Genomic DNA, 55286 nt, shown 5'->3' on the forward strand with positions numbered 1-55286 from the left:
TACCCACGTGTTACTCACCCGTCCGCCGCTAACATCAGGGAGCAAGCTCCCATCTGTCCGCTCGACTTGCATGTATTAGGCACGCCGCCAGCGTTCGTCCTGAGCCAGGATCAAACTCTCCGATAAAGTGTTTGACTGACTACGCACATCGCTGTACGATTTATTTAAAACTTTGAATTAACAGGTACGTTTTGTCTTGTTTAGTTTTCAAAGATCATTTTGTCTTTCGTTCAAGCGACTTTATTATTATATCTTATCAATCTCTTGAAGTCAACAACTTTTTTTGAATTTCCTTTTTCGTCAGCGCCTTGTTTAGCGGCAACGAATAATAATATACCACCTCACAAATAATAGTGCAATAGTTTTTTAAAAGAAAATCAAAAAAGTTTTACGAGCGGCTTGTTTCTAAAAAAGCGCCGGACTGCGATAAGCAGAAACGGCGCCTTCCCTTTTATTAGCGTTGTCTCATTTGAGGGAATAATAAAACGTCTCTGATAGACGGAGCATTTGTTAACAGCATGACAAGGCGGTCGATACCGATACCCAATCCCCCGGTCGGCGGCATGCCGTATTCAAGAGCTTCAACGAAGTCTTCATCCATCATATGCGCTTCATCGTTTCCTTCTTCTCTTTCTTTTAACTGCGCTTCAAAGCGTTCCCTCTGGTCAATAGGGTCATTCAGCTCCGTAAACGCATTAGCGTGCTCACGGCCGACGATAAACAGCTCAAAACGGTCTGTAAAGCGAGGGTCCTCCGGATTTTTCTTAGCAAGAGGAGAAATCTCTACAGGGTGGCCGTAAATAAATGTAGGCTGAATGAGTGTTTCTTCAATTTTTTGTTCGAAGAATTCATTGATGATATGACCCACCGTCATTGAGTTTGTGATCTCGATACCATGCTCTTTTGCATGACCGCGCGCTTCTTCAACAGTCATCTCATTCCAGAAATCTACGCCTGTCGCTTCTTTGACCGCATCTACCATGTGGAGTCGTTTCCACTCAGGTTTCAGATCAATCTGCTCTTCGCCGTACTGGATTGTGGTGCTTCCAAGCACTTCCTGCGCAATATGTGCTACGAGGTTTTCCGTAAGACTCATAATATCTTTATAATCGGCGTACGCTTCATACAGCTCGATCATCGTGAATTCAGGATTGTGGCGTGTAGAAACACCTTCGTTACGGAACACGCGGCCGATTTCGTAGACTTTTTCCAATCCGCCGACAATCAGGCGTTTCAGGTGCAGTTCAATCGCAATACGCATATAAAGAGGCATGTCGAGCGCGTTATGGTGCGTGATGAACGGGCGTGCAGACGCTCCTCCCGGTATGCTGTGCATCGTAGGTGTTTCAACTTCTAAGTATCCATGGTCATCTAAGTATCTTCTCATCGCTTGGATGATTTTGCTGCGTGTGATAAACGTTTGTTTGCTGTCAGGGTTTACGATAAGATCGAGATAGCGCTGGCGGTAACGCTGTTCAACGTCTTTTAACCCATGATATTTATCAGGAAGAGGACGCAGTGCTTTTGTCAGCAGTTCAAAAGATGTCGCTTTGACAGAAAGCTCGCCTACGTTTGTTTTGAAAACTTTCCCCGTGATGCCGATAACGTCTCCGAGGTCTGAAGATTTAAAGATTTCATATTGTTCTTCGCCGACACTGTCTTTTCTTACGTAAATTTGAATTTGACCTTCTAAGTCCTGCAGATGCGCAAAGCCGGCTTTCCCTTTTCCGCGCTTTGTCATCATACGGCCTGCAATGGTCACTTCGATCGCTTTTTCTTCCAGTTCTTCTTTAGAAAGCTCCTGGTAGGCTTCTATGATCTGTTGAGATTGATGCGTTCTCTCGAAACGTTCGCCGAAAGGGTCAATGCCGTTTTCTCTCAGTTGGTTCATTTTATCTCGTCTGACTTGCAGCTGGTCGTTCAATTCCTCATGATTTTGCTCTTCTTGACTCATTGGTATCACTCCGTTACATTTTGATTTCACGAAAAAGCAGAAAAACTGCCAGCGGTAAGCTGGCAGTGAGCAGCAATAGAGGGTGTATATTAACCTACTTTTGCATCTTGAAGCTCTTTTGCCTCTGCCTCGGCGGTAAATGCATCTAAAAGCTGCACAAATTCTTCACGCGTCTCACATTGGTTAATTTCATTGCGTACATTCGCATTGCCTCTGACACCTTTCAGATACCAGGCAGCGTGTTTTCTCATTTCTCTGACTGCCACATTTTCGCCTTTTAACTTAATCAGGCGGTCTAAGTGCAGTTTGCATACCGACATTTTTTCACGGACTTTCGGCTCGTCTTTTAACTCACCGGTTTCAAGGTACTGCACCGTACGGTAAATCATCCACGGGTTGCCGAGTGCGGCCCGGCCGATCATGACGCCGTCAACTCCTGTTTCCTCAAGCATGCGTTTCGCGTCCTGAGGCGTTTTGACATCACCGTTTCCGATGACGGGAATGGAGACGGATTGCTTCACTTCTTTAATGATATCCCAGTTCGCAGTGCCTTCATACATTTGCACTCTTGTGCGGCCGTGAAGGGCAACGGCTTTTCCGCCGGCACGTTCAACGGCTTGGGCGTTTTTCACCGCATAAATGTGATCTTCATCCCAACCCATTCTCATCTTCACTGTAACCGGCTTATCAACAGCATCTACTACTGCGGATACCATTTCATAAATCTTATCAGGATCGAGAAGCCATTTGGCGCCCGCATCACATTTTGTAATCTTTGGTACGGGACATCCCATGTTAATATCAATAATATCAGCAGTCGTGTTTTGATCTACAAACTTCGCCGCTTCCACAAGGGTTTCCTTTTTCCCTCCAAAAATCTGAAGGCTGAGCGGTTTTTCACGTTCATCAATGTAAAGCATCCCCATTGTTCTTGCGTTGTTGTAAAGAATCGCTTTGTCACTGACCATTTCAGCGCATACTAATCCGGCTCCGAATTCCTTTACAGTCAATCTGAACGCTGAGTTGCAGACACCGGCCATAGGGGCAAGCACAACCCGGTTTTTCAATTGAATATCACCGATTTTAAACATTTTTCCCCTCCTTTCATTTGTCTATTTTTCAGGCGGGGCCAATTCGTCCGCACTTATATTTAAAACATCTGCCGCATCTTGAATGATGGCATCTGACGGCAATCGGTTTCCGCGTTCAATTTCACCGACAATAGAAACTGATATACCTAATGCTTTTGCAAATCCTTCTTGAGTATAACCTTTCAGCTTTCTGAATGCACGAATTCGCCTACCCCAGATTTCTGCTTCCATACTCTTACACCTTCTTGGTTTGTTTCAGCGCTTATCGTGATATGATCCGCCTGCGGACATATTTCTTTTAACGGCGCAAGGACAAATAAGCGCTCATACATTCTCGGATGCGGAACAATCAGCCGCTCTGTTTCAATATTTTCACGATTATACAGCAAAATGTCAAGGTCTGCCGTCCGCGGTCCCCAGCGAATCTCTCTCGTTCTGCCTAATTCAGCTTCAATGCTCTGCGTTACGTCAAGAAGTTCAAAAGGAGATAACGCCGTTTTCACTTCAACCGCCATATTGAGAAACTGATCTTGATCCTCATAACCCACGGGATCTGTTTCATATATGGAGGACACCTTTGACACCGTCACGCCATGATGCCGGCTGAGCATGGCCACTGCCTGGCGCAAATAATGTTCACGGTCGCCCATATTGGAACCGAGGCCGATATATGCCGTATTGTTCATGATTTCTTTCTCGTCATTTCTATGGCTACTGATTTATAATGGCCGGGAATCGGCGGGTCAGGCTTAACAACCTTTACCGTACATTGCTGCACCGGCTCAAATTTCTCAAGGACGGTGTCTGCGATCCGTTCCGCAAGAGTCTCGACCAAATTAACGGGCTCGCCCTCAACGATGCCGCGGCAGACACTGTACAATTCCGCATAGTTAATGGTATAAGAAAGGTCATCCGTTTTTCCCGCTTTGCTCAAATCCAGTTCGGCAGTCAGGTCTACTTTGAAGCGCTGGCCGAGTTTGTTTTCTTCCTCGAACACGCCGTGATATCCGTAAAACTCCATACCTTCCACATATACTTTATCCATAATGCGCGCCTCCTTTGTTCAGCATAGCATCCATCATCTTAGTCATTCTTGCGATCTCTTTGACATCGTGCACCCTCACAATGTCGCAGCCTTTTTGGACGCCAAGGCATACTGTCGCTCCCGTTCCCTCGGCACGTTCTTCAGGGGGAAGGTCAAGCACACGGCCGATGAACCTTTTTCTCGATGTCGCCAGGAGCAGCGGATACCCTAACCCGCTGAACACCTCCAGCTTGTTCATGACAGCCAGATTGTCCTCATAGTTTTTCGCAAAGCCGATCCCCGGATCCAGAATCATATTTTCATCTGTGACACCGGCTTCTGCGGCAATTTTTACGCTTTCCATCAAGTCTGCAAGCATATCAGGAATAAGATCGTTATAGTTTCTTTCCATACGATTATGCATTAAGATAATCGGAACTCCGTGTGCGGCGGCTACTGACGCCATGTCAGGGTCACCTTTCGCCCCCCAGATGTCATTAAGGATAGAGGCTCCCGCTTTGACCGCTTCGTCTGCCACGGACGCTTTGTACGTATCGATTGAAAGCGGAATGTCCAGCTCGCTTGTGATCCGTTCTATGACGGGGATGACTCGTGACATTTCCTCATCAGCCGAAACGAGTGATGCGCCGGGCCTTGTCGATTCGCCGCCGATATCTATGATATGCGCCCCTTCTTCAGCCATCTTCGCCGCATGCAGAAGCGCCCTTTCCGTACTGTCGTATTTGCCGCCGTCAGAGAAGGAGTCTGGCGTTACATTTAATATCCCCATAACGAGCGTCTTCTCTTTATAGGACAGAGCGCCTTTTTTTGTATGAATCAGTTTAGGCTGTTCAATTGTTTGCTGCGCCATTTTGTTCCTCCTCCTGTACATTCATTTTGTTTATTTCCTGCTGATACTGCTTACGGAGCAATTGCACCGTTTTTCCGCTCATTCCGGGCAGCGGCACTTCCTCTATTTTAGAAAACGGGATGATTTCAAGCACGGAGTTTGTCAACCATGCTTCATCCGCTTCAAGCATTGATTGAAAACGGAATCGGCCTTCGGTGACTTCTGTCCCCTGCCGTTTCAATTCATCAATGACAAACTGTCTTGTTACCCCATCGAGAATTCCCGTATCCAAAGATGGCGTAAAGACCTTGTCTCCTTTTCGCCAAAACACGTTGGAGACAATGCCTTCCGCGACATCTCCTTCTCCGGTCAGGAAAATCCCTTCAAGATTGGGATCATTCCCGATCTCCCGTTTAGCGTACATGTTGTTTAAATAGTGATGGGATTTTAACCGGAAATGTCCTTCAGGCGTATTTCTCCGGACAGAGAGAAGCCTGCCTTCTTTTTGAACAGGCAGAGTTTCCGGATTGAGCCGGCTGACGAAACAAAGAACGGTCGGCTTTTCATAAGTCTGCGCGGCAAATCCCTTATCGCTGACGCCTGCCGAGATGTTAAGCCGGACACGCGCGCTGCCGTCCTTTATGTCATTGAGGTGCAACAGTCTCCGAAGCATATCAAGCAGCTCCTGTTCGTTCACCTCATATGCAATCTGCAGATCCCGAAGCGCCCTGTTGAGCCTGGCGACATGCGCATCCGGCAGAAACGGCCGGCCGCTGTAAAGCCTGAACGTCTCGAACGCGCCGATCCCGTACAGATAACCATGGTCAAAAGGAGAAAGCGCCGCTTCTTTCTCCTCTATATATTGACCATTCAAATATATAATCACACCGATACTTCCTTTTTGCGGTGTGTCTCTATAAAGTTTCTGAGCATCTCTTTGCCGAAGGAGGTCATGATGGATTCCGGATGGAACTGAACACCTTCAACAGGCAGCTCATTATGGCGGATTGCCATAATTTCTCCTTCTTTGGTTTGAGCGGATACCGTAAAACAATCCGGCAGCGTGTCCGCTTTGACAATAAGTGAATGGTACCGGGTGGCGACCAGCGGATTTTGCAGGCCGTTAAAAATCGTCTGTCCGTCATGCATAACTTCTGACGTTTTGCCGTGCATGAGCCGCTCTGCTCTGACGACATCGCCGCCGAATACTTGCGCAATCGACTGATGCCCGAGACATACGCCGAAAATAGGAATACTGCCGGCAAAATGTTTGATGGCTTCGAGGCTGATCCCCGCTTCATCAGGACTGCACGGCCCGGGAGAAATCATTAAGAAGTCCGGACCCAGCTCTTCAATCTGCTCAATCGTAATCTCGTCATTCCGTCTGACGATCAGTTCCTCCCCGAGCTCACCCAAATATTGAACCAAGTTGTACGTAAATGAATCATAATTGTCAATCATTAAAATCATCTCTGCTCACCTCGTCTGATTTTTTGTCTCTTCTTCACTCAGCTCTAACGCCTTTTTCATCGCAAAAGCTTTTTTGAACGATTCCTTGTATTCATGCTTCGGAACCGAATCAATAACCACTCCTGCTCCGGACTGCATAAAAGCATGTCCGCCGGCTGCATAGATCGTCCGGATCACAATGTTAAACTGCAAATCTCCGTTAAATCCGAACCAGCCTATAGATCCAGTATAAAGCCCCCGTCTTGTCGGCTCAAGCTCTTCTATAATTTCCATCGTTCTCACTTTGGGCGCTCCCGTGATGGTGCCCCCCGGGAACACCGCATGAATAATGTCTGTCGCGTCATATCCGTCCTGCAGCTCTCCCTGTACGTTTGACACGATATGCATGACGTGGGAATACTTTTCGATCGCCATAAACTCGTTAACCCGCACGGAACCGTAGCGCGATACGCGCCCGAGGTCATTGCGCTCAAGATCAACAAGCATGACGTGTTCCGCACGTTCTTTTTCGTTGTGAATTAATTCATCAGCCAAAGCCTTGTCTTCAGCATCGTCTTTTCCTCTTGAACGCGTACCCGCGATCGGTCTCGTTTCAAGCTTCTTCCCCTTCTTTGTCACCAATAGCTCCGGCGACCCGCATATCACTTGAAACCCCGGTGTCTCGAGATAGGCCATGTAAGGAGACGGATTGACGTTTCTCAAGTGTTTATACACCTCATACGGATGAACGGATAAAGACTGAGACTGCCTGATGGACAAATTAACCTGGAACACATCGCCGCTCGCGATATATTGTTTAATTTGTTCTACAGCCTGTGAAAATCCTTCCTCAGTGAACGGAGCGGCGTACGATCCGTCCCCATTCCGATTCAGCGGTGAAAAAGGCTCGTCCGCCGTTTGGAGGGAACACCACATGTCCTCTAAGCCGGACAGCTTTTCTTCCGCAAGATCCGCTTCTTCCGCTTCAGTATGGGTAATGAGCCATAACGCCTCTTCCTCATGGTCATAAACGGCCACATCATCAAAAACAAGAAAGTAAATATCGGGTGTTTCCAGATCATCTAACGACAGCATCTTAAAATTCTCAATATATCGGGCATAGTCGTAACTGATAAAACCAATCGCACCGCCCTGAAAGTCCGGAAACTCAACGTTTGTTTCCGTTCCGAGCGTTCCAAACCATTCATGAAAGGCCCGCAGCGGGTCACCTTCTTTAAACAGTGTTTCTCCCTCATGCTTGATCGTTGTAATTCCGTCTTTCCCTCTGACGGACGCAATCGGATCTAGACCGGCTATACTGAATCTTCCCCCTCTCGCGCTTTCGAGCAGAACATGCCGTTTTCTCGATTTCGAAAGGTTTTCATATCGCTGTAAAAATGCTTGTTTCGTAAAAGGTATTTTTCTTCCTGCCGGTCTGCGTTGTGCCATCATATCAATCCTCTGCTTCGTTTTACTGTAGTTTTATTTTAAAGCAATCACACTGGTGAAAAAAGTGAATTTCACTTCCAACCATAAAATTCGAAACGTTTTTTGGATTTTCGATACTTCAGGCACAAAAAAACTCCCGGATACAGCCGGGAGCCGTGTGTATGTCTCTATTCAAACTGATAAAGCGGTGTGCTTAAGTAACGTTCTCCGTTACTAGGGATGATCGCAAGCACTTTCTTGCCTTTCCCGAGTTTTTTCGCGATTTCCAGTGCCGCGTAAATGGCCGCTCCGGAAGAAATACCGCCGAGAATCCCTTCTTCTTTTGCCGTTTTACGGGCATATTCAAATGCATCCTCGTTTTTGACGGGAATGATTTGATCATAGATGTCCGTATTCAATGTTTCAGGAACAAATCCCGCTCCGATACCCTGAATTTTATGCGGGCCCGGTTTTCCGCCGGAAAGAACCGGAGAATCCGCCGGCTCTACCGCATAGATTTTGATGGATGGATATGCTTCTTTCAGCACTTCGCCCGCTCCCGTGATGGTTCCGCCGGTACCGATTCCGGCCACGAACGCATCAAGCTGGTCGTCACCAAACTGTTCTACGATTTCTTTCCCCGTCGTTTGACGGTGAATTTCCGGGTTTGCCGCATTGTTGAATTGCTGAGGCACAAAGTATCCGTGTTCCTCGGCAAGTTCTTCCGCCTTTTTAATGGCGCCCTTCATTCCTTCTGCGCCGGGAGTCAGCACAAGCTCCGCCCCGTATGCGCGCAGCAGATTGCGTCGTTCCATACTCATTGTATCAGGCATAACGAGAATGGCTCTGAGACCTTTTGCCGCTGCCACCATCGCAAGACCGATCCCTGTATTTCCGCTTGTCGGTTCAATGATTGTGTCGCCGGCTTTTAATTTTCCTTCTTTTTCAGCCGCTTCAATCATCGCCGCTCCGATACGGTCTTTTACGCTGCTGCCCGGATTCATGTATTCAAGCTTCAGATATACATCTGCACTGTTTTCATCCGTCAGGCGATTCAATTTCACAATAGGAGTATTTCCGATTAGTTCAGTAATAGAATTTGCAATACGCACCATGTTGGACACCTCAATTTCCGACTAAATTTATTGGTATTATAAATATAAGTTATCAATTTCAAAATTTTTTGTCAATCATTTAGTTCTTTTTTCCCCGTAGAACCAAGAGACCCCCGCCTCTTTCCACAGCGTTTTGACTGTCGCCTTGTCACCTAATTGATCCATCGCGATCTGGCGTCTGATTTGACTCTTCACTTCATTGTATGAGAAAGTTCTCGCTTTAAGCTTTTCTTTCAGCTGAATGACGGCATATCCTGAAGAAACTTTAATCGGTTCAGCGGACCATTCATCTTCTTTGAGATTTTTAGCTTCTGTGATATATGCCTGCGGGATATTTTCCTGGTTTTCTGTCACAAAGCCGAGGTCTCCGCCGTACTGAGACGTGTATCTGTCCGTGGAACGCTCAGCGGCGACGGCTTCAAAGCTGGAACCGCCTTTCAAATCAGCAAGCACCCTGTCCGCCTCTTCCTTGTTTTTGACGACAATGTGCCTGATTCTGTAGGAATCATCGAAATGATACAGTTCTTTATTTTTATTATAAAATGATTGCATTTCCTTATCCGATATATCGATGTCCTTCGTCAGCAGTTCTTCAAGAAGAATGTTGTAGCGGATCTGGTCTCTCCATTCTTTTTCGGTAATATGGCTGTCTTCATAAAATGAATTATTCACCGCTTTGATTAAAAGAAATTCCCGCTCCAATTCGCTGTTTGAAACTGTGAGTTTATTCTTTTTCGCAAGCTCTTCCACTACTTGTGCATTAATCATGTCTTCCAGAGTTGATTTTCCGTACTCGTCTTCCATCTTTTTCATCCAGTCCTGCCGTGTGATATGTTTATCACCGATTGTCGCGATGGATTCTTCAGATGACCCCGCGGCTTGGGATTTTGTTAACTTATACGCCACTGTCACACTGCATACCAACAGCGCCGCTACAATAATCGTCAAAAGTGTTCTCGATTTCAAAATCTACCCCATCCCTTTTATAAAATAGAACAACCCGCTAAAGAGCTAGCGGGTTGTTTCGTCACGAAGCTCTTCCAGTTCTTCTTTTGTAAATAAATATTTCTCATTACAAAAATGGCAAACCGCTTCGGCTTTTCCGTCTTCTTCTATCATATCTTGTATTTCTTTTTTGCCTAGTCCTAAAATGGCCGTTTCGAATCGATCTTTTGAACAAGAACAGTGAAATTTGACCGGCATTGTTTCGAGAACGTCCGGTTTTTGACCCAGAACTTCTTCTAAGATTTCTTCCGGTGTCAGGCCTTTTTGAATCAATTTTGAAATCGGTTCGATTTGAGATAATTGCTTTTCAATTGTTGAAATGGTTTCTTCATCAGTCCCCGGAAGAAGCTGAATGATGAATCCGCCCGCAGCGAGAATCGTGTTATCAGGATTTACTAGAACACCTACGCCGACAGATGAAGGGACTTGTTCAGAAGAAACAAGGTAATACGTGAAGTCATCACCGAGTTCACCCGAGACAATCTCTACTTGTCCCGTAAAATAATCACGCAAGCCCAAATCTTTTACGACACTGAGTGTTCCGTCAGTTCCGACCGCCCGTCTGACATCCAGTTTTCCTTGTTCATTGAGGTCAAAATGAACGTGCGGGTTTGATACGTATGCTCTTACCTCACCCTTTGCGTTCGCATCTGCGACAATGGCTCCGATCGGGCCGCCGCCTTCTATTTTGACTGTCAGCTTATCTTCACCCTTAAGCATCGCTCCGAGTATCAGAGACGCTGTCATCGTCCGGCCGATTGCGGCTGATGCCGTCGGCCACGTGTCATGCCTTCTTTGCGCTTCATTTACCATATCTGTCGTTCTGGCTGCATAAGCCCGCACTTTACCATCATATGCAATTGCTTTAATTAAATAATCCATCGTTTACCTCCTATACGTGACCCACGCGATTTCGCTCATAAATGATTTCCAGCCCTTTTAAAGTAAGAAACGGGTCAACAATATCAATACAGTCTGATTCATTTGCGATTAATGACGCAAGCCCACCTGTCGCAATGACTTTCGGTTCTTGTTTGGCCTGCCATTTCATCCGCTTTACAATGCCTTCAACTTGTCCGACATAGCCGAAAAGGATGCCGGACTGCATGGCGCTTACCGTGTTTTTGCCGATGATATTGTCCGGTCGGGCGATTTCAATTCTCGGAAGCTTGGCCGCGCGTGAGTACAGCGCTTCCGTTGAAATTGTAATGCCGGGAGCAATCGCGCCGCCCATATATTGTTTGTTTTCATCAATGTAGCAATACGTCGTCGCCGTTCCGAAATCAACAACAATTAAGGGGCCGCCATACTGCTGAATCGCCGCAACGGCATTGACGATTCTGTCAGCTCCCACTTCTTTCGGATTGTCATATTTTATATTTAAACCTGTTTTCATTCCCGGGCCGACAACTTGCGGCTCGATGTGAAAGTATTTTGTGCACATTCTTTCTAAAGAGAACATAATCGGCGGCACTACGGATGAGATGATAATCCCTTCAATCTGTTCAAACATCAGTCCGGAATGTTCAAATAAGGAGCGGAGCAGCATGCCGAATTCGTCTTCTGTTTTGTGCCTGCTCGTTTCTATGCGCCAATGATATTCTAGTTCCCCATCATGATATACACCAATCACGGTGTTGGTGTTCCCCACATCTATAACCAGTAACAACCTCTATCACCACTTTTGAATAGTTTCTAATCATAACATTTTCAACATTCTACAATACCATACACGATCTGCGGCTCTTTTGTAAACAAAACGAAACCAGTAAAAAAACCGCCGGTATACGCCGGCGGTTTTCATATCAGAAAGCGAACTATTCTTTCGGCTCGTCTTTCTTTTCGTCTTCTGTTTTAGACAGGATGTTTACTTTCACATCGTCTTTTTGAAGATGGTCATCTGAGAAATTGCGCTCAGGGAGTTTTCCGTGATCCACGAGATGCTTGATTTGTTCCGCATCTAATGTTTCCACATCAAGCAATGTCTGAGCAATCAATTCAAGCTTATCGCGATTTTCAGTCAGGATGGTTTTCGCACGCTCATAACATTCTTTAATGATGCGCTGAATTTCCTGATCGATTTCGTAAGCGATCTGATCACTGTAGTTTTGCTCGTTGTTGAAATCCCGGCCCAGGAATACTTGACCGCCTTGAGATTGACCGAACTGAAGCGGTCCGAGTTTTTCTGACATACCGAACTCTGTCACCATTCTTCTGGCAATGTTCGTTGCCCGCTGGAAGTCATTGTGAGCCCCCGTGCTGACTTCGCCGAAGATAATTTCCTCCGCAACACGTCCGCCCAGAAGACCGACAATTTTATCGAGAAGTTCAGGTTTTGTCTGGAAGTAACGGTCTTCTCTCGGAAGCATGACCGCGTATCCGCCCGCCTGCCCCCTCGGAACGATCGTTACTTTATGAACCATATCGGCTTCATCCAGCACAAGTCCGATAACGGTGTGACCGCCCTCGTGGTACGCCACGATATTGCGTTCTTTTTTCGAGATGACACGGCTCTTCTTCGCAGGACCCGCAATGACACGGTCCGTTGCTTCATCAATGTCGCGCATATCAATTTTCTTCTTGTTTTGACGGGCAGCAACGAGTGCCGCTTCGTTAAGAAGGTTTTCTAAATCTGCGCCTGAGAAACCGGGTGTTCTTGAAGCGATTGCTTTTAAGTTCACCGTCTCATCAAGCGGTTTGTTTCTCGCATGCACCTGCAATACGGCTTCACGGCCGATGACATCCGGACGGTCTACCGTAATCTGACGGTCAAAACGTCCCGGACGGAGCAATGCAGGGTCAAGAATGTCCGCACGGTTTGTCGCAGCGATAATAATGATTCCTTCATTTGCACTGAAACCGTCCATCTCAACAAGCAGCTGGTTCAGCGTCTGTTCGCGTTCATCATGCCCGCCGCCAAGACCGGCGCCGCGCTGACGTCCTACCGCGTCGATCTCATCAATAAAGATCAGGCAAGGCGCATTCTTTTTCGCATTTTCGAATAAATCACGCACACGGGAAGCACCGACACCGACAAACATTTCAACGAAGTCAGATCCGCTGATGCTGAAGAAAGGAACGCCCGCTTCACCGGCTGAGGCTCTCGCAAGCAATGTCTTACCGGTTCCCGGAGGTCCGACAAGCAGCACGCCTTTAGGGATCCTGGCGCCAAGCTCGGCGAATTTGCGGGGATCTTTCAGAAACTCAACAACCTCAACGAGCTCCTGCTTCTCCTCATCCGCGCCGGCTACATCTTTAAACTTCACGCGTTTCTTTTCTTCCGTATACAGCTTCGCTTTGCTCTTTCCGAAGTTCATGACACGGCTGCCGCCGCCCTGAGCCTGATTGAGCAGGAAGAAAAACAGAATAAAGATGATGACAAACGGAATGATCGTCGTTAAGAACGTCACCCACCCGCTTGTTTCCTGTGCGGGATCAACTTTTACGTCCGTCTTTTTAATTGCGTCAAATATCTGGTCTGCTCCTTTTCCTTCAGGAACATGTGTTAAAAAGTACTGGTCTTTATCGTATTTTTTCAGCTGTCCTTTTACCTCATAAACACCTCTGACAGGCTGAACCGATACGCTATCAACTTTCCCTTCATCGAGGTTCTTGATAAACGTACTGTACGACATATTTTCTGTTTTCGGGTTTGAGGTCTGGAAGTAACTCACAACCCCGATTACTACTAATAAAATAAGTAAATAAAAAATGGTATTACGGAAGACCCGATTCATTCCTTACCTCCTCCCACAGTAAGCACAACTATGTTCAATAGTACCATAGAAAATCATTCCAATACAACCGATAACCATCTCGGAAGCAGGCAGCCGATCAGCTTTCATAAATCGCCGGTTTTAATACTCCGATGTAAGGCAGATTGCGATAGCGCTCGGCATAATCAAGTCCGTAACCCACAACAAACGCGTCAGGAACTTCAAAGCCTACGAAGTCTGCTTTAATGTCCGCTTTTCTTCCGCTTGGTTTATCCAACAGGGTAACAATCTTAATTGATTTCGCTTTACGATATCGGAAGAGTTCTACGAGATAGCTCAAGGTTAACCCACTGTCGATAATATCTTCAATGATTAAGATGTCCCGGCCTTCTACAGATGTATCCAAATCTTTGATGATTTTGACTTCTCCGGAAGAAACCGTGGAATTTCCGTAGCTTGATACATCCATGAAGTCCATTTCCAAATATGTATCAATATGCTTTATAAGATCAGCCATAAAAGGGAGCGCTCCCTTTAACACACCGATTGCCAACGGAAACGTGTCGCTGTACTCGCTTGTTAATTGTTCTCCAAGCTGTTTTACTTTCTGCTGGATCTCATCTTCTGAGATCAGCACTTTTTCGATATCCTGTTTCATGTTAATGCTTGCCCCCTACACTTTTCATGCTGTCTATATTGTAATACAATGCGGTCACTGTTTGAAATCACAAGATCGTCAAAGATGGATTTTTTCAAGCCAGGCAGCCAGATAATTTCACCGCTCGCATCCGTTACAATCGGCCATTCGTCCCGATCCCGCAGAGGCAGTTTATGATCAATAAATATATCTTTTACCTTTTTCGAGCCATTCATCCCTTTAAGTTTAATCCGGTCGCCGATTTTTCTCGTCCGGATTGTTAAAGGAAATTGCACCTTATTTCTGCTTGTCATAAAAACAGCATTCCCATTTTTGATATGAGGGTCAGCCTGATCGGCCACCTCTATCATAAAGCCGTTGGGGAGAACAGCAGTCTCGCCTTCCGCTCCTTGCAGCTGCAGCTCAAAGGGAACCTTTTCACATTGCCATTGTTCAAATGTAAACAAACATGTCTGATATGATTTGACCACCTTCAGCCCTTTCGGAAAATCAAGCACTCCCGAGGCGCTTCCATTTTCCGCCCATTCCAGAAACTGCTGTATGTGGCGGGCGGAAAACGACGATGGAACGTTTTCATAAAGATAGTTTAATATTAGTTGAACTCCTCTTCTTTGTAAAGGTATCGGAAGGGCAAGCAATTGAGAGGAATCGACTTCAACCGATGTGTCAGACTTGCTTGTAATAACCTTATTCATTCGTTCTTTCGTTAATGACTGCAAGTATTGTTCGTCTTCTGTCAGTGCTTCACTCACCTTTTGAAACATTTTATGAACGTCAGGTGATTCTTGTTTTAAAAAAGGAAGCACGGTCTTTCTGAATCTGTTTCTTGTATAATCGTCTTTTGCATTGCTCTCATCCGTTCTGTAGCTGAGCCCTTCTTGACGGCAGTATTCTAGGATTTCATCCTTTGCCGCATAGAGGAAAGGCCTGATCAGCCAGCCGGATGCAAATTCGCGGACGGGCTGCATTCCCGCGAGCCCTGCGCCGAGCGTACCTTTCGCAAGCCTCATGAGCATTGTCTCAACCTGGTCATCGCCGTGATGAGCCAGCGCCAAAAACTTCGCTTGGTGTTTTGCCATCAGATCTTCGAAAAACTGATATCTGCAATCACGCGCGGCAGCCTGCTTGTTCAGCTTATTCTTTTTTGCGTATGCAGAAACATCAATCTGTACCGTTTCGCAGAGGATGTGTTCCGCTTCGCAATATGACTGCACAAACTTCATATCTTCTTCAGAATTTGGACCCCTGAACTTATGGTCGACATGCGCCGCTATGATAACGGAAGAATGCCCGAAGTGCTTATTCAGCATACTGAGAAGCGCCATTGAATCAGGGCCTCCGGAGACCCCGGCAATAATCGTTTCTCCCTCCGCCTGAAGATGATATGTTTTGAAAAAATCTTCCACGCTTTTCACAATGTCCCCCTCACAATGAGCAGGTTTTTTAAAGATATACATATCCTATCACTTTCATTCCCTCCAAGCAAAGAAGAAGCATGAGCGCAGGCGTCCGGCCGGCATTAGATGAGAAAAAAGACGATGTAAGCGAAATAAAGGGCGAGAACGCTGATTAAAATAAGTGTTGTTTCAAACAAACCATTGTGCTTTGCGGGTTTTTGTTTAGGTTTATATCGCGTTTGAGATACAGCGCCCGGCCGCGGTTTTGATTGCGGCGGCTTAGGCTTGGCGGCGGCTTTCCTTTTACTCCCGGCGCTCTGCCCCGCCGTCAGGATGTCATGCTTCATGGCTTCCGCAGACGGATATTGGCCGTTTAAAGCAGAAAACAGAACCTTCTTATACTTATTCAGAAACGGGTGGCCTTCAATGATAGAACGAAGCTGTTCTTTCGGCTGTCCTGACTTTTTGCACTCTTTCTTCTGGACACAGTGGATCATGATCATTGCGACAGCAAACAGGTCGTAGGATGGTTCTGCTTTTCTTGTTCCATACCCCCAATAGCCCCTGTCGTAAAACTCCGTATACTCTTTAATCGCGCGGCCTTGTTTTGTCGTTCCCCCTACATCAATGCAGCGAATGGCAGCCGGCGGTCCGGTTACAATAAGATTTTCCGGTTTGAGGTCGCCAAACACCCATCCCTGCTGATGAAGGACTGACAGGCTGGAAAGAAGCTGCACCATCAGCACCGGAATCCACTCCGCTCCCTTACTGCTGATATATTGCGGAAGAAGCGGCCCTTCTATGTACTCCATCACGTAAAAAGAGACATTTTTATTCAGCTGCGGAATAAACGCATCGTCCGCATCAAAAAAAGAAGGCCCCATCGTTTGCGACCGGGCCTTTGAAAAGGATTTTAAGACATTCACTTCAGAGGTAACAGACATGCTGTCGCTGCTAATTTTCAAAGCGACCTGTCCGCCTGATGCTTCTGCCAGATATACAATACCGTTAGCCCCTTTTCCAAGCTGTTTGAGCAATCTGTAGGATTTGCCGTTCCATTTGCCCTGAATTGCCGTCCCCGGTGCCAGACTACATGCCAAACTCGTTAAAGCGTCGTTCATCATCTGCCAACATGCTCCTTCTTGAGCGGATTCTCTCAAACTGCTGCGTCGCTTCCCGGATAGCGGGGCCCGTAGGGGTGATACCGCCGGTCGACAGCTTCGCAAAGAGTGCAGAAAGGGATTCAAGCTTCGGCGTCCAATTCAGCACAAGCTCAACTTCCTGGCTTTTCCCGGGAAATATACACATGGCAAATTCATTTTGTCCGGCCCGGGAATTTAAACTGATGGAAAGATCGATCAGCGCTTCTTTCACCGTCGGCAGTTTCGGCGCCATACTCGCACTCGTATCAACCAGCACAAGCACCTGCAGATGAACTGTTTCTCCGAGTTCATCAACCACTTCCATCACTTCGCCCCGTTTTTCAGGAGAAAGCTCTTCCATTTCAACGTTTTTCCCTAAGATTTGTTTAAGCTCTTGATTGACGACACCTTGCAGCGTCTGGGTCATTGCTTTTTTCGTTACCATTTGAACCGTCTGAGACAATTGTGACGCGTACACAACTTGATGGACGCCGCCACCGGCCATGGCGATGCCTTCAACTTCCTTCATTGCCTCTTGGTCAATCGCATTTTCTTCCATAATTCCTATAACATTCACCGTAATCCCCTGCTCCTTGGCGAAAGCCGCCATTGCAATCGGGTCTTCACCATGATTGGAGCAGCCATCTGTAATCAGCAGAACTTGATTTAAATGTCCCTTATTCACATACATTCCTCCCGGTGATACGATTAGTCCCATCTTCGCCAGAAGGAAAGTGATTTATACGAAAGGATTAAGAAATCTCCTTTTTATTTTGGAATACCGCCGGCACCGGTATGGAAGCCCATTTCGGCGTGTTGTGATCAATCCGGACAACAACCACCGTCATATCGTCTTCGATTTGGCCGGAACGCGTTCTGATGACCTCTTCCATTAATATATCAGCGATTTCCTGCGGATCTTCGGTTTTCAGCCCTTTCATTTTCCGTTTCATCCACAGGTCATGGTTTTCAACGTGCTTCGGTCCTTCAAAAATACCGTCACTCATCATGACGAGCAGATCTCCCGCTTTTAACTGTTCACTTACAACCTCCACATCAAATTCATTGATGATACCGATCGGCAGATTGCTGGCCTGCACTTTCATGACTTGATCTCCCCGCTTGATAAAACTCGGCGTTGAACCGACCTTCAAGAATTTGCAGCTTGCATCCTGAAGATCAATGATAGAAAGATCGAGAGTTGAGTAGATTTCATCTGTCGTCCGTAAAGACAGAATACTGTTGATCGTTTTGATCGCTATTTTTTCATCAATACCTGATTCGAGAATTTTTTCGAGCAGCTTAATCGTTTCATTGCTCTCATAATGGGCCCTCGCCCCATTGCCCATGCCGTCACTGATCGCGGCCGCATATTTTCTCGCCCCCAGTTCCATCATGCTGTAGCTGTCGCCGGAGACAAGGCCGCCGCCTTTAGCCGCATGAGCCGCGCCTGTCGATACCCGGTACGATTTGGTCGAACCGAACGCAACATGGCTGTAGCCATTCGGATGAGCCGAGTGCTGTTCGCTTTTGACAAGTATCTGCTCCTCAAGAATGTCAGACAGCATCGGGGCGATAATTTTCTCACTCTCACCGTGTCCTCCGCTGAACGGGATTGTCATTTCGATATCAATATTGCCCTGCTCCAAGCTGTATATCTCGACATGCTGAATCTCGATTCCGAAATGCTGAAGCGCCTCTATCATTTGTTCTTCCTGAATAAAATGCTGCTCCCTCTCCCGTTTTATTTCCCGAGAAAAGTCCGCCATGACCTCAGAAACCCCCAACAGCTGCTCGGCAACAAGCCTCCTGCTGTCCTGAACTTTTCTCTTCAGTGTCAGATGGGCGTGATGGTGGGCAAGTTCGTCCTCAATCAGCTCTTCCACCTGTCTGGATTTGGAACAGTGCTGCTGAAACTCTTTTTTTAATCTGCGGTTTGAGGCATACTGTTTTTCCTCTGTTTCATGCATAACTTGTTTCATTAAATCATATGTTTTATCAAAGTTTTGAACCCAGCATTTGCTTTTCTTATAGCAGGATTGGCAGGAATGCTCGGTGATTTTGCTTAAAAAGAGATCCACTTCCCCTTCTTCCGCCTGCTCATCGGAAGACGTCTGATGAAAGATGGCGAAGCTCTCCGACAAGGCATGAAACACATTGGAGAACTGGTCTACTTTCTGGGCGGTGACATCTCTGATTTTCCTCGCGTACTGCTGCTGTTCCTGACTGTGCTCAGCAGTGCCCGGTATGTATCGCGCCACCTTTTTCGTAATCGATTGGGGCGTAATCAAAAACAAAACAACGGCAATCAAAGATTCATAAAGAGTGGTCATTAATCCGGCAGACCCTTCTCCATATAATGAAATCAGCAGTGAGCCGATCACCAATCCGACTGCGGCGCCGGCTTTCTTTCCTTCTTTCAGCAGCCCGCCAAGAAGCCCGGAAAACGCAAGCAGACTCATTTGATAGAGATTCCCGATATTCGCAAGCCCGAGGATCAGTCCGGTCACAACACCGACCGTACAGCCGATGCTTGCCCCGCCGACAAAGGAAAAACTCAGCACGACATAGCGGGCCAGGATATGCTCAGCCTGCATTCCCTGAAATGAAACACCGGCAAGCCCGGTTAAAACAGATGCGATCAAGATCATAAAACAGATGATTTCTTCTATTTTTAACGATTGCTTCACTTTTTTGATCGTGAAAATCGGCAGGCTTTGTAAAAAGATCAGCGTCAAAATAAAGGCCAGGCCCGCCTCGACAACAGCCATCACATAATCATAGGTTGTAAAAGCGCCGCTTTCAAAATAAACAAATCCGATTCTCGCGGCAGCCATTGAGAAAAACACCACGATCGGCAGCATCTTCACCCGGTCCTGCACGATATATGTACCGATTTTTGAAAATAGAGTGAAGACGGCCAAAGCTGTGAGAATCAATAAAGAGTGTTTCGGCGAAATGGTTAAAGCGCCCGCAAGCAAAGACAGACAAGCATAGAAGGCTTTATCTCTTCTGATCAAAAGCATCGCTCCGAAAAACGGCAGTGCAAACGGAAGAACCTCAGATAATATGAAAGCCCGTCCAAGTAAAAAACCGATCACGACATAAATGAAACCCTTATAGAAAAAAAGTGAATGCGCTTGATGGACTGTAAGCTTTGCCGCCTTTTCAAAAAACGATTGCAGTTTTTCCAGAGCTTGTCCCGCCATCGGCCCGTTCACTCTTCTTTCCGCTTTTTCCATTGCTCTCATCCCCCACCTGTTTTATTCGTTGCTTGTCATTATAAATGAAAGCACAGATAGGATTTTGTCAAAAGAAGGTAACAATTCCAAAGAACTCTTCGACGCTTTCTCCCTTGTTCCCCTTTCCTTTCGTATTTCCTCCGACATTTCTCAAAAAGTTGTCTAAATATGAAAAAATCGGCTTCTGCAACAGAAGCCGATTCGCTTGATGACCCGTACGGGATTCGAACCCGTGTTACCGCCGTGAAAGGGCGGTGTCTTAACCGCTTGACCAACGGGCCAGATATATATGGTAGCGGCGGAGGGGATCGAACCCCCGACCTCACGGGTATGAACCGTACGCTCTAGCCAGCTGAGCTACACCGCCATATAGGTGCTTATAAGCACAAGTTATATAATACAAAGGTTTCTTCATTCCGTCAACAGAAACTTCAAAGTTTTAATTTTCTGACTATAAAGGCGCATACAAAAAAAGCACCCGCTGGGATAGACGGATGCTCCATGTATTTATAGAAAGCAGCAAGTTATCCTCTTCTTGCTCCGCGCCCTCCACGTTTTGATTCCGTGTTTCGTTTTAAAGATGATAAGCGGTCTTCGCTATCTTTAAGAAACTTGTTCATTTTCTGTTCAAAAGATTCTTTCGGACGGAAATCATTTCTAGGTCTGGCTTGCGGACGGTCTTTAGCTTTTTTAATTGATAAACCAATTTTCCCGTCTTTTTCAACGTTGATGACTTTCACTTCAACTTGATCGCCGACTTTTAAATGCTCGTTAATGTCTTTTACATAATTATCGGCTACCTCACTGATATGAACGAGACCGGTTGAGCCTCCAGGCAATTCAACAAATGCTCCGAAATTTGTAATACCTGTTATTTTCCCTTGCAACTTGCTGCCAACTTCAATCGACATAAAAAAAGTGCTCCTCCTTAGGCTTATAAAAAGATCGTTTGTTTAATTATACCTAAATAAAAATTTAAGTGTCAACAAGGCTACTTGCTCTTCTTTTCTACATTAAAGAGAATCTCACCATTTCCTGACATAAACAAGTCTCTTCTGGCAAGCTCTGTGACGTAATCCTCATCCTTTAATTTGGAAATTTCATCTTTTAAATCAGCCTGTTTCGCATCCAATTCTTTTACTTGTTTTTCCAGCTGAGCCTTTTTTTCTTCGTTTGCGCTAAGGGAAGAGGTCTGTGACCACAGAGAACCCGCTAAGACAATAGCCGTCAACAACACAAGGGCGCCGAATACGATCAACCGTCTGAAAAGCCCTTTCCGCCTTCTTTTCATAAGCTGGGATTGCCGTTCAACCTGCTCTTTATAGTCGTTTTGAATTTCAGTTATTGTACGTTCTCTAGATAGATTCAAACCAGACGGTCCTCCTTTCACCTTTTCAAAATACGTATCATGGTCGATCTGATTGTTATGATTAGTTTCTTGCTCTTTTGTAAAAATCCTGCACTTTTTTGAAAATATCGTTTGAAAGTAAGACGCCACTTTTCAGGAAGAAGTTTCAATAATTGTTTCAACAGGAAAAACAGCGGATACAGCAAAAACGCTACGATCTTAAAAAGACACTTCGCAAAAAAGGCACTCACCCGATAGGAGTATAAAGAAATAACCGTGATCAGCCCGATGAGCAGCTTAAAGAGCAGAAGCACCGGACGGAACAGCACGTGCTGAATGAGCTTTTTTGCGAATTGGTAAAGAGACACCGCAAGATGAATGGCAAATTTCAGTATTTTTATATACATTCGTTTAAACAGGCTTTGGTACGTCGCAATACCCAGTAAGACAGCCAAGAAAATGTATACCCTGAGTTCTCCTTCATTCACGTTGAGCAGCACATAGAAAAACAGCAGACCTTGTACAATCCAAAAGAGAATGTCATGAATGAATAACAGCCATCTGGCCGTTTTGGCGCGGCTGACAAACAGCCTGTATGTATCAAGCGACGCTCCGAGCCAGGCGCCCATACCGGTCATTGCCAGCATCGTATAAAATTGGGTCGTCAGCGTCATTTAAACAACTTGCTAAAAAACCCTTTAGCTTTATCCCCTTGCTGCTCGTCTAGATATACAAGGTCAAACACCCTGCCTTTTATAGATACAATCCCTTTTTCCACATCAAGGTTTTTCATCTGCAGGTTCTCGCCTCTGACGGAAAGCATTCCCATAACCGTTTCCAGCAAAAACTCTTCGTTATCAAAACTTTCCACATGCTTGACGCCCGAAATGTCTAAATGCTTTCTCCCTTTCATCGTTACATCATGCTGTTCCGGAACAGAAGAAGAACCTTTTTGCTCATAATATGAATTCATCTATTCAGCCCCCATATCCTCGATACTTTTAGCATTATTACTGCATTGTATGAGGCGGGAGCCTTGTTTAGAACAAGCCTATTCGCCGAGTTTTTCTTCTTTGACGATTGTATACATGCCCGCGGCTTCTTCTTTTTTCGTTGTTTCTTTCAATTCATTTACCTTCACGGTGACAAGCTTCTGCCCGAAGCGGACCTTCAGTTCATCACCAGCTTTTACGTCTGAGCTGGCTTTCGCCTGATTCCCGTTAACGGTGATTCTCCCTTGATCGGCGACCTCTTTCGCCAATGTGCGGCGTTTAATTAATCTGGATACTTTTAAAAACTTATCAAGTCTCATATCAGAATCTCCTCTCCATTTCTTTTGCTTCATCCCACAATTTGTCCATTTCCTCAAGTGACATTGCGGTCAATTCAAGGCCCTTTGCTGCCGCTTCTTTCTCAATATAAGCAAAGCGTCTGCGGAATTTGTCATTTGTCATGGCGAGCGCTTCCTCAGGCTCAATTTTATAGTATCGGCCGATATTGACCAATGCAAATAAAACATCGCCGAATTCAGCTTTTAAGCTGATTTCATCTGCTGATTCGGCGGAAGCCTCTGCAGAAAATTCCTTCAGCTCTTCATTTACTTTATCCCATATGTCCTGAACGTTATCCCAGTCAAAGCCGGTTTTTGCGGCTTTTTTCTGAAGCTTGGCGGCTTTCGCAAGAGAAGGCAGGGTTTTCGGTACGGCATCCAGCAATGAAGAGGATGTTGTTTGCTTTTCCGCCTTTTTGATTTCTTCCCAGTTGGCGACGACATCATGTTCATCCTGAACCTTAACATCCTTAAACACATGCGGGTGCCGTCTGACCATCTTCGCACTGATGTCTCTGATGACATCATCAATTGAGAAATACCCCTCGTCTTCTCCGATCTGGGCGTGCAGCATAACCTGAAGCATGACGTCCCCGAGTTCTTCTATCATGTGATCCGTGTCCTCTTCGTCAATGGCCTCAAGCAGTTCGTAGCATTCCTCAATCATATATTTCTTTAATGACTGGTGTGTCTGCTTTTGATCCCACGGACAGCCGTTCGGCCCGCGAAGCTCGCGAATAATACTTCGGAATGCAGAAAATTCCTGGTAAAGGAGTTCTTCTTTTTTAATCGGCGGAACATACACGCTTGTTAAGTTATTTATTTCTACATTGCGGTCAAGTTCAAACAAAGGCACCTTGGTCATCTTTTCTCCCTGGCTCCCGGCTGCCGTAACGATGACCACTTCATAGTCGTCAGGCAATTTCTCCATGAGCGTCAGCTTCACCTCAGAGGCCGTCATTTGGTCATAAACCTGGCAGATGATCAGGTGATGGCGGAGTTCGAGCTCATCCGGCGTCATTGTTTGCGCATCCGTAAATTGAAACCCTTCAATCGGATCAATTCGCAATGCATTAAAAGTGGCATCCAGAAAGCTTTGCCCTCCGGCAGTATGAACAGCTATCTGTTGTTCTTCCCGGCGTTCAAATAACAGCTGAACGGTTTTCTCAGCGACAAACGGATGCCCGGGTACAGCGTAGACGACATCTTCTTGCTTCGCTTTTTCAAACAGAATGTCCGTGATCTCTTCATAGACTGCTTCAAACTGATCATGTTTTTCATAAATATCATCAAAATACCGGATGTCCGCTTCCGTCTCTTGCTCTAATTCCGAAATCAAAGGGTGGTCTTTCGTTCTTATATATAAATGCTTCGCCTGAGTCAGCAGCTTATGTACGCCCACTGTCAACTGATCCATGTCTCCGGCGCCGAGGCCGACGACCGTAATATTACCTGCCATGTTTTTCTCTCCTCTTTTTCAATTTGCTTAAAGCACTGCCAAAAGGAAGGCCGCTCAGCTCTTCGTCCGTGAAAATCTTCATTCTTATCATACAATAAATAAACAATAGCCCTCCGATGATTGACGCAGACAGACTCTCACATACAGCTCCGACCCTGCTGACAGGAACAAATAACTGCCAAAGCTTCATATATACGAGCAAAAAGAAGACCATCAGCAGACTGCACCAGCACAGACGGGCAATCACGCCTCCGATATTCGTCAGCCATCCCTTCGACCAAATTCTCCGGAGATTCAGGCACGCAACTGCGGCAAATGCCAAGACGGTCGCCAGTGCCGCTCCTGTAATACCCCAGCCGGGGACCAGCCAAACATTCAGCACCCATTTCAGCGCCCCTCCCGCCAAAACGGATACGGCGGGGAAAACCGTATGTCCCGCTCCTTGCAGAATCGCGGCTGCCGTAAGCGCAATTGAGGCAAAAAAGATAGATAAGCTGAATATTTGTAAGGTCTGCGTCCCCTCACTGTTTTGGAAAAGCATGATATTCACCGGTTCTAAAATGCAAAAAAGCCCGGCCGATGCGCCGATCCCTACCGCAAGGCAGAGCTTGACGGCTGATGTCGCTTTCTCTTTTATGATAAACGGCTTGTTCCCATGCACCGCTTTTGAAATGGAAGGAACAAGAGATGCGGCGATACTGACGGCAAACACGGTTCCCAGCTGAAGGAGCGGCTGTCCGCGGTCATATATGCCTTTCAGCTGTTTCGCGGCATGGCTCTCCGTCCCGTCTGAAAGCAGTGAATATAAGTTCAAGGCGTCTACAAGCTGAATCAAAAGCATGAGTACACTGCTGATACAGATGGTGACTGAATAAAGCAGCAGCTTTTTTACAATGACGGCCGTTTTGATATGTCCGCCGTCTTTCTTTGTTTCTTCCCGCTTATACCAGAAAACAGCCAATACACAAAGGGCCGCAAAGCTCCCGGCTATTGATCCCGAGACCGCCCCCGCACCCGCCGCGTATAATGAACGGCCGCTTTTCAAAAGCCAGAAGGATAAACCGAGAAGCACCGCCACCCGAAGAAACTGTTCCGTAATCTGGGATAAGGCTGACGGCATCATATCATGCACGCCTTGGAAATACCCCCGGATAACCGCCGTAAACGGAAACAGTATGAAAGCGAACGCCGCGACCCTTATCAGCATCACAAGGCGGGCGTCACCCATAAAACCGGCCAACGGCGCCGCGCCGGCATACATGAGCGCAAACAGAACAAGTCCGGCCGCCGTGACATAAAGGGCGGAAATTTTCATTATTTTTTGTTTATGATCGCTATAATCGTTCATTAATTTTGAGATGATCACCGGAAAACCGGATGTTGACAGCATGACCGCGATCCCTAAAAACGGATACACCTGCTGATAAATGTAAAATCCGACGTCACCGACAATATTCTGAAAAGGAACCCTGTACACGGCGCTTAATATCTTCGTCACGATGCCCGCAACGACGAGCACAAAAGCACCTTTCCATGCCGATTGCCGCTTGGCGCCAACTGAATCGTTCATCCAAAAGCTCCTTCCAGCCGCTAGAAAATTACGTCTATAAAACGAGCTTATTATATCACAATCCTAACGGCCGAACCGATAGAGAGCACATATGAATATGAAAAAGAACAGCACTTGTATAAGAGCTGTTCTTTCCCCGTTTCTTATTTCAATAATGGTAATAAGACCTACTGCTCCATCTGCCTCGCCAAAAAACTGGCTGCCGTTTCTACCGCTTTATGTTCTACCTCTCCAAGCGCCTGTTCCTTGGAAAAGATGACCACGGCCCCGATAGGATCGCCATTTGCCACGATCGGAGCGATTGTATAGGAGCTCATATCTTCATCAACGTCATTCACAAGCTGCGCGGACTTCACGTCGTTTTCTACCACTGAGCTGCGCTGATCCATCGTTTTTTCGAGCAAATCGCTGATGGCTTTATTCAGAAATTCTTTTTTCGAACTGCCCGAAACGGCAATATACGCGTCACGGTCGCAAATCAAGACGGAATGGCCGAGACTGTCATACAATGCATCTGCATATTCTTTCGCAAAATCGCCAAGCTCACTGATAGGAGAATATTTTTTCAATATAACTTCTCCGTCGCGGTCAACGAATATTTCAAGCGGGTCTCCTTCCCTGATCCGCAGTGTTCTCCGAATTTCTTTAGGAATGACGACCCGTCCTAGATCATCAATACGACGTACGATACCTGTAGCTTTCATCTCTCTGGTGCCTCTCTTTCATGTGATGATATTTAAGGGAAAGTACTAAAGCTCTTTACTTTATGTAGCTTCCGCCACTCGCTTGAAATTAGTATCCGTCACATCAAATGTAATATACACCAGAGAGTAACAATTTTTATGAAGATGCGATTGTTTCTTTCTTCACATTCTGAAGTCCTTTCAGCATGCCGAGAACGGTCTCCAGCCACTCTTCCGTTTTGCGGCCTTTCGTCTGTACTGAGATTTTCAGCTTTTTCCCTTCCATTCCCAGTCCGATCTGCCGGCCGTATTTATTGCCGAGTTCGAATAATTTCTGGCCGTCAATCTGTGCGCTGGCCTCTTCAGAAATGGTAAATCTGATCGCGTCTTTATCCTGCTTGATGAGTTCGACGCGTTCATATTTTCCGTATACCTTCATCTCAGCAACCGTAAACAGCCATTCAACTTCTTTAGGGTAGCTGCCGAACCTGTCAATGATTTCATCTTGGAGCTCATTTTTCTCCTCAATTGTGGCGATTGACCTGAAGCGTTTATACATGTCGATTTTTTGCTTGCCGTCTTGTATATAGTTTTCGGGAATATACGCGTCAAGCTCGATATCGATTTCTGTCTCAAACTGTTCGCTTTTCGGAATATCGCCTTTCCGCTCTTCAATCGCTTCCTTGAGCATTTGCGAGTACAGGTCAAAACCGACTGAGTCGATAAAGCCGTGCTGCTGGGCGCCGAGAAGGTTCCCCGCTCCCCTGATCGTCAAGTCACGCATGGCAATTTTAAAGCCTGATCCCAGCTCGGTAAATTCTTTAATCGCCTGCAGCCGTTTTTCCGCCACCTCAGTAAGCACTTTGTCTCTGCGGTACGTAAAATACGCGTAAGCGACGCGGTTGGAACGGCCGACCCGTCCTCTCAGCTGATACAGCTGAGACAGCCCCATTTTGTCTCCGTCGAACACAATCAAGGTATTGACATTTGGTATATCTACGCCTGTCTCAATAATAGTCGTGCTGACAAGGACGTCTGATTCCCCTTCCAGAAAATTGAGCATGACGCTTTCCAATTCATTTTCAGTCATTTTTCCGTGGGCATATGCCACTTTCGCATCGGGAACAAGCATGGAAATTTCATCAGCCTTCCGCTCGATGTCATCCACGCGGTTGTACAAGAAATATACCTGTCCTCCGCGCGCCAGTTCTCTTTCGATAGCTTCTCGTACAAGCGCGCCGTTGTATTCCACGACATATGTCTGAACAGGGAAACGGTTTTCCGGCGGCGTTTCAATAACGGATAAATCCCGCACACCGAGCATGGACATATGAAGCGTACGCGGAATCGGCGTCGCTGTAAGAGTCAGTACATCGACATTGGCTTTGATCTGTTTGATTTTTTCCTTATGCGTTACGCCGAAGCGCTGCTCTTCATCAATGATGAGCAAGCCGAGATCTTTATAGACGACGTCTTTAGACAAGAGCCTGTGGGTTCCGATTACGATGTCTACCGTTCCGTTTTTCAGGCCTTTAATCGTTTCATTGGATTCTTTTCTCGTTCTGAATCGGCTGAGAAGACCGATGTTAATCGGATAGTCCTGAAAACGCTCCATAATGGTTTCATAATGCTGCTGCGCGAGTATTGTCGTCGGCACAAGAAGCGCGACCTGCTTTCCGTCTGCGATCGCTTTAAAGGCCGCTCGGATGGCTACCTCCGTCTTCCCGTATCCCACATCACCGCAAAGCAAACGGTCCATCGGGCGCTCTCTTTCCATATCCTTTTTAATCTCCTGAATGGAACGGAGCTGGTCCTCTGTTTCCTGATAAGGGAAAGCAGATTCGAACTGCCGCTGCATTTCATGATCGGGCGAGAACGCATAGCCTTTGCTTGCTTCCCGTTCCGCATAAAGCTTAATCAGATCATCGGCAATATCCTGAACGGAGTTTTCAACTTTTTTCTTCACCCGTTTCCATTCACTGCCGCCCAGTTTATAAAGCTTCGGTTCTTTTCCTTCAGAGCCGACGTACTTCTGCACCTGATCGATTTGTTCTACAGGGACGTACAGCTTATCGCTGCCCTGATAATGAATGTTGAGGTAATCTTTATGAATGCCTTTGATTTCTAGTGTTTCGATCCCCAAATACTTACCGATCCCGTGGTTGACGTGGACGACATAGTCACCGACCTGAAGCTCGGAATAGCTTTTGATCCGTTCGGCATTTGTCAGCTTCTGCTTTCTCGGCTTTTTCTTAATTCGGTTTTTGAACAGCTCTTCCTCCGTAATGACGGCCAGCTTCATCAGCGGCAGTTCAAAACCGGATTGCAGCTCGCCTTCCATGACATAGACCTGTCCTTGCACAAGCGCTTTGGAGCTGTCCGTTTTTGCGGCTTCAATTTCGTAATCAGCCAGCACGGATGCCAATCTGTCGGTTCTGTCCTTATTTGCGCCTAAAAAGACGACGGTGAAGTTTGATTTCTTGAAGCGCTCCATTTCACCTGCGAGCACATTCATCTGCCCGTGAAAACTCTGCATCTGCCGGCTTGTCACATTCACGATATTCTGAGGGCTTGTATGCTGGACATGACGCAAAAATAATGAATAATAAATAGCCGGGCGCCGCTTTTCGCTCATAAGCTCCTGAAAGCTGAAGGATAAATGAATGTCATGCAGAATTTTCCCTTCCTCGAGTAGACTTGTCGTAAATTCGGCCTCTTCTTTTTGCAGCTGATCCTCCATTTCATGAATGCGGCTGACCTCGTCTAACAATAACAACGTGTCTGCCGGTGTATAATCTAGCAAACTAGCAGGCTTTTCGTAAAAGTACGAGAGATACTTCACAAGTTCCTGATCAGTCTGTCCCGTTGATAACCGTTCTTTATCATGTGAGATATTGATATGAAGCATTTCCTTTTGTTTGTCCTGCTTCAGCTTTTTCAGACTGTCGGCAAGCCCTTTATCGAGCCTTTCCATTGCCCGGGCTTTTTCTTCCGCCCTGATGATCAATTCCTTCGCCGGTCCGATCGCCACATGTTTGAGCGTCTCAATTGATCTCTGGTCATCAGAATTGAAGCTTCTGATGGAATCGACCTCCGTATCAAACAGTTCAATTCGCACCGGATGCTCCGACGTCAGCGGATAAATGTCGATAATTCCGCCGCGAATACTGAATTCACCGGGTGCAGAAACCATATCGGAACGCTCATACCCCACCTCTACAAGGCGCGCGGACAGCTGATCCGGTTCTATATCGTCTCCGAGTGAAATGACGAGCTGGCTGCTTTTCCACAGCTCCTTCGGCGGAAGCATTCTTCTCACTGCCGCAACGGGCGCCACAACGACCGGCGCTTCTCCGTTTGTTAATCTATTAATGACATCAAGCCGCTGAGCGCGCAGTTCAGGACTGGCTACCGCAATTTCTGAAGAAATCAATTCATTCACGGGGTATAAAAAAACAGATTGATCCCCGAGAAGCGCCGTCAGATCTTCCGTCACTTTTTGGGCCTGATATAAATTATGGGTGATAAAGAAAATCGGCCTTTTCGTTTCCTGTGCAAGGGCGGAGGTAAAAACAGAACGCGCGGAACCTGACAGACCCGCAAGCAGCTGTTCCTTCAGCCCCTCATGTAAACCGTTGACAATGGATTTAAAATCATCGCTTTCTTTAATAAAGGTTTGAATGTTGTCCATATGGGCCCTCCTCTCTATTTTCTGCAAGAACAGAAAAACGCTTTGGTCTAGAATCTACACCAAAGCTTCTTATTGAATAAATGTGTTGTGTTCATGGTAGTGCGGATTGCGTTCCAGCGCCTCTTGGCAGTCTTCACAAATTGTAAGAACATGGACATCTCCATTGTCTTTATATGAAATCATATCGTTTCTTTCCTCATTTGTTAAGTGCTGAAATCCAAGTGACTGTGTCGGCACCGTCGAATATTCCAGGCTCCCTACCTTAAAGCCGCAGTGGCGGCAGAAATAATGCAAAGCCATACGTTGGACCTCCTGATGTGAAAAAATCATTTTTCCCTAGTATGGTCTCCCATTATTTATCTTATACATTTGCATTAAATTCGTTCATGACTTCTAAAAATGGTTTCGTTAAGGAAGCTTCGCAGGCTTTTACGGTTTTTGAGACGGCATCGTTGATATGCGGCGCTTCTTCCTTCGTAAAAGCTCCCAGTACATAGTCAACGACTTTCATTCCGTTGACGGGGCGGCCGATTCCGATTCTGACCCGGTCAAATTCAGGGGTTCCGAGGTGCTGTATAAGCGATTTAATCCCGTTATGTCCGCCTGCGCTCCCCTTCGTCCGGAGCCTGATTTTTCCCGTCGGAAGATCAAGGTCATCGTATATGACTTTCAGATCTTCATGATCGGCATCATAATAATCCAGCAGCGGCCGCAAACATTCCCCTGATAAATTCATATATGTAAGCGGTTTAACAAGTAGAACTTTTTTTCCGGAAACAAACCCCATTCCGTAAAGTCCGTTGAATTTCGTTTTATTCAGTTCAATATTCCATTCTTTAGAAAGCTCGTCAATGGCCATAAAGCCGACATTATGTCTCGTGTTCTCATAGGTTTTTCCCGGGTTACCGAGACCGGCAATCACAAGCATCGTAAATCCTCCCTCAACATCGCTGTAATTCTTCTCATTCTAGCACAAAAGACGTAACCTCGGGCGGGTTACGTCTTAAAGCGCTTATTGATTTTCTCCTTCGGGCTCTTCCTCAGGAGACGGTTCTGCATCTTCTTCGAATGCTTCCTGCTTAGGAGGAAGGATGGAAGCCACGACTTCTTCCGGGTCGTTTGTAAATGTATAATTGCCGTCAGCAGTCAGATCTGCGATGGTCAGCACATCATTCATTTCAAGCCCGGAAATATCAACATTGATTGTCTGAGGGATGTCCTTCGGCTTAGCCTTGATCGAAAGCTCATGCAGCGGCTGCTGGATAACGCCTCCGTCTTTGACTCCTTTCGCCTCTCCCGTCAGCTGAATCGGCACCTCGGCCTCCAGCTCCTCACTCATATTCACGACTTGAAAATCGGCGTGCGTCAATTCGTTTTTGAGCGGGTCTGTCTGAAGATCAGTCACCATAACCGATTGCTGATTTCCGTTGACATCAATTGTGATAATCGTGTTTTTTCCTTCGTCCCGTAATGTTTTAAGCAATTCGACACTGTCTAAAGAGACAGGCGTATTCGTTATTTCTTTACCGTATATAATCCCTGGAACATGTCCTGAATGACGGATTTTCCGAAGCGTCGAACGTTTAAAATCTGTTCTTTCATTTGCTTTTAAAGTTGCCATATTCAGCACCATCCTAATTATCGTTTTATCGTCCTATTAGAACAATACCCACAATAACTGGGATTTAAACCTTAAAGTTTCGGTTTAGCTGAATAAATAGCTGACAGATTGTTTCTCGTGAACGCGGATAATCGCTTCAGCCAGAAGCGGTCCGACAGAAAGCTGCTTAAAGCGGTCGATTTTTTTCTCATCAGGAAGCTTAATGCTGTTCGTTACGACAAGCTCCTTGATTTTAGAGTTATTGATCCGCTCAACGGCAGGGCCTGACAATACAGGGTGCGTACAGCATGCATACACTTCTGCAGCTCCGTTTTCAACCAGCGCGTTAGCGGCAAGTGTGATTGTGCCGGCCGTATCAATAATATCATCGATCAGAATCGCTGTTTTTCCTTCCACGTTACCGACGATGTTCATCACTTCCACCTCATTCGGTCTAGGACGGCGTTTGTCGATAATCGCGATCGGCGCTTTCAGACGGTCCGCAAGTTTGCGGGCGCGCGTCACACCGCCGTGGTCAGGAGAAACAATAACGATATCTTTCAAGTCTTTACCTTCAAAGTAATGGCCTAAAATCGGAACACCCATTAAGTGGTCAATCGGAATATCAAAGAAACCTTGAATTTGCGGCGCGTGTAAATCAAGCGCAATCACGCGTGTCGCACCCGCTGTTTCAAGCAGGTTTGCAAAAAGTTTTGCCGTAATCGGTTCACGTGATCTTGCTTTTCTGTCCTGGCGCGCATAACCGTAGTACGGAATCACAATGTTGATTGTTTTCGCGGAAGCGCGCTTTAGAGCGTCAACCATAATCAGCAATTCCATAATGTGCTCATTAACCGGCGCACTTGTAGACTGAATGATATAGCAATCACAGCCGCGAATACTTTCTTCTATGTTGATCTGGACCTCTCCGTCACTGAATCTTGTAACAGAGCACTTTCCTAATTGAACCCCTACATTATCCGCGATTTCTTTTGCAAGTTCTGGATTTGAATTCAAAGAAAAAATCTTTAAATTCTTATCTCCGTATTCGTTAGACATGGTAAACCTCCGATTTTAGGATTATTTTTTATGAATATTTTTCACATAATCTTCTTTATTTACTTGTCTTGCTCTGGCAATGGCAAGCGCTTCGCCCGGCACATCTTCAGTTACGGTTGAACCCGCAGCGACGTACGCGCCTTCTCCCACTGTGACAGGTGCGACCAGATTGGAGTTGCAGCCTATAAAAGCGCCGTCTTCAATCTTGGTTAAATATTTTTTCTTCCCATCATAATTGACCGTGATGGAGCCGCAGCCCAGATTCACATCCGTGCCCACTTCGGCATCACCGATATAGCTTAAATGAGATGCTTTGCTTCGGTCGCCGAATTTTGTTTTCTTAATTTCAACAAAGTTTCCGATCTTCACTTCATTGCCGATTGCGGAATCGGGTCTGATGTGAGCAAAAGGACCGATATTTACATCATTCCCAACTTTGCTGCGGTTGACAACGGATTGTTTAATCACAGTGCGGCTGCCGATTGAACTGTCCTCTATCTCAGTGTGAGGGCCGATGACACATTCATCGCCGATTTCAGCTTGTCCCTTTAACACAGTTCCGGGATAAATAACTGTATCTTGTCCGATACGCGCGTCAGGTGAGATGTACGTATTCATCGGATCGATTAAAGTGACTCCGTTCTGCATATGCCGTTTGTTAATTCGCTCTTTCATATACATTTCAGCCTGAGAAAGAGCGACTCTATCATTCACTCCGAGCGTCTCTTGGAAGTTACCAGTCTGGTAAGCGGCAACAGTTTCGCCTTCGTCTTTGAGGATTTCGATCACATCCGGCAGATAATACTCGCCTTGGGCATTTTCATTCGAAACCTGTTCGATGACACGAAAAAGAGCCTCGTTATCAAAACAGTACGTTCCCGTGTTGATTTCTTTCACAAGACGTTCTTGCTCCGAAGCATCCTTGTGCTCCACGATTTTTTGAACGGCGCCGTCTTCACTGCGGATGATTCTTCCGTATCCGGCGGGATCGTCGGCAACAGCCGTTAACACCGTGGCTTTTGCACCTTTGTCTGTATGTTCATTCAGCATGGCTTCCATCGTCTCCGCCGTCAGAAGCGGTGTATCGCCGCAAATAACGATCGTGACACCCTTTTCTCCGTGAAGAAATGGTTTTGCCTGCTTGACCGCATGAGCCGTACCGAGCTGTTCTGCTTGGAGAGCGTAATCGCTTTTCTGTCCGAGCTGCTTCTTCACATCTTCGGCGCCGTGTCCTACGATGGTGACAAGCTTCGCTAAAGATAATTTCAGAGCTTCGTCTGCGACGTGCTCTACCATAGGCTTTCCGCATACCGGATGAAGGACCTTATAAAGCTTCGATTTCATTCTCGTTCCTTTTCCGGCAGCTAAAATCACTGCAAACCGCTTATCCATTTAATGGCCTCCAATATCCCTTTTATCCATAGAAAAATATATCCTAAATAGCTGTTGATTTCAAGAAGACATCAAAAAGTGCAAGAATTTTCTATGTAATCGCTTTATTACTGAAAAATCAGATTTAAAAAAGGACTGCCGGAAAAGGCCTTGTGTCAGCCTTTATCAGCAGTCCTTACATTTTGTTATGTTTAAGAAGCCCCGGCTTCTTCATATTCTAATGCTTCAGAATCACCCAAACGATGATACTCATTTAAAACAGCATCCTGGATCTTGCCCCGCGTGCTGGAATTAATAGGATGAGCAATATCGCGGAATTCTCCATCAGGGGTGCGTTTACTCGGCATCGCAACGAAAAGACCATTGTTTCCATCAATCACACGAATATCATGTACGACAAATTCGTGATCCAGCGTGATGGATGCAATCGCTCTCATGCGACCATCGGTATTCACGCGGCGTAATCTTACGTCAGTAACTTCCACAGTAGTTCACCACCTTTTCCCTATATAAAAGCATTAGTCTAACAATTCCACGATTCTTTTTAAATTCCTGCACGTTTCAAAAAGTTTTTTTGAAAATATAGGATATACATACACAATTAGGTGATAAACCATATTTGGGGATCATATACTGCATAAAAAAAGTGATCCCGGAGACCGGAACCACTTTTCTGAGATTTAAGATTTCACCAGCGCAATGACTTCAATTTCCACGAGAGCGTCTTTCGGCAGTCTCGCCACTTCCACACAAGACCTTGCCGGCTTATGTACATCAAAGTATTGTCCGTACACTTCATTCACTTCCGCAAACTGCTCCATATCAGCAATAAATACCGTTGCTTTGACAACCGTCTCGAGAGAAGCGCCTGCTTCTTTCAGCACAGCTTTTAAATTGCTGAACACCTGATGCGTTTGTTCTGTGATATCATCGTTTACCATTTCTCCTTCAGCAGTAAGAGGAATCTGGCCTGAGCTGTAAAACATGTTGTTTACGATGATTCCCTGTGAATATGGCCCGATCGCTGCCGGCGCGTGTTTCGTATGGATTGCTTTTGTCATTTTTCTGTCTCCCCATTCTTTAAATGCTGTTCTTTAAAAAATCGCAGAAAATTGCCGTTTTGAATCTCAATCGTTTTGTCTTTCATATTGATGGTTGAAAGCGTGAGCAGTGACATGTATTCATCGACAAGCCGTTCATTCACTCCCTCGGCTTCAACCAAGACGCCTATTCCCGCGACGTTTGCATTAAACTCATCAAGCAGGCTGATCATGCCGTTAATGGTGCCGCCGGCTTTCATAAAGTCGTCAATAATCAAAACGTTCGAACCCGTAGCCAAACTTCTTTTAGCAAGCGACATTGTTTGAATGCGGTTAGACGATCCTGATACATAATTGATGCTCACCGTGGAGCCTTCAGTCACTTTATTGTCCTTTCGCACGATGACAACCGGAACGTTCAGATAACTGGCCGCTGCGTAAGCAAGAGGGATTCCTTTTGTCGCAACGGTCATCACCACATCAATCTCCCGCTCCGCAAAAACGGAAGCAAAAAGCCTGCCTACATGAGAGAGGACAGATGGTTTTCCTAAGATATCCGTTAAATATACATAACCGCCCGGAAGGATACGCTCAGGATTTACTAAAGACTGTCCCAGCTCCTGTATAAACGCTTCTGCTTCAGCCTGTTTCACTTTCGGAATGTATTTGACGCCTCCGGCAGCTCCCGGCACTGTAAGCAGCGTCCCAATGCCTTGCTGTTCAAAGGTCTGTTTAATAATCGTTAAATCTTCACTGATTGATGACTTTGCTGATTGATACCGTTCTGAGAAAAACGTTAACGGTATTAATTCATGCGGATGGGTTAACAAATAATTTGTTAAGTCCACCAATCTGCCGCTGCGACGAAACTTCATGAACTTACCCCCAAAATCCGAATAATTTAAAAATAATATAACTTAACATACGGATTTAATCAAGAGCATTCTGTTCGCCGATCATCCGCACCGCGTACACTTGATCACAGAAACCTCTTAACCCGTTATAAATCCGCTGCACCTTAGATTCGTATTGAACCAAACCGAATACAGTCGGTCCGCTTCCGCTCATTAACACCGCATCAGCGCCGAAGCGTTTCATTTGATTTTTAATCATCGCCACCTCGGGATGGAGGCTGAGCGTAACCGACTCCAATACGTTCCCTAATTGTCCGCATACCTTTTGGAAGCTTTTTTCTTCAATCGCGTCAATCATCGCCTGCACATCAGGATGCCGAACCTGCTGTAAGTTCAGCCGGCGGTACACTTCGGCAGTCGATACCCCGATCGTCGGTTTGGCGAGCATGACCCAGCAATGAGGCGGAGCACTGATGTGCCTGATCTTCTCACCGCGTCCGGTTGCCAGGGCAGTGCCTCCGTATACACAGAAGGACACGTCTGAACCGATTTCAGCTCCAAGCTCTGCAAGCTCTTCGACAGAAAGCTTTAAATCCCAAAGCCTGTTCAGCCCTCTGAGCGTGGCTGCCGCATCGCTGCTTCCGCCGGCAAGCCCTGCCGCTACAGGGATCACCTTTGTAATCATAATCGAAACGCCTTTTTTGACTTGAAACCGTTCTTTAAGCAGTTTGGCTGCCTGATAAGCCAGATTCCTTTGATCATCCGGAACAAAGCGATTATGCGACGCCACTCTGATAACGTTTTCGGGCAGTTCTGTCAGTTCAATCCGATCTGCCAAATCAATTGTCGTCATGATCATCTCCACTTCGTGATAACCATCCGGGCGTTTACTCGTCACATCGAGGGACAGATTGATTTTGGCCGGCGCTTTTTCTAAAATACGCATAGCTTTCACCTACTTCTCCATCTAAACATAAGTATGAACATTGTATCACATTTGGAGACCCGGAGGTACTTATCCGAAATTGACGCCGGTTTTGACAGCCGATAGAAAAAACCGGGGAACGGATTGTCCCCCGGGCCACTGCATTATCGGTTATTTTGGTTCTGAGCCGCCATCTGCTGTTCGGCAATCTCGATCGCGCGCTTTACCATATTCCCGGCGTCACGCGCCCGAATGCCTCCCCAGCCCTCGTTTTTCACCGTATCGTAAAAACCAAGGTCCTTCGCCAGCTCATATTTGAACTCATCTGACATAACTCCACGACGTCTGCCCAAACGAAACAACCCCTTTTATAGAATTGATCACCATTCGTGCACGCCACGATAAAACATGTGACACCTATAGCTTCCGTTTAATCGGCTGAAACTTTCGAGGGAATAATTAGAAGAGCTTTAGAAGGCAAAACAAAAAGCAGTAAACAAAAGGTTCACTGCCCATTAAAATGCTACTGAGCTTGCCGCATCGTCATTGAATGTCAATTCAACAGTCTCAGTCAGAATATCAGCATAACTGTATGAAACTCTTTCAAACGAATTCTCGTCTTGATCTAGTTGTATCACAAAAACAGAAGGGTACGTCTCAGCTAAAATGCCCGAACGCTCAATCGTTTTTCGGCGGCCGCCGTTTGCTTTTAACGTAAGCCGTTTACCTAAATTCCCATCAAGCGATCTTTTTATATCGGACAACGTCTTCGCCATTGCATCCACCTCACTACATTTATTGTACAACAAGAGCCCAATTTTGTCAAATAAAATTTAAATTATATCAACGTTAATAAGTCATTGTCAACAAAATTATTTTGACAAAATTCTATTGATTTCTGCGTTATTTTTCACAAGTTCCGGAAATTTATGTATCAATATGTAAAATAATTAACCCGCATAGCGAAATATATGCGGGTTTTATCACTCATCCATTTGATTTATACGGCATACCGACACGCAGCACACCCTTCGTTTCAATTCCTCCCAGCCCTTTCTCTCTCGTCAGCGTATTTCTCAGGACATCCCATACATTGATCCGCTCCATAAACGGAGTGAAGCTGATTTTCGCGACAATATATACCGGGTCAAGCGCATGAATATTGACGCGTGACGGCGAACTTGCGAAATTCGCGCCCGCTCTGATTAAAGACTCAAAATGAGATTGGCACGCCCCCGCGAATATGACCAGCTGATCCAAATGAGGGACTTTACGCCTCGCTCTCTGAACGGTTTCGACAAAGTGTTTGGAATGCCTGTAGGCGCTTAAATCGTTCACGTCTCCCTTATGCTTGGAATATGCATCATGGCCGGTGATGACTAAAATATCCGGCCTGTATTTATCAAGCAGCTCGTCAATTGACGCCGGCATTTTTTTCTCATGGCAATGAATTCCGTATACCGGCACACCGATTTTTTCATAAAAGTTCAGGCACTTTTTCAAATAGGCCTCATCGCCGTCCAGATGCAATACCTTTCCGGGCATATGAAAGTAGTGCTCCTGATGCTGATATTGATTTGTCGCATAATATTCCTGTTTTTCCCGAAGCAGCTTATAATCCTGGCGGAGCAGCTCGAGAGATTCATTCATCCTGCTTTCATCTCTTTTCTTTCTCATGGCCTGTTCGTCTTTTCTCACAGGCTCCAAATCAGAAAAATCAGCATCCGCAATCAATCTGACTTCGTCACCATGCAGGATGGCAATTGAATTTCCGTTGCTTGTTTGCTCTATACCGATAATGCGAAATAAAACATCCATTTGATAGGATTTCCTGGCTACCATATCTCCTATTTGAAATTGCACGTTACCCACTCCACAAATAGACTAAGCCTCATCATGAAAGAAGTCTTGGCAAATGCACCTCTTTCCGCTGCGGCGCTTGATGTTTCAAGCTTTTCTTGCAGTTGAATGAATAAGGTTCTCCTCTAGCCTATGTAGCGGCAGTCCAAGTGGTGACGCAAAACAAAAAGCCCTCTTAGAAAAGGGCTTTATGCAATCCGTTGGACAAGAGCGCGAATTCTTCTATGGACAGGGATTCACCGCGCCGCTTTCCGTCAATATTCGTTTCTTGAAGAACTTCTTCAATTTGAGCTTTTTTCTCTTTTCCGCCCGGAAGATTGTTCACAAGGTTGTTCAGCAAGGTTTTCCGGCGCTGTGCGAAGCTTGCTTTAATCAGCTGGAAGAAAAACGGTTCATTATCGACGTCAACCGCCGGGCCGTCACGAAGCAAGAGACGGATGACGGCGGAATCGACATTAGGCTGAGGCACAAACACCGTTTTCGGGACGGTCATGACGGTTTTGGCCTCCGTATAGAACTGAACCGCAATGGAAAGCGATCCGTACTCCTTAGAGGAAGGATCAGCCGCCATCCGCTCAGCGACCTCTTTTTGCAGCATCACGACAATTCCTTTTAACGGAAGATGTTCTTCCAAAAGCTTCATGATGATCGGCGTCGTCACATAATATGGGAGATTCGCCGTCACCATAATTTCATCACAATCCTGAAACTGCTCTTCAATGACGGATTTGACGTCTGCTTTCAGCACATCTTGATGAATGATCGTTACATTGCCATATGGAGACAGCGTATCATTGAGAATGGGCAGCAGGCGCTGATCAATTTCAAACGCGACGACCTTTTTCGCCCGTTTGGCAAGCTGCTCTGTCAGCGCGCCGATTCCGGGCCCGATTTCAATGACTCCGGTCCGATCCGTAATTTCCGCATGGTCCACAATTCTGTCCAATATATTTGTATCAATTAAGAAATTCTGTCCCAGACTCTTTTTAAAAGAGAAACCGTACTTTTTCAGAATTTCCTTCGTTCTGATAGGTGTCGCGATATCTTTATTGTTCATCCTGTTCCTCCTGCCTCATAGCATCGAGCGCATCAATAAAATCACTTCTTTTGATTTGAAACATTTGCAGCCGTTTTTGAAGCTGCTTGCCGTTTGTATAGCCGATCTTCAGCAGGTCGCCCAATCGTTCGCGGCGTCTTTTGGCAGCCGGTCCGCCGATCAGACCGGCCTGTATGACATCTTCAGCTGAAATCTCACTCGGCTTTGCCTCCATCTCTTCATGCACATTTTCCAGACATGCTCTGATGCTTTCAATGGATGCGTGCTCAACGCCAATGCCGCGCTTGTTTTTCGGTTTGGCAAGATGTTTGGGCAGAAATGCGTGTTTACAGCCGGGTACTGCTTCAGAAATGGTTTTCCGGATCTTTTCCCCCGGAAAATCCGGGTCTGTCAGCACGATGACCCCTCTCGTTTCCTGCGCCAGCCGAATCTGTCTGATGACTTCGTCTCCGATTGCGGAACCGTTTGTCTCGATCGTATCCGCATCAACGGCAAGTTTTATGCGCGCAGTGTCATCGCGTCCCTCGACTACAATAATTTCTTTAATTTTCATTACTTCCTCCAAAAAAACTTTTTATATCCAAAACGAAACCTTTGCTTGCATGTCACGTCTAATATACTGAAAATACACTTTACCTATTATAACGAAAAAAACAGAGGGCGCAAAACCCTCTGAGTGAATCGGAATTAATTTAAGATTTTTATTTTGACCTGTTTCTTTCCCCATCGGTAAGCTGAAGATTTTTCAGGGAAAAAGACATCAATCCGTCTTCCTTTAATGGCTGAGCCTGTATCAGCGGCCACGGCATCCCCGTATCCGTCTACGTGGACTCTTGTGCCGAGCGGGATGACGCTTGGGTCTACCGCAATGACTTTGGCATTCGGATTGCTTGTCAGGTTAACGCCTGTAGCCGTTTGGCCGGAACAGCCGCTGCAGCTTGCGGTATAAGCCGTGGAAGACACGGTAATCACTTTACCGGAAGATCCGTTTTCGTCCGAAGATGCTTTCACAGGTGCACTGAGCTGCTCAATCTTGGGACTGTGCCGCTTTGTGCCGACCGCAATGATCTGATCTTTGCTTTTTTCAGATGTTTCTTTTTTGACAAGCTTTCTTGATACTTCTTTTCCGTTTTCTTTGACAACATGAAAATGCTTTTTAAGTTTGCCTTCTTTTCCTTTTTGAACGATCTTTTCTTTCCCGCTGTCGAGAGACGCATCTTCTTTTTCTTTCACTTGATACGCTATTTTTTCCTCAACTACATCGGTGACTTTTTCGATACGAGTGATTTGTATGCCGGCCTGATTTTTTGTGAGCTTTTCGTGTAATGCCGGTTTTACTTTATCTTCGTCTTTCATGTCCATCTTATGCTGCGTTAAAAAGTCAGCGACCGTAGTCGAAGTCGTCCATATTTTCTTTTTCTTTCCCGCATCATTTACAGTGACCTGAAAAGCCGGGTCGACCGTGACTTTCATGCCGTTTGTCACTTTCGTATCTGCTGCTGGATCTATTTTATCGTGCTGATTCACAGGTGTATGCTGTTCGTTCAGAAATGCGCCGACTGTTTTTGCCGTTGACCATAAAGTCTTTTCTTCTCCGCCTCTTGTCACACGGATCTGCTTTGCAGCATCATACACGACATTCATGTTGTCTGCCAATGCTGTCTGCTTAGACGGGGTAATCCGGTCTTCATTTCTCGTCTCTATATGTAAATCTTCCAGAAGTTCCCCAACCGTTTTTGAATGAGTGCGTATTTGCTTTTTCTTGCCGTTGATGGAAACAGAAACTGATTGTTTTGAGAGCTCATGTGCCCCGTATGCAGTCCCGGTTCCGCCCAGCAGAATAATAGCTGCAATAAGAATAACCTTGCTTTTACCAAGCTTTACGGAAAACAGTTTTTTCATTTTTTGTGTGATGAAAAACGCCTCCTTCTCCTCGGAGAGATTATATAGAGTATCTAAAATGCTGTCAACCCTCCCATCTCGAAGATGAAAAACCTTCAGCGTATCCCTCATTATGCAAAAACAAAGAAAAAAAAGGAAGAGAGACATATCGACAACCTATCTTATGAGGAGAAGGAAGCTTGTAGAACCGTTATACATATCCACTGAATCGGACAAGCTTTTACACGTTATGACAGCGCATTCTGTCAGTTCATGCGGAAAAGTCTTTTTGCGTTTTCGGTTGTAATTGAGGCAATTTCTTCATATGTCAGCCCTTTTAATTCAGCGAGCTGTTCAGCAACATATTTTACGTAGCTTGGCTCATTTCGTTTGCCGCGGAAAGGATGCGGTGTCAGGAAAGGACAGTCCGTTTCAATCAGCAAACGGTCATTCGGAATTTCCTTTGCTACTTCTTTCGGTTTCTTCGCGTTTTTGAAGGTAACCGGTCCGCCGAATGAAATATAGAAATTCATATCCATACACTGCCGCGCAACCTCCGCGCTCCCCGTAAAGCAGTGCATAATGCCGCCGACTTCTTCCGCTCCCTCTTCTTTCAAAATTGTGACAACATCTTCCGTTGCATCACGATTATGAATGATAATTGGAAGGTTCACTTCTTTGGCGAGAGCGATTTGTTTCCGAAATACTTCTTTCTGAATGTCTTTTGGTGATTTATCCCAGTGGTAATCAAGGCCCATCTCTCCGATTGCCACGACTTTTTCGTGAGAGGACAGTTCCTTAATCCATGATAAATCTTCCTCTGTCATGTCAATTGCGTCTACCGGATGCCAGCCGATCGCAGCGTATATAAAGTCATATTCCTCAATCAGCTCCATCGCACGCGTGATAGTGGGTTTGTCGAACCCGACAACGACGATTCGTTCAACTTTTTCAGCCTTTGCACGCGCAATGACTTCCTCTAAGTCTGTGTCAAATTGCTCGGCATTTAAGTGCGCATGTGTATCAAAAAGCATCATAAAAACTCCTTTCTTGTTGAAAAACAAAAGGTGTTCGACGGAATGTTACACGTGAAACACCTTTTGCCCCTATTATTTAATTCGAGTGCCTTTCGGTAATGACTGGTCGACAGCTACAACTTTGAGAACGCCGTCCGATTCTCCTGCCAGTATCATTCCTTGAGAAAGCTCGCCTCTCAGTTTTACCGGTTTTAAATTCGTTACACAAATGATCTTCATTCCCACAAGCTGATCCGGTGTGTAATGCTTCGCGATACCTGATACAACTTGGCGCTGTTCAAAGCCCAGATCAATTTGCAATTTCAGCAGCCGATCTGCTTTTTTCACCGGCTCTGCGGACAAGACTTCTGCGACGCGAAGTTCTGTATCCATAAATTGATCAAACGTAATTTCAGGAAGACGCTCTGCTTCTTGCGGCTCTTCCGCCTTTTCTTCTTTAGCAGGAGCAGTTCCTTGCATTTTTTGCTTGATATAAGCTACTTCTTCTTCAGCTTCAAGACGAGGGAAAAGCGGTTCCCCTTTTTTCACTTTCGCGTTCTTCAATTGGCCGAATGTCTGAATGCTGTCCCAAGCTTTAAGAGACTGATCCTCAACTCCGAGCTGGGCAAACATTTTTTCAGGCGTCTGCGTCAAGAAAGGCTGGAGCAATACGGCCGAAATACGCAATGATTCAGCTAAATGATACATGACAGAACGTAATTCTTTTTCTTTTTCCTGATCTTTAGCAAGCACCCACGGAGCAGTTTCATCAATATATTTGTTCGTACGGCTGATTAATTGCCATAGCGTTGATAAAGCGACTGAAAACTCCATGTTTTCCATTGCCTTTTCATAAGCTTTAACCGTTTCACCGGCTACGGAAGAAAGCTCTGAATCAAAATCGGTCACATTTCCTTCATATGAACCAATCTCGCCGTCAAAATATTTTTGGATCATTGCGACTGTACGATTCAGAAGGTTTCCTAAGTCGTTCGCCAAGTCATAATTAATCCGTTCTACGAAACCTTCCGGCGTAAAGACACCGTCTGAACCGAACGGTACTTCGCGAAGCAGGTAATAACGAAGTTCATCCAAGCCGTAGCGTTCAATTAACGTTACCGGATCAACGACATTTCCTTTTGATTTCGACATTTTTCCGTCTTTCATCAATAACCAGCCATGCGCGAATACTTGCTTAGGCAGCGGTAGATCAAGCGCCATCAGCATAATCGGCCAGTAAATGGTATGAAAACGGACAATTTCTTTACCGACAAGGTGAACGTCAGCCGGCCAGTACTTTTTGTAAAGCTCATCATTTTCCGTATCGTAACCGAGCGCTGTAATATAGTTGAACAGTGCGTCAATCCATACATACACGACATGCTTCGGATTTCCCGGCACTTTTACGCCCCAGTCGAACGTCGTTCTGGAAACGGCCAAATCTTCAAGCCCCGGTTTAATGAAGTTGTTAATCATTTCATTTTTGCGTGATTCAGGCTGGATGAAAGAAGGATTGTCCTCATAAAACTTCAGCAGGCGGTCTGCATATTTGCTCATGCGGAAGAAGTATGACTCCTCTTTGATTAATTCGACCGGGTGGCCGCTGTCAGGGCTTTTTCCGCCGACAACCTCACCCTTCTCATTTCGTTCCACATCCACCAGCTGTGTTTCCGTATAGAATGTTTCATCAGGGATGCTGTACCAGCCCTCATACTCATCCAGGTAAATGTCACCATTATCAAGAAGTTTTTGAAACACTTTCTCGATAATTTCTTTGTGCCGGCTTTCCGTCGTCCGGATGAAATCATCGTGAGAAATGTCGAGCTGCTTCCATAGCTTTTGGATTTCAGCAACTGCGCGATCCACATAAGCTTGAGGCGTGATATTCTCTTCCTCCGCTTTCTGCTGGATTTTCTGTCCGTGCTCATCCGTTCCGGTTAAGTAGCGTACGTCAAATCCTTTTAATCTTTTGTAACGCGCCATCGCATCGCCGGCCACGGTAGTATAAGCATGGCCGATATGTAATTTTCCGCTCGGATAATATATCGGGGTCGTAATATAAAAAGTATTATTGTCTTGCGGCATGTTGCAACCTCCCATTCAGAATGTCGAAAAGCTCACGCCCAAAGGACGAGAGCGGTTTTATTTGATATACAATATTGATATTTGTCCTCTATCTATGATACCATCTTAGCCTTTAAGATCAAGGATATATACGTACTGCGCGTAAAAGAGTAAATAAAATTAAAAATTTTTATTGAAATTAAAAAAAGTCTTAACATGTCGAAATTTGTCGTATATAATCTACTAATATAAAACATCTTGGTTCGAAAGTCTTGATTTAAAAGGATTTTCAGTAGGATAATAGGTTCGAAAAAGCAGTCAAAAAGCCTGTTATTTCAGGATTTCCAAGGCTTTACTTACTATAAGAACTAATTCTTACAAACAATAGCAAACAAAAAGATTGACGATTATTGGAAACCTTGTTATGCTAGGAATGTAAGGAATTTTGTCGAATAATGACGAAGAAAAATATAAACTACAAATAATTATCTCTCGGGAGGAGACTGTTAATGAAATCTACTGGTATCGTACGTAAAGTTGATGAACTTGGACGCGTCGTTATCCCTATCGAACTTCGCCGTACACTGGGCATCGCAGAAAAAGACGCTCTTGAAATTTATGTTGATGATGAAAAAATCATCCTTAAAAAATATAAACCAAACATGACTTGCCAAGTAACTGGTGAAGTTTCTGATGATAACCTTAAACTTGCCGGCGGCAAATTGGTACTCAGCAAAGAAGGCGCTGAGCAAATCATCTCTGAAATTCAAAACCAGCTTCAAAACCAAAAATAAGCTATTTCATACAAAAACCGTTCTTGTTATGACACAAGAACGGTTTTTTTTATGATTGAATGTGATAAGCGTCATAAATCTCGCGTTTCGGTACGTCCCGATCTACCGCTGTTTGTTTTATGGCCTGTTTGGAAGAAGATCCTTCATTTATGTAATGCTCCACATGTTCTTTCTCAGAAAGCTCCGCCCACCAAGGCTTTTCCTCTTCATCCGGTTCAGCGCCTTGATTGCCTTCGACAACGAGACAAAACTCACCGCGGATTTGATCTTCGTTTGCCCATTCAAGCACCTCGGCGATGGTTCCTCTGATGAATTCCTCATACTTTTTCGTTAATTCCCTCGTGACGGCGATGGTTCGATTCCCCAAAACGTCATGCATTGCTGTTAATGTTTCTTTTAATCTGTGCGGCGCTTCGTAAAATATCATCGTTTCCTGCCGTTTTTTCAGGAGTTCGAGTTCTTTCTTCTTTTCTTTTTTCTGTCTGTTTAAGAATCCGTAGAAGAAAAACGGCTGCGGGGTGATCCCTGATGCGGTCAGCGCGGTTAATGCCGCATTTGCACCCGGAAGCGGAACGACATATCCGCCGATTTGGGTGAAATCTCTCACAATCTCAGCCCCCGGGTCGGAAATTGTCGGCATACCGGCATCACTGACCAATGCCACATTCTTTCCGCTTTTCAGCCATTCAATGATTTTATGGCCGCTGCTTTCTTTATTATGTTCATGATAGCTGATGAGAGATGTTTCTATGTCATAAACATGGCACAGCTTTTTCGTCTGTCTCGTATCTTCGGCAGCTATGACATCGGCCGATTTCAGCGTCTCTACTGCACGAAAGGTCATGTCCTCCAAATTGCCGATCGGTGTAGGAACAAGGTACAGAGTTCCCATTTCAGATTTTCCGTTAAAACTCATCTGGCGTCTTAACATATACAGCCTCCTTGCTGCGTCGTTTTTCTTCTATATATTGCTCTTTTTTCTTTCGGGTCAGCTGCTTAAAACGGTATTCCGCCTGCATCGCTTCCCGTTTTGTTTCAAATGATTCCGCATGGCATAACGAAACCGGCCTTCTCGCCCTTGTATATTTCGCGCCCTTTCCCTCATTGTGGGTTTTCAACCGTTTTTGCAGATCATTTGTATAACCGGCATACAGACTGTTGTCATTGCACAGCAGCACATAAAAGAAATGACTATTTGTCTCCATATAAAATCGTGCGGATCTCTTTCGTATATTCATTTTGTTCATTGTATACAAAGAGCGGGGGAAGAATTTTGAGATCAGGGCGGCCGCCTTTAATTCCTTCAACCAAAATGGTATTCGCTTCTTTACCTTGTTTCGGATAAATAAACTGAACCCGTTTCGGTTCTATTCGGTATGCTTTCATTAGTTGAAAGATTTCCAAAAGCCTCCCCGGCCGATGAACGAGAGCCGCTTTTCCGCCTTGCTTCAGCAGTTTGCTGCTGACGGAAATCACATCTTCAAGCGTGCAAAGGATTTCGTGCCTTGCGATTCTGAGATGCTCGTTCAGGTTCTGCTCCGCCTCTTTCGGTGTTTTAAAATAAGGCGGATTGCAGGTGACAACATCATATTTATTATGTCCGAGTCTTTCCGGCATATTTTTCAGATCATCATGAATGAGACTGATCTGACCGCCCAGCCCGTTGTATTCCACGCTTCGGAGCGCCATATCATACAAGCGTTCCTGAATTTCAACCCCGGTGATATCGGCTTTTGACCTTGTGCTGAGCAAAAGCGGCACAATGCCGTTCCCCGTGCATAAATCAACGATGTTCCCCTTTTGAATCGGAACGTATGCAAACTTAGACAGCAGCACGGCATCTAATGAAAAAGCGAAAACCGTCGGACTCTGTACTATTTTCATATCCTCTGCTAATAAGTAATCCAATCTTTCATCATCACGTAATGAAACCATAATCTTATTCCTTTCGGCACTCTTTGAAAAAGGCTTCCGACATCAGCGGAAGCCTTTTCCTTATTTTTTATTTAAGAAGGACAGACAAAAAAGGCAATCTCCCTTGCGGACGCTCCCATAATGGACGTTGCAAATATGAAAGCCTTCTTGATACAGCCGGGCCAGATTGTCGTACCCTTCTCCTATATCACTCTGCTCTGCCTTCTGTGTTTTTGTTTCTTTCTGATCGGCTTTGAACTTCTCAATTTGCTCCGTCGTGTCATCAAGCCGCTTACGCAAATGCTTATTTTCAAGCTGAAGATGGTGATTCTCTTCAATCATTTCGCCGATATGCTGCTTTAAGTCACCCAGCTGACGGTACAGCGAACCGATTTGTTCCTCCAGGTTTATGACAGTATCAAATAACTCTTTTTTATCCAAGGTTCCACACCTCGTTAATCTGTGGTTTGTGCGGATACGACGCCCTCTTCCAAGAGCTCTTCCCAAGTATATTCTATCACTTTTTCACGATTCTTCAGTTCCACCTGAAGCACCCGTTCCAGAATATTAAGACCGACAACCTTTGCGGGGCCGTTTGCCGTCGTAATCATTTCGCCTAAATCCGGCAGCTGTTCTTTTGCCGTCTCATACTCATCATTTTCGTACTTCAAACAGCACATCAAACGGCCGCACAGACCGGAAATCTTCGTTGGGTTCAACGATAAATTTTGATCCTTCGCCATTTTGATGGACACCGGTTCAAAATCACCGAGGAACGTGGAGCAGCAAAGCATTCTCCCGCATGGTCCGATACCGCCGAGCATTTTCGCCTCGTCCCTTACCCCGATTTGGCGCAATTCGATTCTCGTTTTAAAGATAGAAGCCAAGTCTTTGACCAATTCCCTGAAATCAACCCGTCCGTCTGCCGTAAAGTAAAAAATGACTTTATTGCGGTCAAACGTAAATTCAACATCAACCAGCTTCATATCTAAGCCGTGGTCAGCCACTTTTTTCTGACAGACTTCAAAAGCGGACAGGGCCTCCTGTTTATTTTCTTCTACAATGAGAAGATCGCGTTCATCAGCAACGCGAATAACCTTTCGAAGCGGAAGCACAACATCATGCTCGTCCACTTGTTTATTTGCGATGACAACCTGCCCGTATTCTACACCTCTTACGGTTTCAACAATGACGCAGCTGTCTTGTTCTATATCAAATCCGTTCGGATCAAAATAATAAATTTTCCCCGCTTTTTTAAAGCGGACGCCTATTACGTTGTACAAGCTTATCCCTCCTGCAACGTTAACACCAAGTGCTCCATTAATCCCTGCACATTCACATTGGAATGAAGCCGTTTTTTTGCTTCTAAAACAGCGAGAATTTGGTTCGTAACGCTTTGTTGTGTAAATTGCAGCGCATGCTGTTTTATTGATTGGAATAAGTCTTGATAAATCAGTTTATCTTCATTTCCAATTTGGATGGATAATACATCACGGTATATCAATAAGAGCATATCAAGACCCATTTCTTGATGGGTTTTTTCTTTGAAAAAGGGCACCCACTGATCCTGAATGAAGAAAAAGGCATGTCCTTTCCGCTGATGTAAGACTTCATACAATTTTATCACTTTCGCTCTGGACTCTGCAAACTCATCATTTCGACTTAATTCGACTGCTTCCGCAATATTATTTGTCATATTTGCTAAGAGCCGGGCCATGTGAGGGCTCACTTCCTGTTCAATCAGTCTTTCTTCTATGGCTTTCGGCTGAAGCGGCTGGAACGGGAGAACCTGACATCTCGAAACGATGGTATCCAGTATTCGGTGGAGCTGCTCAGTAATCAGAATTGCGATGGTGTCTTGACTCGGCTCCTCTAAAAACTTCAGCAGACTGTTTGCCGCATTTGTCGTCATTTGATCCGCATGGGATATAATGTACAGCTTTTTATGCGATTCCAGTCCTGTTTTAGAAAACTCTTCCTGAAGCGATTGGATCTGAGCCTTTTTAATGGATAATCCGTCGGGCTGAACCACATGCAGGTCGGGATGGTTTCCGGATTCGATACGCTTACAGTTCCGGCACTCCCCGCAAGGCTCAGTCCCGCCTTCAAGGCAAAAAAAGCTTTTTGCGAGAAGCAGTGCGGCATCCAATTTGCCCGTACCTTTTTTGCCTTCAAACAGATATGCGTGAGAAAGCCTTTTCTTTTTAATGCTGTTATGCAAAAGCCGCATCACTCTGGGCTGCTGCCCGGTCATTTCCTTCCATGATATTGCCATTGTATCACTCTCTATGTGTAAAGGTTAATTAATAAACCTTTTATTTCTCCGATTCGATCCAGCAAATCAATTGCCGGTTTTTCCTGATCTAACATTTCTTCCGTCAGCTGAAGCAGTTTTTCATCTATTTCTTTCACAAGCCCCAGGGTCCGGCTGCTGCCGTACAAGTCAAAGCTTTTCTCCGTCTCATGCGATAATCCGCTGTCTACGGCCTCTTTTACAAAACGTTTTACCAATCCTTTGAATTTCGCTAAGTCTTTGAAGTTTCTCGACTTCGTCAGCCTTTTCCCGAACGTTTCTATATCCGTTAAGAACCTGCTCAGCTGATCAAATTTCAGCTTGCTGCTTTGGCTGTCCATTGAACTTTTAAACGTTCCGGAAAGCTCTGCCGCTTTATAAGCAGGCTGCTGCTTTTTCTCAATAAATGTACGTAAGTCAGAATTTATTTTCACGTCGTCAAATCCTTAAAATTGATGAAATTCATCGACCGGGAGGACAAAGACCGTCGCTCCGCCGACTTCCACTTCGACGGGATATGGAACGTATGAATCCGCATTCCCGCCCATCGGGGATACCGGGGCAATCATCTGATCACGTTTACAGCCATTCTCTTTAATGAGGCTGAGCGCTTTATCGACACGGATATCTTCCACCCCGATCATAAACGTCGTATTGCCTGATTTAAGGAATCCGCCTGTTGTCGCAAGCTTCGTCACCCTGAAGTTGTGGTCGGTTAATACTTTCAAAAGCCTGTTGCTGTCCTGATCCTGCACCACTGCCACTATTAATTTCATTCTCTAGGCCCCCTTTAGGTTGGAAAGAACATTGTCGTTACATTCATTATAGCAACTTATGAGAAACAGGTCACAACTGAATTTTTTTCAATGCTTCATTTATCACTTGAAGCGCGTCCTGAATGACGAGTTCCTTCTTTTTCGATGCGTCGATTGTATGGAATCTTTCCGGAAAACGCTGCATAACCTTTTGGTATCCTTCCCGTACTTTCGTGTGAAAGTGCAGGGCCTCAAGATCGAGACGATTCTTTTCTCTTGAATCATTCGACGTAATCCGTTTCAACCCTTCTTCAGGCTCAATAGAAAAATAGATGGTGACATCAGGCATCGTATCGCCGATTGCAAACTGGTTGATAGAAAGAACTTCATCAATGCCGAGCCCTCTCGCATAGCCTTGATAAGCCAGCGAACTGTCGATGAAACGATCACACAGCACAATGCGCCCTTCTTTCAATGCAGGCTGCACCTTTTCGGTTAAATGCTGTCTTCTCGCCGCGGCGTAAAGCAGCGCCTCCGTTTTTGCATCCATCAGTGTATTGTTTTTATTTAAGATCACTTCTCTGATCTGTTCCGCAATGTCGATGCCGCCCGGTTCTCTTGTCGCTGTCACCGGGAGCCCCTCTGCCGACAGAATCTCTTTCAGTTCCTGAAGCACAGTCGTTTTCCCTGCACCTTCAGGACCTTCAAATGTTATAAATAAACCGCTCATGATTTCTCCTCTTCTATATAGACAAGTAATTGTTCCCCGTTTAACAAGCCTTGAATATGCGCGTCCATGCCGATTAAACGGGAAAGCTTCTGTACGATCTCTTCTGTTATCCGTTCGCCGTCCATGATCAGCGGAATTCCCGGCGGATAAGGAATAATGTTCCCCGCATGCAAGCGCCCGGCCGCCTTATTTATATCTGCAGGCTCTTTTGTAAACTTCCGCATCTCATTTTGCGGATATTCAAGTGTCGAAATGGACGGAAATGTCCAATTCACGGCATCCGGCAATTTATCGGGCGGTGTATTCTCCAGTTTCTGCTGTATGTTTCTTACGGCTGCCTGTTCTATCATCCGCCGGCCGCCTATCGGCAGTACGAGCAATACTTGGTACTCGTCAGCCAGCTCGGCAACAATGCCTTCACTCTCCAAAATGCGTTGTAATGAATAGCCGGAATGTCCGAGCTTTGACCGAAGTATTAATTTTAACGGGTCCGCCCACATCCCATATCCGGAAGGCTCGATTATTTCAATAGAAGAAATTGATGCGAACCTTCGTTTGATTTTCTCAATGTGCTCCATATGGACGGGAAGTGTCCCTTTTTCAGCAATGTCCTGCACATAAGCACGCGCCGTATCTAAAGATGCCATAATCGGGTATGACGGGCTGCTGCTTTGCAAACTGCTTACATAATAAGTTAATCGATCTCTGTCAATTCGGGTGCTGTTTAAATGAAAGTAAGATCCCATCGTCATAGCCGGAAGCGTTTTGTGAGCCGATTGAACAACGGCGTCCGCCCCCATAGCCAATGATGAAGGCGGGAAAGGCTGGCCTAACACAAAGTGAGCCCCATGAGCCTCATCCACCAGTACAGGAACACCGTATGAATGGGCTTTTTTAACTGCCGCAGTCAAATCGGCGGCGTGTCCGTAGTAAGTCGGATTGGTCAGAACAAGTCCTTTCGCGTTCGGATATGACGCCAGCGCTTTTTCGATGACTGAAAGGGATACATGTGCCGGCACATGCATGTTTTCATCGATTTCCGGCGCCAAATAAACCGGCTTGGCTCCGGCCAATGTCACCGCATGGAAAACAGACTTGTGACAATTACGCTGGATCAGAATGGGTTCACCCGGTTCACAAACAGCTAAAATCATCGCCAGATTGCCGGCGGTCGTTCCGTTGACGAGAAAGAAGCTTTCCTGAGAGCCGTACAATCTGCTCACCAAATCCTGCGCTTCCTTAATGACCCCTGTCGGGTGATGCAAGTCATCAAGACCCGTGATCTCAGTCATATCAATAGATAAAAGAGATTGATATACAGATTTCGCTTCATCAAAAAAGACATCTCCATTGTGATGTCCCGGAACATGAAAAGAATACGTATTTCGGTGCGCATGCTTCATCAGCGCTGTATATAAAGGTGTGTCCATTTTTAAACAAATCCTTTGCCTGTCTTTCTTATTATATCGTGCCTGCGAGCCAACTTAAAGCTAAGACTTTTTGCCATCTAGCCGTTATCCCGGCCGGACTTCATATCAAGCAGTTTCTTTTTTAAATCGCCCTCCATGATAACAAGCTCCTCCTCGGCACGCCTGCGTTTCATCCTGCCTTCTTCTTGAATAGACATGATTTCTTCAAGTGTGCTGACTAAGCTTTCCTGCACTTTTTTGAGGGTGTCTGCCTCAACAAGTCCGCGCTCATTGGCTTTGGCCGTCTCGACTGTGCTTGTTTTCAGAAGTTCGGCGTTTTTCAGCAGCAATTGATTTGTCGTATCCGCCGCCTTCTGCTGCACATCTGCCGCACTCCGCTGCCTCATAAGCGTCAGCGCGATGGCGACTTGATTCTTCCATAAAGGAATAGCCGTAACAATGGAGGACTGAATTTTCTCTGCCAGTGCCTGATTCGTGTTTTGAATCAGACGGATTTGCGGCGCACTCTGAAGCGTAATCTGCCTGCTCAGCAGCAGATCATGCACCCTCTTATCCAGACGGTCGGCAAACTGGCGAAGATCATTCACTTCCTGCGCGGCCATTTGATTGTGTTCTCGTAATTCGGCTTTTCTTGCCGCTTCGGGAATAAGCTTTGTTTTCAGCTCATCTAATTTTAATTCACCCGCTGCTATATACATAGTTAAATCAGAAAAGTATTGTTTATTTTGGGCGTACAGCTGATCTAACCATTTATTGTCACTCAACAGCACATTTTTAGAATGTTCCAGCCTTCTGCTGATACGGTCAATCTGCACACTTGTCTTTTGATATTTCGAAAGCACTTCCTGCACAGATCCGGATACCCTTTTAAACAGCCGGGCGAAAAACCCTTTGTTCTTTACCTGCAGATCATCGGGGTTTACCTGGTCAAGCTTCAGCATCAGATCAGCCAATATTTGTCCCATCTCTCCTGCATCTTTTCTTTGCACGTGCTCTATCATCGTGTGGGAAAATTCCAGAAGATTCGCCTGCGCCTGTGAACCAAACAGAACAATGCTTTGCATGTTCCCAGGGTCCAGTTTTTCAGCGAGCTGAAGTGCCGCTTCTCTTTTTTCTTCCGGCAGCGTATCTGCAAGCTTTAGATGAGTCTGGTCATTTTGGGCGCCTATGCTGTCATCGGAACGGTCTTTGGCCATTTCCTTCTTCCTTTCTTATTTTCTCAGTGAATGCTTTGCCATATCTAATTCAAAGTGCAGGTCGTCGATGTCCTCCTTCATCAGTTCATGAAGATCCTCTTCCAGCCTTCTGGAAAGCTCCGCCAGAGTCATCCTCGTCTCACTCAAGGACATTGATAAATCTTTATTTTTTCGCGGCTGTGATGAGAGCAAAGCATACTTTTCCGTCAGTTCCACAACAGAATCAAGCGTTTGATAATAGAAACGCTCTGCCTGATAAAAACGCTTCGGCTCCTGCTTTGTGAGCAGATATATTCGTCGGGTTATCCGCAGTATCTCTGCATTCTGCTTCAGCATTTGTATACTTTTCGAGCGGAAAAGCGCCCTGCGTAATCGGATGATTTTACCCTTTGCTTCCTCGAGATTTTCCTTGATATAAGCATATTCTTTTCTTGTCAGCCGGTGTTTTTTTAAAAAGAGACGCTTCGCATTCCACAAGCCGGACGCACTGACTGCGGCTCCACCGGCTGCCCCGTATAAAAGCGAATACAGAAAAGGCTGATGCCCTATCGTAAAGAAGGTTATCCCCGCTAATACAAAAACTGTGCTGCCGCAAAACGTCCATTTCATATATTGAATAAACGGTTTCATACTTGATCGACTCCTATTTATTCACTTTTATCAGTATTATCTATTACATTCCATGTCTAAACAAGTTCCTCTTCTTATCGTATCAGTTCTTTTATAAAAAGTGAAAAAACTCCTCTGATTTCAGGCAAAAAAAAGACCCTTTTCAGGGTTAAGAATATAACGTCGGTGTATGAAGGCTTTTCAGTTTACGAACGAAAAATTCATAATTCGGATCAGAGGTCGGAGTGGAAACTACTTTCTTCTCACACTCTAAACATATAAATTTCGTATAAATATGGATTCCCCTGCTTTTCTTGGTTTCACACACAATACATGTTTCTTCATGGCCGGACGTTTCATTCATTTTGCCCACCTCCGTATGAATAGCCTTCCCTTAAGCTGTTGATTGTATACACAATTTGGATCTTTTTGAAGTTTGCAATTAGTATATGGGCGTTCCCGTATTTCGGTGTTTGTTTTGTTTTTATTCAAAAACAAAAAAGGCAGCTCATGATGAGCTGCCTTTACCGTAATGATAGCTTGGCGGCGTCCTACTCTCACAGGGGGAAACCCCCGACTACCATCGGCGCTGAAGAGCTTAACTTCCGTGTTCGGCATGGGAACGGGTGTGACCTCTTCGCTATCGCCACCAAACCATTGAGAGT

Annotated in this window: 59 protein-coding genes, 2 tRNA genes and 2 rRNA genes; 1 reads left to right on the forward strand and 62 read right to left on the reverse strand. The window is 45.5% G+C overall.

The genetic code is table 11. The features are described from left to right. The 48 genes from OWN49_RS18600 to metG form a co-directional block, all read right to left on the reverse strand. A 16S ribosomal RNA gene (locus OWN49_RS18600) occupies positions 1-126 on the reverse strand; the annotation flags it as partial. Positions 127-454: 328 nt separating this feature from the next. Continuing rightward, positions 455-1954, reverse strand: a complete 1500-nt coding sequence (gene lysS / locus OWN49_RS18605; protein WP_014304211.1) for a lysine--tRNA ligase — start codon at positions 1952-1954, stop codon at positions 455-457. 89 nt (positions 1955-2043) lie between these two features. After that, positions 2044-3045 carry a tRNA dihydrouridine synthase DusB gene (gene dusB / locus OWN49_RS18610; RefSeq protein WP_014304210.1) on the reverse strand — a complete coding sequence of 334 codons (1002 nt, stop codon included), beginning with the start codon at positions 3043-3045 and terminating at the stop codon, positions 2044-2046. 21 nt (positions 3046-3066) lie between these two features. Further along, positions 3067-3276, reverse strand: coding sequence for a helix-turn-helix domain-containing protein (locus OWN49_RS18615; RefSeq protein WP_003150668.1), 210 nt, complete (start codon positions 3274-3276; stop codon positions 3067-3069). Beyond that, entirely contained in the window at positions 3228-3731 is a 504-nt protein-coding gene (gene folK / locus OWN49_RS18620) for a 2-amino-4-hydroxy-6-hydroxymethyldihydropteridine diphosphokinase (protein ID WP_025854071.1), read from the reverse strand. Before folK ends, OWN49_RS18615 begins: the two co-directional genes overlap by 49 nt. Further along, a complete protein-coding gene (gene folB / locus OWN49_RS18625) occupies positions 3728-4090 on the reverse strand; it encodes a dihydroneopterin aldolase (RefSeq protein WP_003150671.1) in 363 nt (120 codons plus the stop codon). The genes folK and folB overlap by 4 nt, the downstream gene beginning before the upstream one ends. Further along, complete coding sequence (folP, locus tag OWN49_RS18630; RefSeq protein WP_003150672.1) at positions 4083-4940, reverse strand: dihydropteroate synthase; 858 nt, start codon at positions 4938-4940, stop codon at positions 4083-4085. Before folP ends, folB begins: the two co-directional genes overlap by 8 nt. Beyond that, positions 4921-5805: an aminodeoxychorismate lyase gene (pabC, locus tag OWN49_RS18635; protein ID WP_176283087.1), complete on the reverse strand. Its 885-nt coding sequence runs from the start codon at positions 5803-5805 to the stop codon at positions 4921-4923. Before pabC ends, folP begins: the two co-directional genes overlap by 20 nt. Next, entirely contained in the window at positions 5802-6389 is a 588-nt protein-coding gene (pabA, locus tag OWN49_RS18640) for an aminodeoxychorismate/anthranilate synthase component II (RefSeq protein WP_003150674.1), read from the reverse strand. Before pabA ends, pabC begins: the two co-directional genes overlap by 4 nt. 6 nt (positions 6390-6395) lie before the next feature. Next, entirely contained in the window at positions 6396-7817 is a 1422-nt protein-coding gene (gene pabB, locus OWN49_RS18645; RefSeq protein ID WP_024084798.1) for an aminodeoxychorismate synthase, component I, read from the reverse strand. Positions 7818-7984: 167 nt separating this feature from the next. Then, the gene (gene cysK, locus OWN49_RS18650; RefSeq protein ID WP_004264603.1) at positions 7985-8911 is read right to left on the reverse strand and encodes a cysteine synthase A; all 927 of its coding nucleotides are present in this window, start codon (positions 8909-8911) and stop codon (positions 7985-7987) included. A 75-nt stretch (positions 8912-8986) separates the two neighbouring features. Then, positions 8987-9877, reverse strand: a complete 891-nt coding sequence (locus OWN49_RS18655; protein ID WP_017419485.1) for a peptidyl-prolyl cis-trans isomerase — start codon at positions 9875-9877, stop codon at positions 8987-8989. A 45-nt stretch (positions 9878-9922) separates the two neighbouring features. Continuing rightward, entirely contained in the window at positions 9923-10798 is an 876-nt protein-coding gene (hslO, locus tag OWN49_RS18660) for an Hsp33 family molecular chaperone HslO (RefSeq protein ID WP_014304205.1), read from the reverse strand. 10 nt (positions 10799-10808) lie between these two features. After that, positions 10809-11585: a type III pantothenate kinase gene (locus OWN49_RS18665; RefSeq protein ID WP_013350777.1), complete on the reverse strand. Its 777-nt coding sequence runs from the start codon at positions 11583-11585 to the stop codon at positions 10809-10811. Between the two features lie 148 nt (positions 11586-11733). Next, positions 11734-13653 (reverse strand): ATP-dependent zinc metalloprotease FtsH, encoded by a 1920-nt coding sequence (gene ftsH / locus OWN49_RS18670; RefSeq protein ID WP_004264608.1) that lies wholly within the window; start codon positions 13651-13653, stop codon positions 11734-11736. Positions 13654-13750: 97 nt separating this feature from the next. Further along, complete coding sequence (gene hpt, locus OWN49_RS18675) at positions 13751-14290, reverse strand: hypoxanthine phosphoribosyltransferase (RefSeq protein WP_004264611.1); 540 nt, start codon at positions 14288-14290, stop codon at positions 13751-13753. After that, positions 14287-15705, reverse strand: a complete 1419-nt coding sequence (gene tilS, locus OWN49_RS18680) for a tRNA lysidine(34) synthetase TilS (RefSeq protein ID WP_176283086.1) — start codon at positions 15703-15705, stop codon at positions 14287-14289. Before tilS ends, hpt begins: the two co-directional genes overlap by 4 nt. Positions 15706-15809: 104 nt before the next feature. Beyond that, positions 15810-16811 (reverse strand): protein kinase domain-containing protein, encoded by a 1002-nt coding sequence (locus OWN49_RS18685; protein WP_077721692.1) that lies wholly within the window; start codon positions 16809-16811, stop codon positions 15810-15812. Continuing rightward, the gene (locus OWN49_RS18690; RefSeq protein WP_004264624.1) at positions 16777-17514 is read right to left on the reverse strand and encodes a VWA domain-containing protein; all 738 of its coding nucleotides are present in this window, start codon (positions 17512-17514) and stop codon (positions 16777-16779) included. Before OWN49_RS18690 ends, OWN49_RS18685 begins: the two co-directional genes overlap by 35 nt. Positions 17515-17581: 67 nt before the next feature. Further along, on the reverse strand, positions 17582-20071 hold the full coding sequence (gene spoIIE / locus OWN49_RS18695; protein WP_139890530.1) for a stage II sporulation protein E: 2490 nt from the start codon (positions 20069-20071) through the stop codon (positions 17582-17584). A gap of 209 nt (positions 20072-20280) precedes the next feature. Continuing rightward, positions 20281-20352: transfer RNA gene (locus OWN49_RS18700), tRNA-Glu, on the reverse strand. Between the two features lie 9 nt (positions 20353-20361). Further along, positions 20362-20438 (reverse strand) — tRNA-Met (locus tag OWN49_RS18705). 157 nt (positions 20439-20595) lie between these two features. Continuing rightward, complete coding sequence (locus OWN49_RS18710; RefSeq protein WP_004264630.1) at positions 20596-20982, reverse strand: S1 domain-containing RNA-binding protein; 387 nt, start codon at positions 20980-20982, stop codon at positions 20596-20598. Between the two features lie 80 nt (positions 20983-21062). Continuing rightward, positions 21063-21440, reverse strand: a complete 378-nt coding sequence (divIC, locus tag OWN49_RS18715) for a cell division protein DivIC (protein WP_016936533.1) — start codon at positions 21438-21440, stop codon at positions 21063-21065. A gap of 17 nt (positions 21441-21457) precedes the next feature. After that, a complete protein-coding gene (gene yabQ, locus OWN49_RS18720; protein WP_004264635.1) occupies positions 21458-22093 on the reverse strand; it encodes a spore cortex biosynthesis protein YabQ in 636 nt (211 codons plus the stop codon). Next, positions 22090-22392: a sporulation protein YabP gene (yabP, locus tag OWN49_RS18725; protein WP_004264638.1), complete on the reverse strand. Its 303-nt coding sequence runs from the start codon at positions 22390-22392 to the stop codon at positions 22090-22092. Before yabP ends, yabQ begins: the two co-directional genes overlap by 4 nt. A gap of 78 nt (positions 22393-22470) precedes the next feature. After that, complete coding sequence (locus tag OWN49_RS18730; RefSeq protein ID WP_004264639.1) at positions 22471-22731, reverse strand: RNA-binding S4 domain-containing protein; 261 nt, start codon at positions 22729-22731, stop codon at positions 22471-22473. 1 nt (position 22732) lies between these two features. Further along, entirely contained in the window at positions 22733-24208 is a 1476-nt protein-coding gene (mazG, locus tag OWN49_RS18735) for a nucleoside triphosphate pyrophosphohydrolase (RefSeq protein WP_077721690.1), read from the reverse strand. Continuing rightward, positions 24198-25778, reverse strand: a complete 1581-nt coding sequence (locus OWN49_RS18740; RefSeq protein WP_176283085.1) for a putative polysaccharide biosynthesis protein — start codon at positions 25776-25778, stop codon at positions 24198-24200. The genes mazG and OWN49_RS18740 overlap by 11 nt, the downstream gene beginning before the upstream one ends. A 167-nt stretch (positions 25779-25945) precedes the next feature. Further along, positions 25946-26482 (reverse strand): stage V sporulation protein T, encoded by a 537-nt coding sequence (gene spoVT, locus OWN49_RS18745; RefSeq protein ID WP_070081264.1) that lies wholly within the window; start codon positions 26480-26482, stop codon positions 25946-25948. A gap of 136 nt (positions 26483-26618) precedes the next feature. Continuing rightward, entirely contained in the window at positions 26619-30152 is a 3534-nt protein-coding gene (mfd, locus tag OWN49_RS18750; protein ID WP_071392212.1) for a transcription-repair coupling factor, read from the reverse strand. Positions 30153-30221: 69 nt separating this feature from the next. Then, positions 30222-30452, reverse strand: coding sequence for an anti-sigma-F factor Fin family protein (locus tag OWN49_RS18755; RefSeq protein ID WP_004264650.1), 231 nt, complete (start codon positions 30450-30452; stop codon positions 30222-30224). A 61-nt stretch (positions 30453-30513) separates the two neighbouring features. Continuing rightward, positions 30514-31080, reverse strand: coding sequence for an aminoacyl-tRNA hydrolase (gene pth / locus OWN49_RS18760; protein ID WP_004264652.1), 567 nt, complete (start codon positions 31078-31080; stop codon positions 30514-30516). Positions 31081-31164: 84 nt separating this feature from the next. Then, a complete protein-coding gene (locus OWN49_RS18765) occupies positions 31165-31773 on the reverse strand; it encodes a 50S ribosomal protein L25/general stress protein Ctc (RefSeq protein WP_004264654.1) in 609 nt (202 codons plus the stop codon). Between the two features lie 84 nt (positions 31774-31857). After that, positions 31858-32811, reverse strand: coding sequence for a ribose-phosphate diphosphokinase (locus OWN49_RS18770; protein WP_004264656.1), 954 nt, complete (start codon positions 32809-32811; stop codon positions 31858-31860). A 21-nt stretch (positions 32812-32832) separates the two neighbouring features. Next, positions 32833-34203, reverse strand: coding sequence for a bifunctional UDP-N-acetylglucosamine diphosphorylase/glucosamine-1-phosphate N-acetyltransferase GlmU (gene glmU / locus OWN49_RS18775; RefSeq protein WP_070081261.1), 1371 nt, complete (start codon positions 34201-34203; stop codon positions 32833-32835). Between the two features lie 191 nt (positions 34204-34394). Further along, a complete protein-coding gene (spoVG, locus tag OWN49_RS18780; RefSeq protein WP_004264660.1) occupies positions 34395-34688 on the reverse strand; it encodes a septation regulator SpoVG in 294 nt (97 codons plus the stop codon). 195 nt (positions 34689-34883) lie between these two features. Next, on the reverse strand, positions 34884-35264 hold the full coding sequence (ridA, locus tag OWN49_RS18785; protein ID WP_176283084.1) for a 2-iminobutanoate/2-iminopropanoate deaminase: 381 nt from the start codon (positions 35262-35264) through the stop codon (positions 34884-34886). Further along, complete coding sequence (purR, locus tag OWN49_RS18790; RefSeq protein WP_004264666.1) at positions 35261-36118, reverse strand: pur operon repressor; 858 nt, start codon at positions 36116-36118, stop codon at positions 35261-35263. Before purR ends, ridA begins: the two co-directional genes overlap by 4 nt. A 55-nt stretch (positions 36119-36173) precedes the next feature. Beyond that, complete coding sequence (gene ispE / locus OWN49_RS18795) at positions 36174-37043, reverse strand: 4-(cytidine 5'-diphospho)-2-C-methyl-D-erythritol kinase (RefSeq protein WP_004264668.1); 870 nt, start codon at positions 37041-37043, stop codon at positions 36174-36176. 143 nt (positions 37044-37186) lie between these two features. Beyond that, the gene (locus tag OWN49_RS18800) at positions 37187-37375 is read right to left on the reverse strand and encodes a small, acid-soluble spore protein, alpha/beta type (protein ID WP_011996172.1); all 189 of its coding nucleotides are present in this window, start codon (positions 37373-37375) and stop codon (positions 37187-37189) included. A gap of 162 nt (positions 37376-37537) precedes the next feature. Continuing rightward, positions 37538-37798, reverse strand: a complete 261-nt coding sequence (veg, locus tag OWN49_RS18805; protein WP_003218330.1) for a biofilm formation stimulator Veg — start codon at positions 37796-37798, stop codon at positions 37538-37540. Positions 37799-38009: 211 nt separating this feature from the next. After that, the gene (yabG, locus tag OWN49_RS18810) at positions 38010-38885 is read right to left on the reverse strand and encodes a sporulation peptidase YabG (RefSeq protein ID WP_070081260.1); all 876 of its coding nucleotides are present in this window, start codon (positions 38883-38885) and stop codon (positions 38010-38012) included. A gap of 172 nt (positions 38886-39057) precedes the next feature. Beyond that, entirely contained in the window at positions 39058-39939 is an 882-nt protein-coding gene (gene rsmA / locus OWN49_RS18815) for a 16S rRNA (adenine(1518)-N(6)/adenine(1519)-N(6))-dimethyltransferase RsmA (protein WP_025854079.1), read from the reverse strand. Continuing rightward, positions 39929-40492 (reverse strand): ribonuclease M5, encoded by a 564-nt coding sequence (gene rnmV / locus OWN49_RS18820; protein WP_004264696.1) that lies wholly within the window; start codon positions 40490-40492, stop codon positions 39929-39931. The genes rsmA and rnmV overlap by 11 nt, the downstream gene beginning before the upstream one ends. A 134-nt stretch (positions 40493-40626) precedes the next feature. After that, positions 40627-41952, reverse strand: a complete 1326-nt coding sequence (locus OWN49_RS18825) for a G5 and 3D domain-containing protein (protein ID WP_176283083.1) — start codon at positions 41950-41952, stop codon at positions 40627-40629. A 134-nt stretch (positions 41953-42086) separates the two neighbouring features. Next, positions 42087-42854, reverse strand: a complete 768-nt coding sequence (locus tag OWN49_RS18830; RefSeq protein WP_032868379.1) for a TatD family hydrolase — start codon at positions 42852-42854, stop codon at positions 42087-42089. Between the two features lie 75 nt (positions 42855-42929). Then, positions 42930-44921 carry a methionine--tRNA ligase gene (gene metG, locus OWN49_RS18835; RefSeq protein ID WP_053573816.1) on the reverse strand — a complete coding sequence of 664 codons (1992 nt, stop codon included), beginning with the start codon at positions 44919-44921 and terminating at the stop codon, positions 42930-42932. 482 nt (positions 44922-45403) lie between these two features. On the opposite strand from metG, the gene abrB reads away from it, so the two are divergent. Next, on the forward strand, positions 45404-45694 hold the full coding sequence (gene abrB / locus OWN49_RS18840) for a transition state genes transcriptional regulator AbrB (RefSeq protein WP_169510469.1): 291 nt from the start codon (positions 45404-45406) through the stop codon (positions 45692-45694). Between the two features lie 49 nt (positions 45695-45743). On the opposite strand, the gene rsmI is transcribed toward abrB, so the two are convergent. The 14 genes from rsmI to rrf all read right to left on the reverse strand — a co-directional run bounded on the left by rsmI (position 45744) and on the right by rrf (position 55275). After that, positions 45744-46625 (reverse strand): 16S rRNA (cytidine(1402)-2'-O)-methyltransferase, encoded by an 882-nt coding sequence (gene rsmI / locus OWN49_RS18845; protein WP_094247307.1) that lies wholly within the window; start codon positions 46623-46625, stop codon positions 45744-45746. Then, a complete protein-coding gene (locus tag OWN49_RS18850) occupies positions 46600-46899 on the reverse strand; it encodes a GIY-YIG nuclease family protein (RefSeq protein WP_007409921.1) in 300 nt (99 codons plus the stop codon). Before OWN49_RS18850 ends, rsmI begins: the two co-directional genes overlap by 26 nt. Further along, positions 46886-47629: a tRNA1(Val) (adenine(37)-N6)-methyltransferase gene (locus OWN49_RS18855; protein ID WP_077721687.1), complete on the reverse strand. Its 744-nt coding sequence runs from the start codon at positions 47627-47629 to the stop codon at positions 46886-46888. Before OWN49_RS18855 ends, OWN49_RS18850 begins: the two co-directional genes overlap by 14 nt. A 60-nt stretch (positions 47630-47689) precedes the next feature. After that, positions 47690-48049, reverse strand: coding sequence for a replication initiation-control protein YabA (gene yabA, locus OWN49_RS18860; protein ID WP_004264720.1), 360 nt, complete (start codon positions 48047-48049; stop codon positions 47690-47692). 14 nt (positions 48050-48063) lie between these two features. After that, a complete protein-coding gene (gene ricT, locus OWN49_RS18865; RefSeq protein ID WP_004264723.1) occupies positions 48064-48891 on the reverse strand; it encodes a competence/sporulation regulator complex protein RicT in 828 nt (275 codons plus the stop codon). A gap of 2 nt (positions 48892-48893) precedes the next feature. Further along, a complete protein-coding gene (gene holB, locus OWN49_RS18870; RefSeq protein WP_176283082.1) occupies positions 48894-49883 on the reverse strand; it encodes a DNA polymerase III subunit delta' in 990 nt (329 codons plus the stop codon). Positions 49884-49894: 11 nt separating this feature from the next. Next, positions 49895-50335, reverse strand: coding sequence for a YaaR family protein (locus OWN49_RS18875; protein ID WP_004264730.1), 441 nt, complete (start codon positions 50333-50335; stop codon positions 49895-49897). Positions 50336-50347: 12 nt separating this feature from the next. Then, complete coding sequence (gene darA, locus OWN49_RS18880; RefSeq protein WP_004264734.1) at positions 50348-50677, reverse strand: cyclic di-AMP receptor DarA; 330 nt, start codon at positions 50675-50677, stop codon at positions 50348-50350. 70 nt (positions 50678-50747) lie between these two features. Further along, positions 50748-51386: a dTMP kinase gene (tmk, locus tag OWN49_RS18885; protein WP_004264737.1), complete on the reverse strand. Its 639-nt coding sequence runs from the start codon at positions 51384-51386 to the stop codon at positions 50748-50750. Beyond that, entirely contained in the window at positions 51383-52816 is a 1434-nt protein-coding gene (locus OWN49_RS18890) for an aminotransferase class I/II-fold pyridoxal phosphate-dependent enzyme (protein ID WP_176283081.1), read from the reverse strand. The genes tmk and OWN49_RS18890 overlap by 4 nt, the downstream gene beginning before the upstream one ends. A 77-nt stretch (positions 52817-52893) precedes the next feature. After that, positions 52894-54012, reverse strand: coding sequence for a toxic anion resistance protein (locus tag OWN49_RS18895; RefSeq protein ID WP_095318604.1), 1119 nt, complete (start codon positions 54010-54012; stop codon positions 52894-52896). A gap of 15 nt (positions 54013-54027) precedes the next feature. After that, a complete protein-coding gene (locus OWN49_RS18900; RefSeq protein WP_014304187.1) occupies positions 54028-54642 on the reverse strand; it encodes a 5-bromo-4-chloroindolyl phosphate hydrolysis family protein in 615 nt (204 codons plus the stop codon). A gap of 148 nt (positions 54643-54790) precedes the next feature. Then, positions 54791-54985: a sigma factor G inhibitor Gin gene (locus OWN49_RS18905; RefSeq protein WP_004264749.1), complete on the reverse strand. Its 195-nt coding sequence runs from the start codon at positions 54983-54985 to the stop codon at positions 54791-54793. 174 nt (positions 54986-55159) lie between these two features. Beyond that, positions 55160-55275, reverse strand: a 5S ribosomal RNA gene (rrf, locus tag OWN49_RS18910). Positions 55276-55286: the final 11 nt, after the last annotated feature.

This window comes from Bacillus sp. NEAU-242-2, assembly GCF_027853835.1.
In the GTDB taxonomy this organism is placed as follows: Bacteria; Bacillota; Bacilli; order Bacillales; family Bacillaceae; genus Bacillus; species Bacillus velezensis.

Bases quoted from the DNA above. Each gene is read 5' to 3' on its own strand.
- cysK (WP_004264603.1), bottom strand. From the start codon at position 8,911: ATGGTGCGTATTGCAAATTCTATTACTGAACTAATCGGAAATACTCCT.
- OWN49_RS18895 (WP_095318604.1), bottom strand. From the start codon at position 54,012: ATGGCCAAAGACCGTTCCGATGACAGCATAGGCGCCCAAAATGACCAG.
- OWN49_RS18855 (WP_077721687.1), bottom strand. From the start codon at position 47,629: ATGGTTTCATTACGTGATGATGAAAGATTGGATTACTTATTAGCAGAG.
- OWN49_RS18740 (WP_176283085.1), bottom strand. From the start codon at position 25,778: ATGAACGATTCAGTTGGCGCCAAGCGGCAATCGGCATGGAAAGGTGCT.
- spoIIE (WP_139890530.1), bottom strand. From the start codon at position 20,071: ATGGAAAAAGCGGAAAGAAGAGTGAACGGGCCGATGGCGGGACAAGCT.
- pabB (WP_024084798.1), bottom strand. From the start codon at position 7,817: ATGGCACAACGCAGACCGGCAGGAAGAAAAATACCTTTTACGAAACAA.
- rsmI (WP_094247307.1), bottom strand. From the start codon at position 46,625: ATGTTAAGACGCCAGATGAGTTTTAACGGAAAATCTGAAATGGGAACT.
- spoVT (WP_070081264.1), bottom strand. From the start codon at position 26,482: ATGAAAGCTACAGGTATCGTACGTCGTATTGATGATCTAGGACGGGTC.
- OWN49_RS18900 (WP_014304187.1), bottom strand. From the start codon at position 54,642: ATGAAACCGTTTATTCAATATATGAAATGGACGTTTTGCGGCAGCACA.
- dusB (WP_014304210.1), bottom strand. From the start codon at position 3,045: ATGTTTAAAATCGGTGATATTCAATTGAAAAACCGGGTTGTGCTTGCC.
- OWN49_RS18615 (WP_003150668.1), bottom strand. From the start codon at position 3,276: ATGGAAGCAGAAATCTGGGGTAGGCGAATTCGTGCATTCAGAAAGCTG.
- folP (WP_003150672.1), bottom strand. From the start codon at position 4,940: ATGGCGCAGCAAACAATTGAACAGCCTAAACTGATTCATACAAAAAAA.
- holB (WP_176283082.1), bottom strand. From the start codon at position 49,883: ATGGCAATATCATGGAAGGAAATGACCGGGCAGCAGCCCAGAGTGATG.
- OWN49_RS18755 (WP_004264650.1), bottom strand. From the start codon at position 30,452: ATGGCTTTGCATTATTTCTGCCGCCACTGCGGCTTTAAGGTAGGGAGC.
- folK (WP_025854071.1), bottom strand. From the start codon at position 3,731: ATGAACAATACGGCATATATCGGCCTCGGTTCCAATATGGGCGACCGT.
- hslO (WP_014304205.1), bottom strand. From the start codon at position 10,798: ATGGATTATTTAATTAAAGCAATTGCATATGATGGTAAAGTGCGGGCT.
- OWN49_RS18890 (WP_176283081.1), bottom strand. From the start codon at position 52,816: ATGGACACACCTTTATATACAGCGCTGATGAAGCATGCGCACCGAAAT.
- rnmV (WP_004264696.1), bottom strand. From the start codon at position 40,492: ATGAAAATTAAAGAAATTATTGTAGTCGAGGGACGCGATGACACTGCG.
- mazG (WP_077721690.1), bottom strand. From the start codon at position 24,208: ATGGCAGGTAATATTACGGTCGTCGGCCTCGGCGCCGGAGACATGGAT.
- OWN49_RS18905 (WP_004264749.1), bottom strand. From the start codon at position 54,985: ATGAATGAAACGTCCGGCCATGAAGAAACATGTATTGTGTGTGAAACC.
- tmk (WP_004264737.1), bottom strand. From the start codon at position 51,386: ATGAGCGGTTTATTTATAACATTTGAAGGTCCTGAAGGTGCAGGGAAA.
- ispE (WP_004264668.1), bottom strand. From the start codon at position 37,043: ATGCGTATTTTAGAAAAAGCGCCGGCCAAAATCAATCTGTCCCTCGAT.
- veg (WP_003218330.1), bottom strand. From the start codon at position 37,798: ATGGCGAAGACGTTGTCCGATATAAAAAGATCGCTTGATGGGAATTTA.
- OWN49_RS18770 (WP_004264656.1), bottom strand. From the start codon at position 32,811: ATGTCTAACGAATACGGAGATAAGAATTTAAAGATTTTTTCTTTGAAT.
- ridA (WP_176283084.1), bottom strand. From the start codon at position 35,264: ATGACAAAAGCAATCCATACGAAACACGCGCCGGCAGCGATCGGGCCA.
- darA (WP_004264734.1), bottom strand. From the start codon at position 50,677: ATGAAATTAATAGTGGCAGTGGTGCAGGATCAGGACAGCAACAGGCTT.
- hpt (WP_004264611.1), bottom strand. From the start codon at position 14,290: ATGAAACAGGATATCGAAAAAGTGCTGATCTCAGAAGATGAGATCCAG.
- purR (WP_004264666.1), bottom strand. From the start codon at position 36,118: ATGAAGTTTCGTCGCAGCGGCAGATTGGTGGACTTAACAAATTATTTG.
- folB (WP_003150671.1), bottom strand. From the start codon at position 4,090: ATGGATAAAGTATATGTGGAAGGTATGGAGTTTTACGGATATCACGGC.
- yabP (WP_004264638.1), bottom strand. From the start codon at position 22,392: ATGAATTCATATTATGAGCAAAAAGGTTCTTCTTCTGTTCCGGAACAG.
- OWN49_RS18730 (WP_004264639.1), bottom strand. From the start codon at position 22,731: ATGAGACTTGATAAGTTTTTAAAAGTATCCAGATTAATTAAACGCCGC.
- OWN49_RS18825 (WP_176283083.1), bottom strand. From the start codon at position 41,952: ATGAGGGATACGCTGAAGGTTTTTCATCTTCGAGATGGGAGGGTTGAC.
- lysS (WP_014304211.1), bottom strand. From the start codon at position 1,954: ATGAGTCAAGAAGAGCAAAATCATGAGGAATTGAACGACCAGCTGCAA.
- OWN49_RS18850 (WP_007409921.1), bottom strand. From the start codon at position 46,899: ATGGAGACAAATAGTCATTTCTTTTATGTGCTGCTGTGCAATGACAAC.
- yabQ (WP_004264635.1), bottom strand. From the start codon at position 22,093: ATGACGCTGACGACCCAATTTTATACGATGCTGGCAATGACCGGTATG.
- pth (WP_004264652.1), bottom strand. From the start codon at position 31,080: ATGCTTGTGATTGCCGGTCTCGGTAACCCGGGAAAAACCTATGAGAAC.
- rsmA (WP_025854079.1), bottom strand. From the start codon at position 39,939: ATGAACAATAAAGATATCGCGACACCTATCAGAACGAAGGAAATTCTG.
- metG (WP_053573816.1), bottom strand. From the start codon at position 44,921: ATGCCGCAAGACAATAATACTTTTTATATTACGACCCCGATATATTAT.
- ftsH (WP_004264608.1), bottom strand. From the start codon at position 13,653: ATGAATCGGGTCTTCCGTAATACCATTTTTTATTTACTTATTTTATTA.
- pabA (WP_003150674.1), bottom strand. From the start codon at position 6,389: ATGATTTTAATGATTGACAATTATGATTCATTTACGTACAACTTGGTT.
- glmU (WP_070081261.1), bottom strand. From the start codon at position 34,203: ATGGATAAGCGGTTTGCAGTGATTTTAGCTGCCGGAAAAGGAACGAGA.
- OWN49_RS18765 (WP_004264654.1), bottom strand. From the start codon at position 31,773: ATGGCAACTTTAAAAGCAAATGAAAGAACAGATTTTAAACGTTCGACG.
- OWN49_RS18830 (WP_032868379.1), bottom strand. From the start codon at position 42,854: ATGCTTTTTGATACACATGCGCACTTAAATGCCGAGCAATTTGACACA.
- OWN49_RS18710 (WP_004264630.1), bottom strand. From the start codon at position 20,982: ATGTCGATTGAAGTTGGCAGCAAGTTGCAAGGGAAAATAACAGGTATT.
- mfd (WP_071392212.1), bottom strand. From the start codon at position 30,152: ATGGACAACATTCAAACCTTTATTAAAGAAAGCGATGATTTTAAATCC.
- OWN49_RS18685 (WP_077721692.1), bottom strand. From the start codon at position 16,811: ATGATGAACGACGCTTTAACGAGTTTGGCATGTAGTCTGGCACCGGGG.